Annotated in this window: 55 protein-coding genes and 1 pseudogene (1 of these 56 cut by a window edge); 28 read left to right on the top strand and 28 right to left on the bottom strand. The window is 60.4% G+C overall.

The window, feature by feature from the left end; genetic code table 11:
• The 3 genes in view from AC3WTM_RS12415 to AC3WTM_RS12405 are tightly spaced (at most 5 nt apart) and all read left to right on the top strand, a layout consistent with a single transcriptional unit that may run on beyond the window.
• Window positions 1-615: the 3' portion of an ABC transporter permease gene (locus tag AC3WTM_RS12415; protein ID WP_057396652.1), read on the top strand. 99 nt of this gene lie to the left of the window's left edge; the window shows 615 of its 714 coding nt (coding positions 100-714); its start codon lies off the left edge, out of view; it ends in the stop codon at window positions 613-615.
• Between the two features lie 5 nt (window positions 616-620).
• Window positions 621-1,319, top strand: a complete 699-nt coding sequence (locus AC3WTM_RS12410; protein WP_007999837.1) for an ABC transporter permease subunit — start codon at window positions 621-623, stop codon at window positions 1,317-1,319.
• On the top strand, window positions 1,319-2,323 hold the full coding sequence (locus AC3WTM_RS12405) for a DMT family transporter (protein ID WP_102671919.1): 1,005 nt from the start codon (window positions 1,319-1,321) through the stop codon (window positions 2,321-2,323). Before AC3WTM_RS12410 ends, AC3WTM_RS12405 begins: the two co-directional genes overlap by 1 nt.
• Here the strand turns inward: AC3WTM_RS12405 and AC3WTM_RS12400 are convergent.
• Window positions 2,279-2,764, bottom strand: a pseudogene (locus AC3WTM_RS12400) (TetR family transcriptional regulator C-terminal domain-containing protein); the annotation flags it as partial. The gene AC3WTM_RS12405 and the pseudogene AC3WTM_RS12400 overlap by 45 nt on opposite strands.
• Window positions 2,765-2,931: 167 nt before the next feature.
• Between AC3WTM_RS12400 and AC3WTM_RS12395 the strand changes: the two are divergent.
• Window positions 2,932-3,948, top strand: coding sequence for a M14 family zinc carboxypeptidase (locus AC3WTM_RS12395; RefSeq protein WP_102671917.1), 1,017 nt, complete (start codon window positions 2,932-2,934; stop codon window positions 3,946-3,948).
• 59 nt (window positions 3,949-4,007) lie between these two features.
• Here AC3WTM_RS12395 and AC3WTM_RS12390 read toward each other — a convergent pair whose 3' ends face one another.
• Window positions 4,008-4,376 carry a type 1 fimbrial protein gene (locus AC3WTM_RS12390; RefSeq protein ID WP_102671916.1) on the bottom strand — a complete coding sequence of 123 codons (369 nt, stop codon included), beginning with the start codon at window positions 4,374-4,376 and terminating at the stop codon, window positions 4,008-4,010.
• Between the two features lie 263 nt (window positions 4,377-4,639).
• On the opposite strand from AC3WTM_RS12390, the gene AC3WTM_RS12385 reads away from it, so the two are divergent.
• Window positions 4,640-5,113, top strand: a complete 474-nt coding sequence (locus AC3WTM_RS12385; RefSeq protein WP_102671915.1) for an HvfA family oxazolone/thioamide-modified RiPP metallophore — start codon at window positions 4,640-4,642, stop codon at window positions 5,111-5,113.
• A 75-nt stretch (window positions 5,114-5,188) separates the two neighbouring features.
• On the opposite strand, the gene phnE is transcribed toward AC3WTM_RS12385, so the two are convergent.
• The 6 genes from phnE to AC3WTM_RS12355 all read right to left on the bottom strand — a co-directional run bounded on the left by phnE (window position 5,189) and on the right by AC3WTM_RS12355 (window position 11,246).
• A complete protein-coding gene (gene phnE / locus AC3WTM_RS12380) occupies window positions 5,189-5,956 on the bottom strand; it encodes a phosphonate ABC transporter, permease protein PhnE (protein WP_102671914.1) in 768 nt (255 codons plus the stop codon).
• Window positions 5,953-6,780 carry a PhnE/PtxC family ABC transporter permease gene (locus AC3WTM_RS12375; RefSeq protein ID WP_102671913.1) on the bottom strand — a complete coding sequence of 276 codons (828 nt, stop codon included), beginning with the start codon at window positions 6,778-6,780 and terminating at the stop codon, window positions 5,953-5,955. The genes phnE and AC3WTM_RS12375 overlap by 4 nt, the downstream gene beginning before the upstream one ends.
• Window positions 6,774-7,571, bottom strand: coding sequence for a phosphonate ABC transporter ATP-binding protein (locus tag AC3WTM_RS12370; protein ID WP_102671912.1), 798 nt, complete (start codon window positions 7,569-7,571; stop codon window positions 6,774-6,776). The genes AC3WTM_RS12375 and AC3WTM_RS12370 overlap by 7 nt, the downstream gene beginning before the upstream one ends.
• A complete protein-coding gene (locus AC3WTM_RS12365) occupies window positions 7,568-8,419 on the bottom strand; it encodes a putative selenate ABC transporter substrate-binding protein (RefSeq protein ID WP_102671911.1) in 852 nt (283 codons plus the stop codon). Before AC3WTM_RS12365 ends, AC3WTM_RS12370 begins: the two co-directional genes overlap by 4 nt.
• Window positions 8,420-8,694: 275 nt before the next feature.
• A complete protein-coding gene (locus AC3WTM_RS12360) occupies window positions 8,695-9,873 on the bottom strand; it encodes a trans-sulfuration enzyme family protein (RefSeq protein WP_102671910.1) in 1,179 nt (392 codons plus the stop codon).
• The gene (locus tag AC3WTM_RS12355) at window positions 9,870-11,246 is read right to left on the bottom strand and encodes a pyridoxal-phosphate dependent enzyme (protein ID WP_102671909.1); all 1,377 of its coding nucleotides are present in this window, start codon (window positions 11,244-11,246) and stop codon (window positions 9,870-9,872) included. Before AC3WTM_RS12355 ends, AC3WTM_RS12360 begins: the two co-directional genes overlap by 4 nt.
• Before the next feature lie 276 nt (window positions 11,247-11,522).
• On the opposite strand from AC3WTM_RS12355, the gene AC3WTM_RS12350 reads away from it, so the two are divergent.
• From AC3WTM_RS12350 to AC3WTM_RS12320, 7 genes are all read left to right on the top strand, one after another.
• Window positions 11,523-12,884: a flavin-containing monooxygenase gene (locus tag AC3WTM_RS12350; RefSeq protein WP_173677961.1), complete on the top strand. Its 1,362-nt coding sequence runs from the start codon at window positions 11,523-11,525 to the stop codon at window positions 12,882-12,884.
• Window positions 12,884-13,294, top strand: a complete 411-nt coding sequence (locus AC3WTM_RS12345; RefSeq protein WP_003201555.1) for a RidA family protein — start codon at window positions 12,884-12,886, stop codon at window positions 13,292-13,294. Before AC3WTM_RS12350 ends, AC3WTM_RS12345 begins: the two co-directional genes overlap by 1 nt.
• A gap of 10 nt (window positions 13,295-13,304) precedes the next feature.
• Window positions 13,305-13,979, top strand: a complete 675-nt coding sequence (locus tag AC3WTM_RS12340) for a DUF1028 domain-containing protein (protein WP_090456242.1) — start codon at window positions 13,305-13,307, stop codon at window positions 13,977-13,979.
• Window positions 13,972-15,141, top strand: coding sequence for an acetylornithine deacetylase (argE, locus tag AC3WTM_RS12335; protein ID WP_102671908.1), 1,170 nt, complete (start codon window positions 13,972-13,974; stop codon window positions 15,139-15,141). The genes AC3WTM_RS12340 and argE overlap by 8 nt, the downstream gene beginning before the upstream one ends.
• A 35-nt stretch (window positions 15,142-15,176) precedes the next feature.
• The gene (locus tag AC3WTM_RS12330; RefSeq protein ID WP_102671907.1) at window positions 15,177-16,217 is read left to right on the top strand and encodes an ABC transporter substrate-binding protein; all 1,041 of its coding nucleotides are present in this window, start codon (window positions 15,177-15,179) and stop codon (window positions 16,215-16,217) included.
• A 358-nt stretch (window positions 16,218-16,575) separates the two neighbouring features.
• Window positions 16,576-17,991: a purine-cytosine permease family protein gene (locus tag AC3WTM_RS12325; RefSeq protein ID WP_102671906.1), complete on the top strand. Its 1,416-nt coding sequence runs from the start codon at window positions 16,576-16,578 to the stop codon at window positions 17,989-17,991.
• Window positions 17,992-18,115: 124 nt separating this feature from the next.
• Window positions 18,116-19,180 (top strand): GGDEF domain-containing protein, encoded by a 1,065-nt coding sequence (locus AC3WTM_RS12320; RefSeq protein ID WP_102671905.1) that lies wholly within the window; start codon window positions 18,116-18,118, stop codon window positions 19,178-19,180.
• A 118-nt stretch (window positions 19,181-19,298) separates the two neighbouring features.
• Here AC3WTM_RS12320 and cls read toward each other — a convergent pair whose 3' ends face one another.
• Window positions 19,299-20,594, bottom strand: coding sequence for a cardiolipin synthase (gene cls / locus AC3WTM_RS12315; RefSeq protein ID WP_256586103.1), 1,296 nt, complete (start codon window positions 20,592-20,594; stop codon window positions 19,299-19,301).
• A gap of 286 nt (window positions 20,595-20,880) precedes the next feature.
• Window positions 20,881-22,782: a potassium transporter Kup gene (locus AC3WTM_RS12310; protein WP_102671903.1), complete on the bottom strand. Its 1,902-nt coding sequence runs from the start codon at window positions 22,780-22,782 to the stop codon at window positions 20,881-20,883.
• A 428-nt stretch (window positions 22,783-23,210) separates the two neighbouring features.
• On the opposite strand from AC3WTM_RS12310, the gene AC3WTM_RS12305 reads away from it, so the two are divergent.
• Window positions 23,211-24,026: a lytic transglycosylase domain-containing protein gene (locus AC3WTM_RS12305; RefSeq protein WP_102671902.1), complete on the top strand. Its 816-nt coding sequence runs from the start codon at window positions 23,211-23,213 to the stop codon at window positions 24,024-24,026.
• A 69-nt stretch (window positions 24,027-24,095) separates the two neighbouring features.
• Here the strand turns inward: AC3WTM_RS12305 and AC3WTM_RS12300 are convergent, their stop codons facing one another.
• From AC3WTM_RS12300 to AC3WTM_RS12290, 3 genes are all read right to left on the bottom strand, one after another.
• Window positions 24,096-24,665, bottom strand: coding sequence for a DJ-1/PfpI family protein (locus AC3WTM_RS12300; RefSeq protein WP_102671901.1), 570 nt, complete (start codon window positions 24,663-24,665; stop codon window positions 24,096-24,098).
• Between the two features lie 740 nt (window positions 24,666-25,405).
• Window positions 25,406-26,365, bottom strand: coding sequence for an HlyD family secretion protein (locus AC3WTM_RS12295; protein WP_102671900.1), 960 nt, complete (start codon window positions 26,363-26,365; stop codon window positions 25,406-25,408).
• Between the two features lie 3 nt (window positions 26,366-26,368).
• Entirely contained in the window at window positions 26,369-26,740 is a 372-nt protein-coding gene (locus AC3WTM_RS12290; RefSeq protein ID WP_102671899.1) for a DUF3302 domain-containing protein, read from the bottom strand.
• A 151-nt stretch (window positions 26,741-26,891) separates the two neighbouring features.
• Here AC3WTM_RS12290 and AC3WTM_RS12285 point away from each other — a divergent pair, with 151 nt between their 5' ends.
• On the top strand, window positions 26,892-27,554 hold the full coding sequence (locus tag AC3WTM_RS12285; RefSeq protein WP_102671898.1) for a VIT1/CCC1 transporter family protein: 663 nt from the start codon (window positions 26,892-26,894) through the stop codon (window positions 27,552-27,554).
• A 77-nt stretch (window positions 27,555-27,631) separates the two neighbouring features.
• Entirely contained in the window at window positions 27,632-28,645 is a 1,014-nt protein-coding gene (locus AC3WTM_RS12280) for a sterol desaturase family protein (RefSeq protein ID WP_102671897.1), read from the top strand.
• A gap of 236 nt (window positions 28,646-28,881) precedes the next feature.
• On the opposite strand, the gene AC3WTM_RS12275 is transcribed toward AC3WTM_RS12280, so the two are convergent.
• Window positions 28,882-29,322 carry an Lrp/AsnC family transcriptional regulator gene (locus tag AC3WTM_RS12275; RefSeq protein WP_102671896.1) on the bottom strand — a complete coding sequence of 147 codons (441 nt, stop codon included), beginning with the start codon at window positions 29,320-29,322 and terminating at the stop codon, window positions 28,882-28,884.
• A 139-nt stretch (window positions 29,323-29,461) separates the two neighbouring features.
• Between AC3WTM_RS12275 and AC3WTM_RS12270 the strand changes: the two genes are divergently transcribed.
• From AC3WTM_RS12270 to AC3WTM_RS12250, 5 genes are all read left to right on the top strand, one after another.
• Entirely contained in the window at window positions 29,462-32,509 is a 3,048-nt protein-coding gene (locus AC3WTM_RS12270) for an aminotransferase class III-fold pyridoxal phosphate-dependent enzyme (RefSeq protein WP_102671895.1), read from the top strand.
• 200 nt (window positions 32,510-32,709) lie between these two features.
• On the top strand, window positions 32,710-33,498 hold the full coding sequence (locus AC3WTM_RS12265) for an ABC transporter substrate-binding protein (RefSeq protein WP_102671894.1): 789 nt from the start codon (window positions 32,710-32,712) through the stop codon (window positions 33,496-33,498).
• 63 nt (window positions 33,499-33,561) lie between these two features.
• Entirely contained in the window at window positions 33,562-34,209 is a 648-nt protein-coding gene (locus AC3WTM_RS12260) for an amino acid ABC transporter permease (RefSeq protein WP_102671893.1), read from the top strand.
• A 10-nt stretch (window positions 34,210-34,219) separates the two neighbouring features.
• A complete protein-coding gene (locus AC3WTM_RS12255) occupies window positions 34,220-34,879 on the top strand; it encodes an amino acid ABC transporter permease (RefSeq protein ID WP_102671892.1) in 660 nt (219 codons plus the stop codon).
• Window positions 34,876-35,643: an amino acid ABC transporter ATP-binding protein gene (locus AC3WTM_RS12250; protein ID WP_102671891.1), complete on the top strand. Its 768-nt coding sequence runs from the start codon at window positions 34,876-34,878 to the stop codon at window positions 35,641-35,643. Before AC3WTM_RS12255 ends, AC3WTM_RS12250 begins: the two co-directional genes overlap by 4 nt.
• Before the next feature lie 117 nt (window positions 35,644-35,760).
• Here the strand turns inward: AC3WTM_RS12250 and AC3WTM_RS12245 are convergent, their stop codons facing one another.
• Complete coding sequence (locus tag AC3WTM_RS12245) at window positions 35,761-36,519, bottom strand: DUF899 domain-containing protein (protein WP_102671890.1); 759 nt, start codon at window positions 36,517-36,519, stop codon at window positions 35,761-35,763.
• Between the two features lie 84 nt (window positions 36,520-36,603).
• Here AC3WTM_RS12245 and AC3WTM_RS12240 point away from each other — a divergent pair, with 84 nt between their 5' ends.
• Together AC3WTM_RS12240 and AC3WTM_RS12235 are read left to right on the top strand one after the other, a co-directional pair.
• Window positions 36,604-37,824 carry a helix-turn-helix domain-containing protein gene (locus AC3WTM_RS12240; RefSeq protein WP_102671889.1) on the top strand — a complete coding sequence of 407 codons (1,221 nt, stop codon included), beginning with the start codon at window positions 36,604-36,606 and terminating at the stop codon, window positions 37,822-37,824.
• Window positions 37,825-37,859: 35 nt separating this feature from the next.
• Window positions 37,860-38,492, top strand: coding sequence for a Vgb family protein (locus tag AC3WTM_RS12235; protein WP_102671888.1), 633 nt, complete (start codon window positions 37,860-37,862; stop codon window positions 38,490-38,492).
• A gap of 253 nt (window positions 38,493-38,745) precedes the next feature.
• Here AC3WTM_RS12235 and AC3WTM_RS12230 read toward each other — a convergent pair whose 3' ends face one another.
• From AC3WTM_RS12230 to AC3WTM_RS12210, 5 genes are all read right to left on the bottom strand, one after another.
• On the bottom strand, window positions 38,746-39,147 hold the full coding sequence (locus AC3WTM_RS12230) for a GFA family protein (protein ID WP_102671887.1): 402 nt from the start codon (window positions 39,145-39,147) through the stop codon (window positions 38,746-38,748).
• 388 nt (window positions 39,148-39,535) lie between these two features.
• Window positions 39,536-40,396, bottom strand: coding sequence for a CAP domain-containing protein (locus tag AC3WTM_RS12225; protein WP_102671886.1), 861 nt, complete (start codon window positions 40,394-40,396; stop codon window positions 39,536-39,538).
• Between the two features lie 175 nt (window positions 40,397-40,571).
• Complete coding sequence (locus tag AC3WTM_RS12220) at window positions 40,572-41,237, bottom strand: helix-turn-helix transcriptional regulator (RefSeq protein ID WP_102671885.1); 666 nt, start codon at window positions 41,235-41,237, stop codon at window positions 40,572-40,574.
• A 19-nt stretch (window positions 41,238-41,256) separates the two neighbouring features.
• The gene (locus AC3WTM_RS12215; RefSeq protein ID WP_102671884.1) at window positions 41,257-41,886 is read right to left on the bottom strand and encodes a hypothetical protein; all 630 of its coding nucleotides are present in this window, start codon (window positions 41,884-41,886) and stop codon (window positions 41,257-41,259) included.
• 133 nt (window positions 41,887-42,019) lie between these two features.
• On the bottom strand, window positions 42,020-42,808 hold the full coding sequence (locus AC3WTM_RS12210) for an alpha/beta hydrolase (RefSeq protein ID WP_102671883.1): 789 nt from the start codon (window positions 42,806-42,808) through the stop codon (window positions 42,020-42,022).
• Between the two features lie 129 nt (window positions 42,809-42,937).
• On the opposite strand from AC3WTM_RS12210, the gene AC3WTM_RS12205 reads away from it, so the two are divergent.
• Window positions 42,938-43,876 carry an aldo/keto reductase gene (locus AC3WTM_RS12205; protein ID WP_173677960.1) on the top strand — a complete coding sequence of 313 codons (939 nt, stop codon included), beginning with the start codon at window positions 42,938-42,940 and terminating at the stop codon, window positions 43,874-43,876.
• Window positions 43,877-43,999: 123 nt separating this feature from the next.
• Window positions 44,000-44,653, top strand: coding sequence for a peroxiredoxin (locus AC3WTM_RS12200; protein WP_102671881.1), 654 nt, complete (start codon window positions 44,000-44,002; stop codon window positions 44,651-44,653).
• Between the two features lie 145 nt (window positions 44,654-44,798).
• Here the strand turns inward: AC3WTM_RS12200 and yghX are convergent, their stop codons facing one another.
• From yghX to AC3WTM_RS12170, 6 genes are all read right to left on the bottom strand, one after another.
• Window positions 44,799-45,686, bottom strand: a complete 888-nt coding sequence (gene yghX / locus AC3WTM_RS12195) for a YghX family hydrolase (protein WP_102671880.1) — start codon at window positions 45,684-45,686, stop codon at window positions 44,799-44,801.
• 150 nt (window positions 45,687-45,836) lie between these two features.
• On the bottom strand, window positions 45,837-46,238 hold the full coding sequence (locus tag AC3WTM_RS12190) for a heme-binding protein (protein ID WP_090456193.1): 402 nt from the start codon (window positions 46,236-46,238) through the stop codon (window positions 45,837-45,839).
• Window positions 46,239-46,257: 19 nt separating this feature from the next.
• A complete protein-coding gene (glcF, locus tag AC3WTM_RS12185; protein WP_102671879.1) occupies window positions 46,258-47,475 on the bottom strand; it encodes a glycolate oxidase subunit GlcF in 1,218 nt (405 codons plus the stop codon).
• A 3-nt stretch (window positions 47,476-47,478) separates the two neighbouring features.
• A complete protein-coding gene (gene glcE, locus AC3WTM_RS12180) occupies window positions 47,479-48,543 on the bottom strand; it encodes a glycolate oxidase subunit GlcE (RefSeq protein WP_102671878.1) in 1,065 nt (354 codons plus the stop codon).
• Window positions 48,543-50,042 carry a glycolate oxidase subunit GlcD gene (gene glcD, locus AC3WTM_RS12175; RefSeq protein WP_102671877.1) on the bottom strand — a complete coding sequence of 500 codons (1,500 nt, stop codon included), beginning with the start codon at window positions 50,040-50,042 and terminating at the stop codon, window positions 48,543-48,545. The genes glcE and glcD overlap by 1 nt, the downstream gene beginning before the upstream one ends.
• Window positions 50,043-50,310: 268 nt before the next feature.
• Window positions 50,311-52,074, bottom strand: coding sequence for an L-lactate permease (locus AC3WTM_RS12170; protein ID WP_102671875.1), 1,764 nt, complete (start codon window positions 52,072-52,074; stop codon window positions 50,311-50,313).
• A 179-nt stretch (window positions 52,075-52,253) separates the two neighbouring features.
• Between AC3WTM_RS12170 and AC3WTM_RS12165 the strand changes: the two genes are divergently transcribed.
• Window positions 52,254-52,490, top strand: coding sequence for a hypothetical protein (locus AC3WTM_RS12165; protein WP_085728697.1), 237 nt, complete (start codon window positions 52,254-52,256; stop codon window positions 52,488-52,490).
• A 38-nt stretch (window positions 52,491-52,528) separates the two neighbouring features.
• On the opposite strand, the gene AC3WTM_RS12160 is transcribed toward AC3WTM_RS12165, so the two are convergent.
• Entirely contained in the window at window positions 52,529-52,789 is a 261-nt protein-coding gene (locus tag AC3WTM_RS12160) for a hypothetical protein (RefSeq protein WP_102671874.1), read from the bottom strand.
• A 338-nt stretch (window positions 52,790-53,127) separates the two neighbouring features.
• On the opposite strand from AC3WTM_RS12160, the gene AC3WTM_RS12155 reads away from it, so the two are divergent.
• Both AC3WTM_RS12155 and AC3WTM_RS12150 read left to right on the top strand, forming a co-directional pair.
• On the top strand, window positions 53,128-54,192 hold the full coding sequence (locus tag AC3WTM_RS12155; protein ID WP_102671873.1) for a hypothetical protein: 1,065 nt from the start codon (window positions 53,128-53,130) through the stop codon (window positions 54,190-54,192).
• Between the two features lie 17 nt (window positions 54,193-54,209).
• Window positions 54,210-54,563, top strand: a complete 354-nt coding sequence (locus AC3WTM_RS12150) for a DUF1428 domain-containing protein (protein ID WP_102671872.1) — start codon at window positions 54,210-54,212, stop codon at window positions 54,561-54,563.
• Between the two features lie 14 nt (window positions 54,564-54,577).
• On the opposite strand, the gene AC3WTM_RS12145 is transcribed toward AC3WTM_RS12150, so the two are convergent.
• Window positions 54,578-54,772, bottom strand: a complete 195-nt coding sequence (locus AC3WTM_RS12145; RefSeq protein WP_056727280.1) for a hypothetical protein — start codon at window positions 54,770-54,772, stop codon at window positions 54,578-54,580.
• 122 nt (window positions 54,773-54,894) lie between these two features.
• On the opposite strand from AC3WTM_RS12145, the gene thpR reads away from it, so the two are divergent.
• Window positions 54,895-55,437, top strand: a complete 543-nt coding sequence (gene thpR / locus AC3WTM_RS12140; RefSeq protein ID WP_102671871.1) for an RNA 2',3'-cyclic phosphodiesterase — start codon at window positions 54,895-54,897, stop codon at window positions 55,435-55,437.
• Window positions 55,438-55,720: the final 283 nt, after the last annotated feature.

Genomic DNA, 55,720 nt, shown 5'->3' with positions numbered 1-55,720 from the left:
TTTGTCCTCGGGCTGGCTATCGGACTGGTGGTGGCGTGTCTCAAGCTCGGCGCGCCGAAGCCGATTGCAGCGCTGATGCGCGGCTATACCACGTTGTTCCGGGCAGTTCCGGAATTGCTGCTGATTCTGTTGCTGTACTACGTCGGCTCCATGCTCCTCAATTCGCTGATGACCCGGCTCGGCTACGGCGTGGTCAATGTCAGCGGCCCGCTGGCGGCCATCGTGGTGCTTGGGCTGGTGCAGGGCGCCTACGCCTCGGAGATTTTTCGCGCGGCGATCCAGGCGATTCCCTTCGGCCAGATCGAAGCGGCCAAGGCGTTCGGCCTCAACGGTTTTGGGCTGTTTCGCCGGGTTACTCTGCCGATCATGGCGCCTTATGCGATGGCCGGGATGGCCAACCTGTGGATCAACCTGATCAAGGACAGTGCGCTGATCAGCGTGGTCGGCACCAACGAGTTGCTGTACACCGCCAAGCAAGGCGCGGGGTCGACGCGTCACTATCTGTTGTTCTACCTCACGGCTGCCGCGTTGTATTACGCGGTGACGCTGGCGTCGAACTATCTGTCGGGTCGGCTTGAGCGGCGTATTCGTCGCTGGATGCCTTTGGCTGAGTGAATGAAATGATTCCAGCGTGGATAGTCGAATACGCGGCACTGTTGGGCCGGGGGTTGCAAACCACTCTCGTCATTCTGTTGGTATCGAGTGTGTTCGGTTACTTGCTGGCGGTGCTGGTGGCGCTGGCACGTATCTCGAAAAACAAGGTGATCGCCAAGGTCAGCCTGTTCTATACCAGCGTGACGCGCGGCACGCCGTTGTTGATCCAGATCTACATCTACTACTACGGGCTGGGCAGCCTTTTTGCCCAGTTCCCGCTGATTCGTGGCAGCTTTCTCTGGCCGTACCTGCGTGATGGTTACTGGTACATCGTGTTCGCCCTGGTGGTGTCGATGGGGGCCTATGTCGGCGAAGTGATTCGCGGTGGCCTGCTGGCAGTGCCCAAGGGTGAGATGGAAGCCGCGTCGGCCTTTGGCATGACCGCGCGCCAGTCGTTGTTGCGAGTGCGCTTGCCCCGAGCCCTGCGCTTGTTGTTGCCGACCCTGGCCGGGGAAACCGTGATGCTGCTCAAGTCCACGGCGCTGGCCTCGACCATCGCCGTGATCGACCTGCTCGGCGCCGCCAACGTGGTTCGCGCGCAGACCCTGCAGGTGTACGAACCCTTGTTGCTGGTGGCCGGCGTCTACGTCTGCCTGACGTTCCTGATCGAAGCGCTGTTTGCTTTTGCCGAACGGCGCGGGACGCCTGTGCGCAGGTCAGCCTGATGAGTTCGCCAAAGGTTGACCGCTCGCTGCAGGGTATTGGCCTGTGCACCCTTGGCTACGCGTTCCTGGCCTTGCAGGATGCGGTCATCAAATGGTTGGTGGCCGACTATTCGGTGGTGACCATCCTGTTCTGGCGCAGCCTGGTGGTGGTGGCCGCGGTGTTGCTGGCCGGGCGCCTGCGCCTGGTCCAGCGGGCCTGGCGCTCGCCGAGCCGGCGCTTGCTGGTGGTGCGCGGTTTGCTCTCGATTGTCGCCTGGGTGCTGTACTACACGGCGGCCAGGGACCTGACCCTGGCCGAGATGACCACCCTGTATTTTTCCGCGCCGATCATGGTCACGGTGCTGGCGGCGGTGATTCTCAAGGAGCGCGCCAGCGGTTGGCAGTGGTTCAGCCTGATCATCGGTTTTGTCGGGGTGGTCATTGCCTGTCGCCCTGACAACATGACCGATCCGTTGCCGATCGTCCTGACCCTGCTGGCGGCGATGTGCTGGGCGTTTACCTATATCCAGTTGCGTCAGGTGGATGAGCAGACCTCAGTGCTGGAGCAGATGCTGATCACCAACGTGGTGTTCGTGATTTGCATGGCGGTTGCCCTGCCGTGGACCCACACGCCATCACCGACGCCCGACTGGCTGGGCATGCTCGGCGCCGGCCTGGTGGGCGGCATCGGCCAGTTCCTGTTGTTCGCCAGTTTCCGCCGCGCCACCGCGACCCTGCTCGCGCCGTTCGAATACACCGGGCTGATCTGGGCGTTTGCGCTGTCGAGCCTGGTCTGGGGCACACTGATGGACATGTCGCTGATGATCGGTGCCGGGCTGATCGCCGTCAGTGGCACCCTGGCGATGATCTTCGGCCGGCATTCTTCACAGGATGTCGTCGGTGCTGAATGCTCCGTGACGCAGCCCCTTTATCCAGCAACGGCAGATGTGGAGTCCGTTGGCGGCGCTGAAGGTCTCGGGGTTCAGGCACCACTCGAGCCAGAGACCGTCGAGCATCGCCGATAAGCCGATGGCGGCCAGGCGCGTGTCGTGAATCACGAAGCCTTCGCTGGCGGCCAGCCCGTCGAGCAACTGGCGGATCAGGTCGAGGTAGGCGCGGTAACTTTTTTCGTGGGACTGGCTGACGTGTTCGGAGTGACGGATCAGACTCCAGAACACCACCCACACGCCGAGCAGTTGCGGGTCCATGACCCGGGGCGAGAATGAGCCTTCCAGGAAGGCATCGATCTTTTGCGCGGGTGTCTGGGCCTGCTCGATTTCCTGGAGCAGGGCGGTGGTCAGTTCGCTAGCGAGCCGCTGATAGGTGTCGGCGATCAGCGCCTCGATGCTGCCGAAATGATGGTTGAGCAACCCCACGGACACGCCGGCTTCGGTGGCAATGCGCCGTACGGAAATCCCGGCGTGACCGTCGCGACCCAGGCAACGCAGAGTGGCGGCCACCAGCATTTCGCGACGGTCATCGGGTTCGGCGCGACGGTTTTTCGGGGCATCGGTTGTCACAGGGTTGTCCTTGGGTGAGGTTCCACGATTCCGAGTTTAGTTGAACGTCTGTTCAATCACCAGCTACAGCAGCGATACCACGTTTTTCAGCATTCATGACGGGAGGAAAGCCAATGCCGCAGGATATTTCGTTCAGTGTTCGCAACAACAATGGCGATGCCGTGCGGGTCGGTGCCTGGCGTTATGCAGGCGACGGCAGCGGGCCAAACGTGCATCTGCAAGCCGGCGTACACGCCGATGAAATCGCCGGGATGCTGGTCCTGCACCTGCTGATGCAACGACTGCACACCGCCGAAACCCAGGGCCGGCTCAAAGGCAACATCACCGTGGTGCCGCAGGCCAATCCGCTGGGCATCGGGCAGTTTCGCCAGGGGCGGATCCTTGGCCGTTATCACGACGCCACCGGGCATAACTTCAATCGCGCGTTCGACCAGTCGGTGGCCATGGAGCGACCTTCGACCTGCGTTCAGCAATGGCAAAAGAAACTGGTGCAACTGGCCGCCCCGGCCGATGTGATGCTTGACCTGCACACCGATGACGAGGCGCTACCGTACCTGTACGTGCACCGCAGTTTCTGGCCCCGTGGCCGCGAACTGGCGGCGGCGATGAAAATGGACGTGGCGATCATCTGGGATGACGGCGGCGATGGCTCCTTCGAGGAAACCATCATTGCCCCGTGGATACGCGACGGAGTCACTGCTGGGCGCATGGCTGCGACCCTGGAGCTGCGCGGGCAGGGCGATGTCAGCGACCGTTTTGCCGGACAGGATGCCGCAGGGCTGTACAACTGGCTGTGCGGTTGCGGTGTCATCGATGAGTCAGTGGCGCCTGCAGAATGGCCCGTCGAAGCCGTGGAAATGGGCCATATGGAAACCATCCTCGCCCCGCAACCCGGCGTGCTGATCTTCGAAAAAGAGCTGGGGGATTTCGTCGAGGAAGGCCAGCGCTTTGCACGGATTCTCGGGCGCCCGGGCGACCCGTCTTCCGAAGTGGTGTTGCACGCCGAACAAGCGGGGCGCCTGGTGACACGCTTTCGTGACCGCCTGATATCCCAGGGCATGGGTGTGGCGAAATTCACCGGCAGCCGGGTGTCGCGTAACTGGAGTGGCGGGTTGCTGGACCCGAACTAAGCCTCACCCTCGCCACAGGTTCAGTGTAAGCCTCAGCCAACATCAGCCCGGCTCAGTTATCAGGGAATGCTGAGGGTAATCAGGTAGCTCCCCGAGCGGACAGGGGAGCCAGCATCATCCACCAACACATACTGCTGATCGAAATAGCGACCTTCCCGGCCACTGTCAGCGAGCAGTTTGACGTTGACGCTGGATTGACCAACAGCGCTCACACTGGCGGTTGGCGCGATGGTGTTTGCCTCAATCCCCATCGCGCGACTCTGGGCCGGGCATTGGTAAAGTTCGAATTTGCCATGCGTACCCACGCGTGACTGACAGCCCGGCTCCACAATGCTGCCTTGAAACCTGATGGTGCCCGGCGCCGCCAGGCACGCACCACTGAGTGCGAACAAAAGACTCAATCCCGCTGCTATACGTTTACCGTTCATGCTTAACGCTCCTTGAGTTGTAAGGTCTAGGTCGTCAATGAACTCTAGAAGCTTGAGGCTTTTGTTGTATCGCCGTGTATCAGGGCGCTACATCTTCGTACAGCCATACAAAACCAGCTCCCCACGGATACAGCCCGGATACACCACTGGGGCCAAATAGACCTGGCAAAGCGAGATGCACAATGCAGCTCGCAACCAGGTTTATCAACCCTTGTGGCACGACCAATGGTGGTCCAGCCGCGCAAATGATCCGGAGTATCAACATGTCTCGTATCCAGTCGAACAAAACCCGTATTGGCCTGCTCGCTGTTGCACTGGTCGGCGGTATCAACTTCGCTTCCACCGCGTTTTCGGCCGAAGCCTTGCCTCAGGGCTATCAGCTGGCTTCCGCGGAAAAGACCAGCGAAGGTAAATGTGGTGAAGGCAAGTGTGGTGAAGGCAAGTGTGGTGCCGAAGCCAACGCGCAAAAGACCCAGGCCGAGGGCAAGTGCGGTGAAGGCAAGTGCGGCGATGCTTCGTTCGCGCGCACCGACACCGATGATGATGGCCGCGTGTCGCTCAAGGAACTGCTGACCGTGGCGCCCAAGGGCACTGAGGAATTCAAGGCGATGGACACCAACAGCGATGGTTTCCTGTCCGAGGGTGAGGTGTACAAGTTCCGCACCAACCAGTACATCTCCAATGGCAAGAAAGTACCGACCGAGTTGTTCACCAAGTTGAGCCAGGCTAAAGACTGATCGGCCGCAATGAAAAAACCCTTCCTGTGTTGAAACGCAGGAAGGGTTTTTTGCGTTGGGACTGCACGCTGGCTGTCACGCCTTAACCCAACGCTGCCGACTCCAACTACTCAACCCATCAACCGCAAACACCAGCACCAACATCGCCAGGATCACAGTACTAGCCTGGGCCTCCTGAAACAGGCTGAGGTTGACATAGAGCATCTGCCCCAAACCGCCGGCACCGACAAAACCGAGCACGCTGGCCATGCGGATGTTGTTTTCCCAGCGGTACAGGATGTACGCCAGCAGCTGTGGAAACAGGTTGGGCAGGGTGCCGTAACAGAAGGCCCAGACGACGTTGCCGCCCTGCAGACGGATGGCTTCGGCCGGTTGCGGCGGGGTGTTTTCCAGCGCTTCGGCGAACAATCGACCCAGCACCCCAGTGGTGTGCATGGCCAATGCCAGGGTCCCGGCGTTGGGGCCGAGTCCGGCTGCCAGCACCATCAGCGCGGCCCACACCAGTTCGGGAATGGCGCGCAGGGCGTTAAGCACAAGGCGCGACGCACTCTGCAACGGCCAACCGAAACGACCGGCCGCCGGCAAAGCCAGGACCAGGCCGAATACCGCCGCGAGCAGGGTGCCGAGGGCCGACATGGCCATGGTTTCCACGGCGCCACGGCCGATGGCTTGCAGATGGCCGGTGCTCAGGTCCGGGCTGAGAAAACGCAGCACGTAGGCACCCATCTGCTTCAGGTTACCGCTGCCCGTCAGTTCGCCGAGATCGATGCCCAGATAGCTGAACGAAGCGACGACCGTTGCACCAATGCACAGGATCAGCAGCAGGTTGAAAAGGCGATTCATGCGAACCTCCAACGCAGCAGGCGGCTGATCTGATCGGCGAACAGTACCAGGACGAAAAAGGTCAGCAACATGCTCGCCACTTCACCGCCGGCGAACATGCGCAACGACAAATCGATCTGCTGGCCCAGCCCGCCAGCGCCGACGAACCCCATCACCACCGACGCGCGGATCGCGCATTCCCAGCGATATACCGTGTACGACAGCAACTCCGCCCCGACATTGGGCAGGATGCCGTAGCAGAACGCCGCCAATCGGCTGCTGCCGGCTTGCAATAGAGAGTGGGCTGGGCGCTGGTCGACCGACTCAAAGATTTCCGCGTAGACCTTGCCCAGCATGCCGCTGTAGGTGATGGCAATGGCCAGCACCCCGGCCGTCGGGCCAAGGCCGACGGCGCGCACGAACAGCAAGGCCCAGACGATTTCCGGCACGCTGCGCAGGAAGATCAGCAACCCGCGCACCGGCCAGCGCAACAACCGGCCCAAGGCGCTCGGGCGACCGCTGCGCGAAGCCGCCGACAACGAGAGCGCCCGGCTGGCCAGCAGGCTGGCGGGGATGGCCAATAGCAAGGCCAGGGCCATGCCGGCGGTGGCGATGGCCAGTGTTTGCAACGTGGCTTGCCACAGCAACTGGAGGAACTCTTCGCCATGGGCCGGTGGCCAGAAGGCCGAGACAAACCGGCCCATCTCGCTCTGGCTGTCAGCCTGGAGCAGCACACCCAGGTCCAGTTCGCTGAAATGAATACCGGGCCACAACAGGGCAAGCGCCAACAGACTGAACAGCAGGCGGGGCAGGGTGGCCGGGTCTCGTGTATCGCGGGTCAGCATCGTGGAATCTGCAGGCTCAAGGGCGCCACCGGCGCGGGCGGCGACAGCAGTTGCTCGTTGGCGTAGAGCTTGTCGAGCAAATCGTGGTCGACGTCGCTGGCGGGAAGATCGAACAGGATCTGCCCTTCACGCAATCCGATGATGCGCGAGAAGTGCGCCAGGGCCAGTTCCACCGCATGCAGGCTGGCGACCAGTGTCACCTGGTGTTCCCGGGCGTGTCGGCAGAGAACTGACAGGGTGTGCCCGGCCAGCACAGGGTCCATCGCCGACACCGGCTCATCGGCCAGTAGCACTTCGGGGGCCTGGTACAGCACCCGGGCAATGCCCACGCGCTGCAGTTGGCCACCGGACAATTGCTGGCACTGGGCGAACAGCTTGTCACCCAGGTCCAGCTTGAGCAGTGCCGCCCGCGCGCCCGGCACATCCACCGGATGCAACAGGCTCAACAGGCTTTTGGAAAAACCCCATTGCCCCAGCTTTCCGGCCAGCACCGCCGTGACCACCCGTTGCCGGGGGGGCAGAGGTGGTGCCTGATGGACCAGGCCGATGCGCGCGCGCAATCGCTGGCGCTGTCGGGCGCCGAGCTGCCAGGCGTGCTCGCCGAGCACCTCGACCGTGCCGCTGCCGGGACGCAGGGCGGTGGCCAGCACGTTGAGCAGGCTCGACTTGCCGGCACCGGACGGCCCGATGATTGCGACCTGCTCGCCGGCAGCGATGTGCAGGTCGACCTCATGCAGCGCATGCACGCCATTGCCGTGGGTGAGGCTGACCCGGTTCAGATGCAATGTCATTTCAGCAGGTCGGCAGCGCGCGCGGCTTCCTCGATGCCTTTGTAGTTCTCAGGCTTGGTCTCGATGAAGCGGCTGGCGGCCTGCAGGTCCAGAATGGCTTTTTGCTCCGGGTTGGCCGGGTCGAGCGCGAGGAAGGCCGCCTTGATTTTGCCAGCCAGGGCCGGGTCGAGGGTGCCGCGCACGGTCCAGTTGTAGTCGAAGTAGGCCGGTGTGGTGGCGAAGACCTTGACCTTGTCGGTGTCGACCTTGCCGGCCTTGACCAGTTTTTCCCAGACGCTGGCATTGAGTACGCCGGCGTCCACTTTGCCGGCCTGAACCCAGGCGACCGTGGCGTCGTGGGCGCCCGAGTAGCCGACGCGACTGAAATAGGTTTCCGGCTTGATGCCGTCCTGCAGCATGAAGTAACGCGGCATCAGACTGCCCGACGTCGATGAGACCGAACCGAAGGCAAAGGACTTGCCCTTGAGGTCGGCCAGCGACTTGACGGCCGGGTCGGCGGTAATGAATTTGCTGGTGAACTGGGCGTCCTGCTCACGCTGTACCAATGGAATGGCATTGCCGGTTTTCAGTCGCGCCTGCACGAAGGTGAAGCCGCCCAGCCAGGCCATGTCGATGCGGTCTGTGGCCAGCGCCTCGACCACCGCCGGGTAGTCGGACACCGGTACGAACTCGACCTTCATGCCCAGTTGCTTCTCCAGATACTCGCCCAGGGGCTTGAACTTGCGCAGCAATTCGGTGGGGGCTTCATCAGGAATGGCGCTGACCTTGAGGGTATCGGCAGCCTGTGCCAGCAGGGCGGAAAAGGATAGGGACAGGCCGACGGCCAATGCCAGGGTACGTTTGAGCATGGAAGTTCTCCGGTTCAATAGCGGAAAAATGTCGATGCGCCCCGCACAAGCTGATTGCTGCACGACGCTTCGTGAGGGTAGACGAAAACGGCGCGATTATAGGGGGTCTTGCGTGCCAGACCAGCAAAACCTGCAGGAGCGAGCTTGCTCCGGGCGGCGTTCCGACGATGGTCGTTAACGATGCCGCGTGTTTACTGACTGAACGCGGCGCTCTTGAGTCCATCGCGAGCGAGCTCGCTCCCACAGGTTTTGCGGTGTCCCAATATTCAGGTGATTTACATCCTTGCCAACGCCTGCGCCAGATCAGCTCGCAAGTCCTCGACATCCTCAACCCCCACCGACAACCGCACCAATCCATCGCCAATCCCCAGTTCCGCGCGGGTATCGGGCGGGATGGTGGCGTGGGTCATGATTGCCGGGTGTTCGATCAGGCTTTCCACGCCGCCCAGGCTTTCGGCCAGGGCGAAGATCTGCACGCTTTCAAGGAAGCGTTTGGTACCGGCCAGATCACTGTTGAGGTCGAGGGAGATCATCCCGCCGAAACCGCGCATTTGCCGTTGGGCCAGTTCGTGTTGCGGGTGCGACGGCAGGCCGGGGTAGTAGACCCGTGAGACTTGTGGCTGGTTCTCCAGCCACTGCGCCAGCGCCAGTGCGTTGCTGCAATGTCGCTCCATGCGCAGCGCCAGGGTCTTCACGCCGCGCAGGGTGAGGAAGGCATCGAACGGGCCGGCGATGGCGCCGACGGCGTTTTGCAGGAAACCCAGGCGCTCGGCCAGTTCGGCGTTCTGCCCGACCACGGCGATACCGCCGATCACGTCGGAGTGACCGTTGAGGTATTTGGTGGTCGAGTGCAGCACGATGTCGAAGCCCAACTCCAACGGGCGCTGGATCCAAGGGCTGGCAAAGGTGTTGTCGGCCACGCAGATGATGCCGCGCGCGCGGCAGGTGCGGGCGATGGCGGTGAGGTCGGTGAGGCGCAGCAGCGGATTGCTCGGGGTCTCGACCATGACCATGCGTGTGTCGTCTTGCAGGGATGCCTCGAACGCCGCCAGGTCGGTCAGATCGACGAAGCTGAAGCGGTGCCCGGCGCTGCGCTGGCGCACCTTGTCGAACAGGCGGAAGGTGCCGCCGTACAAGTCGTTGCCCGAAACGATGTGCGAGCCGGCGTCGAGCAGTTCGAGCACCGTGGAAATGGTCGCCAGCCCCGAGGCGAAGGCAAAGCCCCGGGTGCCGCCTTCGAGGTCGGCCACGCAGCGTTCCAGCGCCCATCGCGTCGGGTTGTGCGAACGCCCGTAGTCCAGACCTTTGTGCACCCCGGGGCTCTGTTGCAGGTAGGTGGAGTTGGCGTAGATCGGCGGCATCAACGCCCCGGTCGAAGGGTCCGGCGCTTGCCCGGCGTGGATCACCCGGGTGGCGAAGCCCTGTGGCGGGGCGTTTTTATCCTGTTGACTCATGGCAGGGATCTCCGCAAATGGTTGAGCATGTCGGTTCGGGTAATCAGGCCGTGAAAGCCCGAGGCATCCTGGATGATCGCCACCAGTCCACGACCCAGCTCGGCTTCCAGTTCAGCCAGGGTGGCATTGGGGGACAGGGTTTGCAGTTTGTCGGTCATGGCGCTGGAGACTGCCCTGCGAAAGTGCGCAACGTCTTCATGCACGCCCAGCAGGATGTCGGACTCGTCGATCACGCCGACCAGTTGCTGCCCCTTCACCAGCACCGGCAGTTGCGAGACATCCGCCAGGCGCATGCGCTGGAAAGCCGTCAGTAGCGTGTCATCCGGGCCGACGCTGATCACTCGGCCATCCTCGAAGCGCCGCGCGATCAGGTCGCGCAGGTCGCCGTAGTGCTTGCGTTGCAGCAGGCCCTGATCGTTCATCCACTGGTCGTTGTAGACCTTCGACAGGTAACGCGTACCGGTGTCGCAGACGAAGCTGACCACCCGTTTCGGCTGGGTCTGTTCGCGGCAGTAACGCAACGCCGCCGCCAGCAAGGTGCCGGTCGACGAACCGCCGAGAATCCCTTCGGCCCGCAGCAGTTGGCGGGCGTGATCAAAGCTTTCTTCGTCGCTGATCGAATAGGCGTGGCGCACGCTGGACAGGTCGGCAATCGACGGGATGAAGTCTTCGCCAATGCCTTCCACCGCCCAGGAACCGGGGGTGGGGAGGGTGCCACCGCGGCTGTATTCGGCCATTACCGAGCCGACCGGGTCGGCCAGGACCATTTCCAGGTCCGGCTGCACCCGTTTGAAGAAACGGGTCAGCCCGGTGAGGGTTCCGGCCGAACCGACGCCGACGACGATGGCGTCCACATCATGCTGGGTTTGCGCCCAGATCTCCGGCGCGGTGCTGCATTCGTGGGCCAGTGGGTTGGCCGGGTTGTTGAACTGGTCAGCGAAGAACGCATCGGGAATTTCCGCCGCCAGCCGTGCGGCGACGTCCTGGTAATACTCGGGATGGCCCTTGCCGACGTCGGAGCGGGTGATGTGCACCTCGGCACCCATGGCCTTGAGGTGCAAGACCTTCTCGGTGGACATCTTGTCCGGTACCACCAGCACCACTCGGTAACCCTTGGCGCGGCCGACCAGAGCCAGGCCGAGGCCGGTGTTGCCGGCGGTGGCTTCGACGATGGTGCCGCCGGGGCGCAGGCGGCCATCGCGTTCGGCGGTGTCGATCATCGCCAGACCGATGCGGTCCTTGATCGAGCCGCCGGGATTCTGGGATTCGAGTTTGAGAAACAGCGTACACGGGCCGGTATCGAATCGGCTGACGCGTACCAGAGGTGTATTGCCGATCAGTTCGAGCACGGCAGGGCGGGAGTTGTCAGTCATGTCGTCACTTCCTTGCGCTATTCGCACTGGGTGGACATCGACCGGCGCTGTGCCATCAGGCGTCAATCGCCGGCATTGCATCGCTAGGACCATAGGCCGGGATCAGGCCTCCCGCAACCTTGCACAGCCGACCGGTCGGCTCGACGCTTTTTCCTCGCCAGCAACCACAAAAAACATAATTTCGCTATTTCCCGGCTCCGAACAGAATGCGGCCAACACCCTGACACCGATAGCCGCAGCAGAAGAACAACAGTGATCAGAATCGAGGCGGCAGCCATGACCGACCTGAATCAAACCACCTTTCAGAAGTGCACAGCCATGACAGTTGATAAAACCGAAATTGATACGCTTGTTGTTGGCGCCGGCCAGGCCGGCGTGGCCATGAGTGAACACCTGAGCAAGCTCGGTGTGCCTCACCTCGTTGTGGAGCGCAATCGTATCGCCGAGGCCTGGCGCACCGGTCGCTGGGATTCGTTGGTGGCCAACGGTCCGGCCTGGCACGACCGCTTCCCGGGACTGGAGTTCGACGGTCTGGATCCGGATGCCTTCGCCGGGAAAGAGCAGGTGGCTGAGTACTTCGAAGCCTACGCCCGCAAGTTCAATGCGCCGATCCGTACCGGCGTGGACGTGAAGAAAGTCGAACGTAACACCGACCGTCCCGGTTTCACCGTTGAAACCTCTGATGGCGTGATCGAGGCCCGGCATGTGGTGGTCGCCACCGGCCCGTTCCAGCGTCCGGCCATTCCGCCGATTGCCCCACAAATCGCCGGCATCGCGCAGATTCACTCCGCCCAATACTACAACCCGCAGCAACTGGCCGAAGGCGCGGTGCTGGTGGTGGGCGCAGGTTCCTCGGGCGTGCAGATCGCCGATGAGCTGCAACGCTCCGGCAAACAGGTCTACCTGTCGGTTGGCGCCCATGATCGTCCGCCCCGTGCCTATCGCAACCGTGATTTCTGCTGGTGGCTGGGGGTGCTTGGCGAATGGGATGCCGAGGCCATGCAACCGGGCAAGGAGCACGTGACCATCGCCGTGAGCGGTGCCCGTGGCGGCCACACCGTGGACTTCCGTCGGCTGGCCCATCAGGGCATGACCCTGGTCGGCCTGACCCAAGCTTTCAACGGCGCGGTGGTGAGTTTCGAAGACAACCTCGCCGACAACATTCGGCGCGGCGATGAAAACTACCTCGCGCTACTCGACAAGGCCGATGCCTACATCGAACGCAACGGCCTGGACTTGCCGCTGGAACCCGAAGCCCGGGCCATGCTGGCGGACCCGGACTGCGTGACCAATCCAATCCTGGAGCTGGATCTGCTCAAGGCAGGCGTCACTACGATCATCTGGGCCACTGGTTACTCCACCGATTACAGCTGGCTGAAGGTCGATGCCTTCAAGGAAAACGGCAAGCCGCAGCACCAGCGCGGTGTGTCGGCCGAGCCAGGGGTGTATTTCGTGGGGTTGCCTTGGCAGTCCCGTCGTGGCTCCGCGTTTATCTGGGGCGTTTGGCACGACGCCAAGCACATCGCCGATCACATCGTTAAACAGCACACCTATCTCAACTACCGGGATGCGACCCAGCGTCAAGCCGAAGCCGCCCGTGCACCTATTCACAAAGCCAGCCTCATGGGAGTTCGTTAATGCCTACTCATACCCGCATCCGCATGTTCAACACCAAAGACACCTACCCGAACCAGACGCTGGACAACGATTTGTGCCAAGCCGTGCGCGCCGGCAACACCGTGTATGTGCGTGGTCAGGTCGGCACCGATTTCAACGGCCAACTGGTGGGCCTCGGTGATCCTCGCGCCCAGGCCGAGCAGGCCATGCGCAACGTCAAGCAACTGCTGGAAGAGGCGGGCAGCGACCTGAGCCACATCGTCAAGACCACCACCTACCTGATCGACCCGCGCTATCGCGAGCCGGTGTACCAGGAGGTCGGCAAGTGGCTCAAGGGCGTGTTCCCGATTTCCACCGGCCTTGTGGTCAGCGCCCTCGGCCAGCCGCAGTGGCTGATGGAAATCGATGTGATCGCTGTCATCCCTGAATAAGGAATTCACCATGACTTTTTCCATCGTGGGTCGCTGCGCCGAGACCGGCCAGCTGGGCATTGCCATCAGTTCTTCGAGCATTGCCGTCGGCGCGCGCTGCCCGTGGCTGCGGGCCGGTGTCGGCGCGGTGTCGAGCCAGAACATCACGCTGCCGGCCCTCGGCCCGCAGATCCTCGATGAACTGGCCAACGGCTCGGCGCCGCCCCAGGCGCTGGACCACTCATTGACCCGCAACGGCTACAGCCAGTATCGCCAGGTGGCGGTGGTGGATGCCCACGGGCGCACGGCGGTGTTCAGTGGCAACCATGCCTTGGGCATCAATAACGCTGTGGCCGGTGACCAATGCGTGGCGGCCGGCAATCTGCTGGCCAACAGTGGGGTGATCGAGGCGATGGTCGCGGCGTTCGAAAACAGCGAAGGCTGTCTCGCCACCCGGCTGATGAGCGCCTTGCAGGCCGGGCAGGATGCCGGTGGCGAAGCCGGCGCGGTGCACTCGGCAGCGCTGTCGGTGGTCGGTGACCTGACCTGGCCGATTGTCGACCTGCGGGTGGACTGGGCCGAGGAAAACCCGATTGGCGAGCTGGGCAAACTGTGGACGGCCTACGAGCCGCAATTGCAGGACTACCTGACCCGCGCCCTCAATCCGACCCTGGCCCCCGCGTATGGAGTGCCCGGCGATGAGTGAGTTGCGCAGCCGCGCCATGCTCGCGCGATTGATCGGGTTCGCCACGGTCAGCCGCGATTCGAACCTGGAGCTGATCGAGTTCGTGCGCGACTACCTGCACGAACTGGGCGTGGATTGCGAACTGATCTACAACGCCGAGCGGACCAAGGCCAATCTGCTGGCCACGGTCGGCCCGCGTGTGGCTGGCGGCATCGTGTTGTCCGGGCATACCGACGTGGTGCCGGTGGATGGCCAGGCCTGGACGGTCGAACCGTTCTGCCTGAGCGAGGCGGACGGCAAGCTTTACGGTCGCGGCAGCGCGGACATGAAGGGCTATCTGGCCTCGGTGCTGGCCGCTGTGCCGATGTTTCTCTCCAGCCCTTTAAAGCGCCCGGTGCACCTGGCGTTTTCCTATGACGAAGAGGTCGGTTGCCTCGGCGTGCGCGGCTTGCTGGAAGTGCTGCCCCAACGCATCCCGACACCAGCGCTGTGTTTGATCGGCGAGCCGACCGAACTCAAGCCGGTGCTTGGCCACAAGGGCAAATTGGCGATGCGGTGTCACGTGCGCGGCGCCGCCTGTCATTCGGCCTACGCACCTTATGGGGTCAATGCCATCGAGCAGGCCGCGCGCCTGATCGGTCGGCTGGGGGACATCGGCGCCACCCTGGCCCGACCGCCATTGCACGACAAGCGCTTCGACCCTGCGTTCTCGACCGTGCAGGTCGGAGTGATCCAGGGCGGTACGGCGCTGAACATCGTTCCAGCGGACTGCCGTTTCGATTTCGAGATCCGCGCCTTGCCGGACTTCGCCCCGCAAGTGGTCGTCGATGAGTTGCAGGACTACGCCGAGCAGACATTGCTGCCGGCCATGCAGGCCGTGGACACCGATACCGGTATCCGCTTTGAAAAAATCTCGGCCTATCCCGGCCTGGCGACACCCGCCGACAGCGCAGCGGCCCGGCTGATTGCCCAGCTGTGCGGCAGTGACGAGTTCAGCACCGTGGCCTTTGGCACCGAAGGCGGGCTGTTCGATCAGGCCGGCATTCCGTCGGTGGTCTGTGGTCCCGGCAGCATGGACCAGGGGCACAAGCCCGATGAATTTGTCAGCGTTGATCAGATGGCGGCCTGTGACCGCTTGATGGATCGCCTGGCGGCTTACTTGAGTGAATCCGAACACCCATAACAACAACGGGCCGACAAGCCCCGAGGAAGCGATCCATGTCCAGATCCTTGCGTTGCAGTGTTCCGTTTGCCCTGGCGTTGTTGAGTGCCAGTGTGTGGGCGGCCCCCCAGGACCTCACCGTGATTTCCTTCGGTGGTGCTACCAAACAGGCCCAGGATAAGGCCTACTTCCAGCCCTTCAACGCCAGCGGCGCGGGCAATATCATCGCCGGGGAGTACAACGGCGAGCTGTCGAAGATCAAGGCCATGGTCTCCGCCGGTCACACCAGCTGGGACGTGGTGGAAGTCGAAAGCCCCGAGTTGTTGCGCGGCTGCGAAGAGGGCCTGTTCGAGAAGCTCGATGCGGGACGCTTCGGTGATTCGGCGAACTTCGTGCCGGGTGCGCTGACCGAGTGCGGTGTCGCAACCTATGTCTGGTCGATGGTCATGGCCTACGACCAGAGCAAGCAGGCCAAGGCGCCACAGTCCTGGGCCGACTTCTGGAACGTCGCCGACTTCCCGGGCAAGCGCGGCCTGCGCAAGAGCGCCAAGTACACCCTGGAAATCGCGTTGCTCGCCGACGGAGTCAAGGCGGACGACGTGTACAAGATCTTGAAAACCCCGCAAGGCGTGACGCGGGCTTTTGCCAAGCTCGACCAGATCAAGCCGAACATCCAGTGGTGGGAGGCGGGCGCGCAGCCGGCGCAATGGCTGGTGGCCGGTGACGTAGTGATGAGCGCGGCCTACAACGGCCGGATCGCTTCGGCGCAGAAGGAAGGCATGAAATTGAGCATCGTCTGGCCGCAGAGCCTGTACGACCCGGAATACTGGGCGGTGGTCAAAGGCACGCCGAACAAGGCATTGGCGGAAAACTTCATCGCCTTTGCCAGCCAGCCGCAGACGCAAAAAGTCTTCTCGGAAACCATCCCCTACGGGCCGGTGCATCGCCAGACCCTGCCATTGCTGCCCAAGGATGTGCAGGACCAACTGCCGACCGCCGAGGCCAACCTGGCTGGCGCGCGGGCCGTGGACGCGGAGTTCTGGGTTGACCATGGCGAGGAGCTTGAACAGCGCTTCAATGCCTGGGCTGCGCGCTAACACAGGCACCACATAACCCCTGTGGGAGCGGGACCCTGTGGGAGCGAGCTTGCTCGCGATGAGGCCGTCAGATTCAACATCGTCGTTGACTGACTCTCCGCCATCGCGAGCAAGCCCGCTCCCACAGGGATTTCGTCGTTCAGTTTTCATGGTGTTCTGATCGATATTTTATTTTTATTGGTTTTTTCTGCCGGTTATTCCGGAAAACCGCGCAATCTTTTATAAGGTTTAAAGGCACAAATTAACTAATTTTCCTCCCCGCGCTCTTTGTCCATGATCGCCTCCAACAAGAAATGCGCAGGTATGCCCGCGCACACCGAAGTACGAACACGTACTCATCCTTGCCTTGGAGTTCGTCATGTCCACCACCGCTTCATCCGCCCCGCTCATCGAGAAACACACGATCGGGTACGTCCCCCCTGAGGATCGCCACGGAAAGGTCAAAGATCTGTTCACCCTGTGGTTCGGCGGCAATATCGCGCCGTTGCCCATCGTTACCGGCGCGCTTGGCGTGCAGTTGTTTCACCTGAACCTGGTCTGGGGCATTGTCGCGATCATCGTCGGCCACCTGGTCGGCGGTGTGCTGATGGCGCTGCACTCGGCGCAAGGACCGCAGATGGGCATTCCGCAGATGATCCAGAGTCGCGCTCAGTTCGGTTCGCTGGGCGCGTTGCTGGTGGTGGTGATTGCCGGCGTGATGTACATCGGTTTCTTCGCTTCCAACATCGTCCTGGCCGGCAAGTCGCTGCATGGCGTGGTCGAGAGCGTGCCGGTGTCGGTCGGCATCGTCCTCGGCGGCCTTGGCTCGGGGATCATCGGCATCATTGGCTACCGCTTCATCCACGTGCTCAATCGCATCGGCACCTGGGTGCTGGGCCTCGGCATCGTGCTCGGCTTCGGCTACATCCTGACCCACGTGCAGACCGATGACTTCCTGACCCGTGGCAGTTTCAACATTTCCGGCTGGCTGGCCACGGTGTCGCTGGCGGCGCTGTGGCAGATCGCTTTCGCGCCCTACGTGTCCGACTACTCGCGCTACCTGCCCAAAGACGTGAAGGTCAGTTCGACGTTCTGGGCGACCTACCTCGGCTCCTCGCTGGGTTCAATCCTGTCCTTCGTGTTCGGTGCCGTCGCCGTGTTGGCAACGCCGGTGGGCATGGACACCATGGACGCGGTGAAACTCGCGACCGGCGCCATCGGCCCGCTGATGCTGGTGCTGTTCTTGCTCAGCGTGATCAGCCATAACGCCCTGAATCTGTATGGCGCCGTGCTGTCGGTGATCACCTTGCTGCAAACCTTCGCCCACCGCTGGATTCCGACTGCTTTGAGCCGGGCGGTACTGTCGCTGATCATCCTGGCCGGTTGCTGCGTGGCGGCCATCGGCGCCTCGGCGGATTTCATCGGGCATTTCGTCGACCTGGTGCTGGCGTTGCTGGTGGTGCTGGTGCCGTGGACCGCGATCAACCTCATCGACTTCTACGCGATCCACAAGGGCGAGTACGACATCGCCTCGATCTTCCGCGTCGACGGCGGCATCTATGGTCGCTTCAACCCGCAGGCGCTGTTGGCCTACGCCATCGGCATCGTGGTGCAGATCCCGTTCATGAACACACCGATCTACACCGGCCCCGTGGCAGTGCACATTGATGGTGCGGATTTATCATGGCTGGTCGGGCTGGTGGTCACCACACCGCTGTACTACTGGCTGGCGAACCGTGATACGGCTTATCGTCGGCGCCAGAACATGGCCGGTCTGATGCCGACCAACAGTTGAACGGGCCTGTGGCACAAGCGTACCGGGTTGAAATGATTGTGTAATTCGGGATGGTCGTTTGCCGGGCGTATGGCTATGCTCAGCGAGTTTGCCAAACGCCAATGATAACAATCACAGTGAAACCATGAGCCAATCAGACACGCGTGCGACTGTTCTAGCGCTGTATCCAGAAGACTCCCGCGAGGCGGCGGCATTGCTCAAGCAGGCAGTGCCGCTGATGGTTCGTCACAACATTCCGCCCAACCCGGTGCACTACGCGCTCTGGTACACCTACAGCAAGGGCCAGGAGCCGGAGCTCAATCGGCACCTGGACCGGGTGGTCAACGACTTCGACTACTTCCCGCCGGAGTCGGCCACCAAACTGTTTCGCGAGTACATCATCCGCGATGAACTGGCGGACGCCCGCTCCGGGCAGCAGGACGCGATCAATCTGGTCGACGACATGGAGCGCGATGTATCGCGCAGCGTGAAGGGCAATCAGGATTTCCAGGCCAGCCTCGGCCAATACCTGCAGATGCTCGAAGAGCCCGCCAGCGAGCGCTTGCCGAGCATCCTGACCCAACTGCAGCAGAGCACCCGGCTGATGCAGGGGCAGCAGGAACATTTCCTCGCCCAGTTGCAATCGGCACAGCATGAAATCAAAAGCCTGCGTGACAAGCTGGAGCGCGCCCAACTGGCCGCGACCCTCGATGGCCTGACCGAATTGCTCAACCGCACCACCTTCAGCCGCCAGCTTGAACAGGCCTTGAGCAACGTGGCGACGGGCGTGGCGCTGGTCATGCTGGATATCGACCACTTCAAGCAATTCAACGACCAGTACGGCCACCCCTTGGGGGACCGCGTGCTTCAGCATGTCGCCCGGGTGTTGCGTGATTCACTGCCTGGCGAAGCGTTTGCGGCGCGTTATGGCGGCGAGGAGTTTTGCGTAGTGCTCAAGGATTGTCCGGACTTGGCCGCCGCGGGCGCTTTTGCCGAGCGCCTGCGTTTGAAAATCCAGTCGCTGCGGGTCAAGGCCCGGGGCACTGACACGGTGCTGGACACCATCACCGCGTCGTTCGGCGTGGCCCATGCACAACCCGGCGATACACCGGAAAGCCTGGTGACCCGCGCAGACGACGCGCTGTACCAGGCCAAGCGCAACGGGCGCAATCAGGTGCGTCAGCAGCCAGACGTAGCGGTCGGGTCGTAGATTTCAGTTTCACGGGGGGCAAGGTCGCTGGCGAAAGTTTACGCTGCTTCTTGGGCTTGGGTTAACGACATACCCGTCAGGGTGTAGAACAGCTCATCCTAGTGATACGCCATTCAACTCATAGCCAGTACTCCCAAAGGCGCGCCATCTGCTCCTTGGCTTTCACACCGAGCGAGCGGCGCTGCCACTTTTCCATCTTGATTTCGTTCGACTTGGCGAGATCGGCCAGGAATGCCTCCTGCATTTTTTTTCCAAACCCGGCGCCCAGCACAACAACGTTGACTTCATCGTTGTGCAGGAAGCTACGCCAGTCGAGGTTGGTGGAGCCGACAGTCGACCACACGCCATCGATTACTGCTGTCTTGACGTGGAGTAGCGCGTCTTTGCGTTCGTAAAGCTTGACGTTGGCTTTCAGCAGCTCGCTGTAGTAGGCGCGTCCAGCATGGAACACCAGCCACGAATCGGTGCTGCCGGGCAGCACCAGCTTGACGTCGACTCCACGTGCTGCAGCCTCCTTGAGTGCCGCCAGCAACTGCGGGTCGGGAACAAAGTAGGCGTTAGTCAGCCATATCTCAGATTGCGCGCTACGCAGCGCCGAAATCAGCGTGGCATAGATCAGGCTGAACGGCTCATTTGGCGAGCTTCCGATGGCCCGCACCACCTCGGTGCCTTTGCGCTCAGGCGGCGGAAAGTAGTGGCGAGCCGCGAGTGGTTCGCCTTTCTGGGTAGCCCAGGTTCCGATGAACAGCTTCTGGAGTTCCGCAACCACAGGCCCCTCGATGCGCAAGTCGGTATCGCGCCAGGGCAAATCACCATTTGGGCGTGTCTTTGAGTAAGAACTGAACGAGCTCCCCGAATAGACGCTGCTGATGTTGATCCCGCCGAGAAAGGCAATACGGCCGTCCACGATCAGCAGCTTTCGGTGGTCGCGCTGGTTCACGTCCCAACCCGCTTTGGCCGTCACCGGATTGACTGGGTTGTACTCCAGCACCTTGACGCCCGCGTCGGTCAATTGAGAGAAAAACGCTGATGATGTTCCAAGGGTTCCGACGCTGTCACGGATCAGATTGACCTGTACGCCTTTGCGTTGCCGGGCGATCAGCGCGGTGGCGAAGCGCTGGCCGACTTCATCATCGTCGAGGATGTAGGTCTCCATGTTGATGTGGTCGCGCGCTGCTTCCACGGCTTTGATCATCGACTGGTAGGTGGTGGGGCCGTCTTGCAGCAAGTCGACCTTGTTTCCTTCCGTTAGCGGGCTGCCGACGATGGACTCTTCGATTGCGAGGTGTACGTCGAAGATGTTGGTCTCTGCGCCGGTGGACTCGAGTCGCTCGAGAATGGCCTTGCTGCGCTCGGCTGACAGAGGCCCGTGTACCCCGTCGAGCTGCACTGGCGCAGAGGGCGCGTGAGCCATATCGGGCACTATCCTGGGCAATGTACTGCAGGAAACCACAAATGCCAGGAGCACAGCCATGCACAGAGCCAGAGGAACACACACAGCCTTACATGTGGCACGAAGATTCATCAGGCCCCCTTTTTGTGAGGACGGTGATAGCGAGTGGCGATGCCGTCACTGGCTTTGACTACTGCGTAAGGGCAGGGTTCGTTGTCAGAGAGTGCTTTTGGCCGATTGTCGCTCTTCGGGAATGGGCCGATTGTTGCCGAGCAAACAAGACCGCCAGTGCGATCTTGCCAGTTCCTTACATCTCCACCTGTGTGCCCAGTTCTATCACCCGATTCAACGGCAACTTGAAGTACTTAAGGTTGCTGTTGGCGTTCTTGAGCAAAAAGGCGAAAAGGCTTTCTCGCCAACGGGCCATACCGATGCGCTTGGTCGGGATCACCGTTTCCCGGCTCAGGAAATAGGTGGTGCGCATCGGGCTGAAATCCAGTTCGGCCAAGTGACAGAGGCTTAACGCCAAGGGGACATCGGGCTCCTCGATAAAACCAAAGTGCAGACTGACCCGGAAGAACCCTTCGCCATACGCTTCAACCTCAAACCGTCTATCAGCATCCACACGAGGGCTGTCTTCAGACACCACCGTAAGCAATACCACTTGCTCATGCAAAACCTGGTTATGCAGCAGGTTGTGCAGCAGCGCATGCGGAACGGCATCGGACCTGGCGGTCAGAAATACCGCCGTACCTTGTACCCGATGAGGAGGCTGCGTGCGGATGCTACCGATAAACAGTGGTAGAGGCAGCGCGGTTTCGTCCAGCCGTTCAACAATGATCTTGCGCCCACGTTTCCAGGTGGTCATCAAAATGAACAGGCCAATGCCAGCAATCACCGGGAACGCACCGCCCTGGAAGATCTTCGGAGCATTGGCCGCGAAGTACAGGCTGTCTACCAGCAGAAAACCGAGCAGCATCGGAACGGCCAACCAGCGCGGGGTTTTCCATAGCAGCAGGACGACGGCCGAGGACAGGATGGTGGTGATCAGCATGGTGCCCGTAACAGCGACCCCATAAGCGGCGGCCAAAGCACTGGACGACTCGAAACCAAGTACCAGCAGCACAACACCGACCATCAACGCCCAGTTAACGGTACCGATGTAAATCTGTCCCTGCTCCTGGCTGGAGGTATGCTGGATAAACATGCGAGGGACATACCCAAGCTGGATGGCCTGGTGTGTCAGGGAAAATGCGCCGGAAATCACGGCTTGAGAAGCGATGATGGTTGCCAGTGTAGAGAGTGCGACCATCGGCAGCAGTGCCCAGCCCGGCGCGAGCAAATAAAATGGATTGCGCACCGCCTCAGGGTTTTCCAGGATCAAGGCACCCTGGCCAAAATAATTGAGCACCAGTCCTGGCAATACCAAAATGAACCAGGCGCGGGCAATGGGTTTGCGACCGAAGTGCCCCATGTCTGCATACAATGCTTCGGCGCCCGTCAGCGCGAGTACCACTGCACCAAGGATGGCCACACCGATTCCCGGATGAGCGATGAAAAAATGCGCTCCCCAGTATGGATTGAGCGCTTGCAGCACTTCCGGCCGCTGTAAAATGCCATAGACCCCCAGCGCACCCAGCACGACAAACCACAGCACCATCACTGGGCCGAACAGAATGCCGATGCGAGCCGTGCCGTGTTTCTGTATCAAGAACAGCGCCACCAGCACGATCACTGACAAAGGCACGACCCAGTGTTCAATTCCGTCAAACGCCAGTTGTAGCCCTTCAACCGCAGAGAGCACCGAGATAGCCGGGGTGATCATGCTGTCCCCGTAAAAAAGTGCCGCACCAAACAGGCCAAGCAGAACGAGTATTTTACTCATGCGCGGATAAGGGGCGGCTGCGCGGCGAGCCAAAGCTGTCAACGCCATGATGCCGCCTTCACCCTGGTTGTCGGCACGCAGGATGAACAGCACATATTTGATCGAGACGACCCAGATCAGTGACCAGAAGACCAACGACAGAATACCCAGCACGCCGTCGTGGTTGGCCTGAACTCCGTAGTGGCCAGAAAAGACTTCTTTGAGCGTGTAGAGGGGGCTGGTGCCAATGTCCCCGTAAACCACTCCGACCGCGGCGACGAGCAAGCCCACTCCTGACGCTTTGGATTGCGAGTTTTCATGTGCTCCGATTGCTGTTTCACTCAAGGTCGCTTCTCTCGAATTACGGGGAGGAAATGCATGCCATCCTTGGGCAAAACGATGTGCCTGGGCCACTGAAGCCTCAAGGCGCATGGACGATCTAAAAAGTCGCGGCCAGTATCTTTGAGGGCGCAAACAGCAGCCGTAAAGAAAGCGTAAAAAATTTACGGCAGATATTCGAAACATCAGATCCAGTGGCTTGGGCCTGTCCCGCCCCGGCCCTGGCAAGCCGGGACGACGCGTCGTGCGAACAATCAGACCTGTGCCTCGCCCGGGAACGTCGGCAGCCCGTACGTCAACGCAAGTTCCAAGGCCGGTTACAAGGGGTATAACTATCAGAACAAAAGGCGGGTCACCCAGAATCGACCCTCCAAAGGCAGCGCCCGGTCCGGGCGCCCCAGGCCTGATCGACGCCTACGGTGCGGAGCGATGTGATGAGTTCCAGAGCATGGCGATGGGCTCGCAAGAGCTTTCTTGGCTGCATCGAACTGGCCGTGTTGGTCACTCCACTGTGCGCCAGCGCCATGTTCAAGTGCCAAGCCAGGGACGGAGCCATCAGCTACACCAGCCAAGCCATCGCCAGCGCCCGCTGCACTCGCCTCAATGGCATGACGGGCGCCGGTGTCGGCGCCAAGGCAATGGCGCTGCCACGGGTTGTGCGGGACGACACCCCAGGCGCGGTGCGGATCCGGGTGTGGACTTTCATCCATAAGGGTAATCGTCAATATGTGAGCCGACGCCCCGTCGGGATCTCCGCACGGGTCGATGTCCTTGAGCTCTATTACATCAAGGGCTGCTATCTGTGCATGGCGCCGAAGGATTTCAAGGTCGCCTCACTGCGCCTGGACACCCATTCCTATCGACGGGAGATCGAAGCCGCTTCGGGTCATTATGGTGTCGACAGGGCGCTGGTCCGCGCAGTGATACATGCCGAATCGGCGTTTCGCCCCAACGTCATTTCCGAAGCCGGCGCCCAGGGGCTGATGCAGTTGATGCCCGCCACCGCCGAGCGCTTCGCCGTGGACGATCCGTTCGACGCACGACAGAACATTCGTGGCGGCGTGCGCTACCTGGCCTGGCTGCTCAAGCGCTTCAACGGCAACCAGATGCTGGCGTTGGCAGGTTACAACGCCGGCGAAGCGTCCGTGGTCCAGTACAACGGGGTGCCTCCCTACGCCGAGACGCAATCCTACGTCACCCTCGTGCAGTCCTTGACCGAACGCTATCGCAACCATAGCGGCCGTCCGTGAGGGGCAGAAACCGGCCAGGAGCGGACCTCGAACACATCACCTGATAGGCTGTTTTTTTGGACGAAGTGGTCACCCGTGTTCCGCTGCCAACATTGACCTGAACTGCGAAATGATCTCTGAAGATAACCCGGCAGCTTCGAACACTGCGCAGGTAAAGCTAACGGGTGCAGGACCTGGAGCAGTTATGATGCGGTCGGCAACCACCGCTACTTGACTGCTTCGATAAAGCGTGGCCCCGTCATAACCTGCGGCATTCTGTTGTAAAAAGTCAGCGCTGTTCGAAGTATGAGGGACCGTGTCGAGAAGCCCGGCCCTCGCAAGTGCCAGCGTTCCCCCACAGATACCGGCAATTGTCGCTCCACTTGAACGACTCGTATGAAGAAAGTCCCGAATGTCCGGTGCATCTGCACGCTCCCAGATCATTCCACCGATGACGACAACAACGTCCGGCTTCCAGTCCAGGCATTGTTGCAAGCTGCTATCCACAGTTACAGCCAATCCACCCTGCGAGCGGAACTGCCCTGTAGCAGGGGCGAAAAACCTGACGTCGATCCCGTAAAACGGGGATGCGGTTCCTGCAATGAAAGCGTATTCCCAGTCCGCAAAACCGGGTGTCAGTATCAAGCCCAAGCGTGCCATCAGTCCGAATCCTCCATGAAAACGAACAACATAAAGCGACAACAAATAGATCTCAACGTCCACTTCGGGTCTTTTGTGTTGAAAAAATCCCAACGCCATTCTGACTGTTACTGGACTTGAGAAAAAATCAATGAAGCCGCCGTGCCCTCCATTCATATCCGCATGATTGATCCTCGTCCTGAAGGTGAAATGAGTGGAGCTACCTCCAACAGACACCATAGAGGACAAACACTGACACGCCTCTGGCCGCTTGATACAGGGCAATGGGATGACTGGAAAAACGGTGGGCAAGTCTGTGCAATTACCCAGCCTGTGGAACTGCAAACCATGCTGGGAATCGAAACCGTAAAGGGCGAGACGGGCGTAGTATGGGTTACGCATTCGCATTGAACGCCCTGTAGGGCTGTAAAGCCGGGAGGGTTGCATGGAAAGGGACGCGATGTTCAGGTTCCTTGCGGGCTACCTGTTGATGTGTGTCCTGCTGGCATGGGGGGTGATCCAGGCGTCGCACTGGATTGCTTCTCGCTTGCTGCTGTATTGGATTATTTAGCGCCGACCCTCGCTGCTTCGCTCCTCCTTGTCGATTCTTCCAGTACCACAATGGTGCGATCCACTGTCTGGCCTTCTCCCTCTGACCCTCAACCTGTTTGATCAGTCGCTGCAATAACGCATTCAGGTCGGTTCGCGGAATCGGCAACCGGACCCAATCAAGGATTGAGCCAGTTGCCGATGCTGCCAGGTTAGTGGAACGGAAAGATGTAATTCATCCATGCCGCCATGCGCAGAAGGATTTTGCGCATCATCGCGATGTGGTGGAAATGCTGGCTGTACAACGCCGCCTGGCCGTAGGCGCCGCCGGGCATCTGGTCGGCGTACTGGGCATAGTCGGGATCGGTGATCTCAATGATCACCGGAACCCGGCCGGCCGGTGGTGAACCGGTGAAGCTGATCAGTGTGCCTGACGGTTGGATCTGGCCTTCGGCGATGACCGAAACGACGGTCTTGACCTTGCCTTCGAAAACCCTGCCTGGAATGCCGTCGAAAGCGACCTCGGCCTCGTCGCCCTCGCTCAGGCGCAATAGGCTGTTCTGGCGCATCCACGCGGAGAAGTAATGCCCTTCGGCGGGAATGAAGACCATCGAAGGGCGCAGCGGCAACTTGGTCGCCATCATGCCCGGACGCAGTGAAACATGGGTGACGAAGCCTTTGCTCGGCGCACGGACGGTGGTGTTGTCGAGTTCGTACTGCGCGTTGTCCAGTTGCGCCTTCAGGTCATCACTGCGAGCGACCACCATATCCAGTTCCCGTTGGGTACTGAAGTTACGCTTGATCAACTCGGTGATCCGGGCGCGATCGGCCTGGGCGGCAATCAGCTGTGCCTTGAGGGATTTCACCCGGTATTCGAAAGGCGCAGGGTCGATGCGAAACAGCACATCGCCTTTTTCCAGGGGCTGGTTGGTCTTCGCCGATACATCGATCACCTGGCCGCTGACCACGGGTATCACCGGAACCGATACGAAATAGGAGCGCGCCACCTCGGAGTAGGGGTGGTTGTAGTTCATCGTGAAAATCAGCGTGCCGATAATCACGATCCCGCCCAGCACCGCCGTGGGCACCGTCCATTTGTTCAGGGGGATGCGGAAGATCTTGAAGATGGCTACGCAGAGAGCGGCATACGTCAGAATGAGTAAGAGATCCATGGCTCAAATGCCCTCGCCGAGATTGTCCGTTGGCACATGTTTCTGTGCCGTACCCATCGCTGACTCCAGGCGCTCGATCCGGCCTTGCAGTTCGGCGACCTGTTGTTCCAGGTGAATCACATGACTTTTGGGTGAGTGTCCGTCACTGAAACCCCAGCCCCGGTCCTCCCGATAGGCCATCGCCCAGATCCACAGGAACGGCCAGAGTGCGTGCAAGGTGAAGAGGCTGACCCAGCCGGTGGCGTGGATTGCATCCTGGTGAGGGTGATTGCGGTGGACGGCAATTTCATAGGGGATGTCGTGGAGCAAGATGATTCCGTAGAACAAAAAGAGTCCGACAAATATCAGTACGCCCAGGGCGAAGTATTCAAGCATGAGCCATTCCTCTTGAAGCAGATAGCGTGTGCGCCTGAGTGTAGTCGTTCAATCTACACTTGACGGGGATGCGGATATCCAGCCGGAACAACCGGTGCCTGGCCGAAGCGTCGCCCGATATCGTGCAAGCACACTCCGACGAGGTGATTTCATGCCAACCAACGCTCAATTCGAAAGGGCGCCTGTACTTGACCCTGTCGAGCGCATTACCGAGGTGATATTCGGCCTGCTGATGGCCATGACGTTCACCGGCACCATCAGCGTGGCCACGGCAGACCAGGCCGCCGAACGCACGATGATGATCGCCGCGCTCGGCTGCAATCTCGCCTGGGGACTGGCCGATGCGGTCATGTACCTGTTGCGCGCACTGGTCGAGCGCACGCGCAGGATCAAGCTGTACATGGCCTTGCGTAATGGCATGGACGCCGCGGCCGGTCAGGCGCTCGTTGCGCAAGTGTTGCCGTTGCAGTTCGCGACGGCGGCCGGCAGTGAGGGCCTGGAGTTGTTGCGCCGTCGGCTGCTCGAGCAGCCCCCCTTGCCGATCAGGGCCGGCCTCGGCTGGAGCGACTTCAGGGGTGCCCTCGGTGTTTTCCTGTTGGTCGTGTGCTCGACATTTCCGCTGGTGGTGCCGTTCATTCTGCTCGATCAGACGGCGCTCGCCATCCGCCTGTCCAACCTGATCGGGCTCGTGGTGCTGTTCATCGCAGGCTGGCTGCTCGCCAGATACGCTGGCGCCACGCAATGGCAGGGAGGGGTGATCATGGCCGCCACGGGGGGCGTGCTGATCCTTGCAATCATTGCGCTGGGTGGATAAAAACCGGGCATCATTCAACACACTAAAGACTCGTTCTCATTTACAATTGCCCTTCCATTTACGTCGGGCAGCCTGGCATGGATGTTTTCGCCGCAATCCATCTTCATTTATCCCAGTGGGTGATCGAGCCGGTCACCCGGCAGTTCCTGGGCATTTTCGACTTCAACGGCAGACTCGGTCTAGCCTTTCTCTGCATGTCTTACAGCGTCGCCTATTGCCTGTTCCGCTACCGCAAATCCCGGGGCTTGACCGACGCGCGCTCATTCGGGCAGTTCATCGGCGGCTGCCGGGTGTACCTGCATCGCTCGGCGCTGCTCGACTACCGCTACTACTTCGTTCTCGCCATCCTCAAGGTTGCCCTGGTGCTGCCCATCGTTGGCCTGGTCGATCCGTACGTCTTGCGTTCAGCGGACTACATCGCGTTCTTCACCCAACTGTGGGGCGCGCGTACGCAAATGGAAGAGAACCTGGCGCTGACCCTGCTCTATGGGCTGGGCGTATTTCTGGTCAAGGATTTCAGCCATTACTGGGGCCATCGCGCCTTCCATTCGCGGTATCTGTGGGCCTTCCACAAAGTCCATCATTCGGCGCCCGTACTGGTGCCGGCGACGGCCAGCCGCGTGCACTTTCTGGAAGAGGTGGTCGAAAAGCTCACGGATATCATCTGCATCGGCGCATTTGCCGGGGTCTTCTGGTACGCCTGCGGCGGGGAGATCAGCCGCTATACCTTGTTTGGCGTGACCTACATGGTGTTCATCTTCAATGGCCTGGCGGCCAACCTGCGTCACAGCCATGTCTGGTTTTCCTTCGGGCCGGTGCTGGAACGGGTGCTGAACAGCCCTGCGCAACACCAGATTCATCACAGCGATGCGCCGCGACACTTCAACAAGAACTTCGGCATCAATCTGTCATTGTGGGACTGGATGTTCGGCACGCTCTACGTCACCCGATCCACACCCGAGTCCATTCATTTCGGCACTGGTGAACAGGATCACGAGCGTTACCTGACGCTGCAGGGGTTGATCGTCACGCCTTTCGTGGACATCGCCCGCAAACTCCTTCCGGGAACCCCCCGAAAGCACAGCCTGTAAACGGATCTGATCCGTATTTTTCAGCGCAATCTGCCTCTGTAACGGATACAGCCGCCAGCCCACAATAAGTCTTCGGTACGCCGCTCGGGCAGCACACGCCGCCCCTGTACCGCCAATTCATAGTGTGGGAGGCCCCATGGCCAAGATGACGATTTTTCTCGGCGGTTTTCTGCTGTTGACCATCCTGATCGGTATGCTGGCGACGATTCCGCCGGCGTGATTACACCCGTTGCCAATCAGGAACTCTGCCGATCAATATCGCGCCGCAGAACGACAGCGGTGGTGATGTCTTCAACGATTTCGTGACTGGCTACTGCATCTCTGACGCGATTCAGATCATCAATAGTTCGCGATTCGACCTCAATGACCAGATCGAGTTGGCCACTGACCGAGGAGACTCGTCGTACCTGCGAGTTTTGGGCAAGCAGGTCCAGCAAGCTGATTGCGGGTGTGCGTTTCAGGCATACAAGAAGGATTGCGCGAATCACGTTGGCATCGATTTCGCCGATATCAGCTCGGTAGCCTCTGATCACACCATTGCGTTCAAGGTTGATGACTCGCTCGCTGGTAGCACTTCTTGAAAGCCCGATTCTCGCTGCCAAGGCCTTCAGGGCAATTCGAGCCTCTTTGGAAAGAATTTCGAGTATTTCGCGATCTTTCGTGTCCAGGTCGCGCATCAGAACTCCCTAATTTTGCTACCGAAATTGTGCCGGTCGATTCCGACAATATGCAGGCTAAAGCCGACCGTATACCTACTGCCGTCCAAGGCTTTGCGTGCCAAGCTATCTGAAAAAAATGGCTTGGAAAACAATTACCATGACAAATCTTGCCCATCCTGCCCCCCAGTTCTCGACGGGGGATGCCGAAAAACTGAGTGAGCAGCTTTTCAACGTTATTGGTACGGCCACGCCTCTGGATGGCGAGCGCGACCGTAACTACCGGTTGAATACAGGAACCGATGCAGGATGGATTCTGAAAGTCGTCAACTCGAGTGAACCGCGAGTTGAAAGCGAGTTTCAGACAGCCATTCTCAGTCATCTCGCCACGCACAGTCCTGAGCTTACCGTGCCTTTTCTCAAGAAAAGTCTTGCCGGTGAATACCTGGCCTCTGCGGTAGCGCCCTCCGGCGAAATCCATGCGGTCCGCCTGGTCAGCTGGTTGCACGGAACGCCGCTTGCCGAGGTCGAGCGCACGTTCAAATTGATGCGCAGCCTTGGCCAATCGTTCGGTGAGATAGATCGTGCACTTCAGGGCTTCATGCATCCAGGCGCGGTACGTGATCTCGACTGGGATTTGCGTCACGCCGCACGTTCGAGTTCACGCCTGCATTTCGTGAAAGACCCTGGCAGAAGGGCCATTCTGGAACGATTCATTGAACGTTTCGAAAAAACCGTTCAACCGAAGCTTTCGCGACTGCGTGCACAAGTCATTCACAATGACGGCAATGACTGGAATATCCTCGTCGATTCCCGCAATCATCAGAAGGTCTCGGGCATCATCGATTTTGGCGATGCGGTCCATACAATTCTGATTGCCGAAGTCGCCATCACCTGCGCCTATTCCATTCTCGACACGGAAGATCCAATCGGCGCGGCCGCCGCCCTCACGGCCGGTTTCCATGAGAAGTACCCTCTGCAGTCGGAGGAGCTTGACGTCCTCTTCAATCTCATTGCGATGCGCCTGGTCACGAGCGTCACCTTGTCGGCATCGCGATCTGATCGAACGCAAGACAATCCCTACCTTGGCATCAGCGAAGCGCCGGCCTGGCGCCTTCTTGAAAGGATGGATCGCATGAACCCTCGTCTGGCGACTGCGATCCTGCGTAAAGCCTGTGGTTTTGACGCGATCGAAGGCGCTGGTGCGGTTCGCCGCTGGGTGGCCGAAAACAGCAAGTCCTTCGCGGATATCGTGCGTCCATCCGCTGCGACGATGAACAAATTCATTGCTCCGTTCGGAGACGCTTCGCATGTGATGACTATCGCTTCAGCCGAGCAACGTCCAGCGCAGGCAACGAAGTGGTGGAATGATTTTTCTGCCGAACACAAGGTGCCGCTAGGTATCGGGCCTTGGGGCGAGGAAAGGACCATCTACACCGACACGGCGTTTGAATCACGATTCATTGAAGGGCAGCGTCGGATCCTTCACGTCGGTGTCGACTTGATCATGCCCGCTGGAACGCCTCTCTATACGCCCGTTGCCGGTGTGGTGCAGAGCGTCGAGGTCGAGCATGAGCCGCTTGGCTATGGTGGTTTGATCATGCTCGAACACTCGCCTGAAGGTTGCCCGCCATTCCTGACGCTGTGGGGGCATATGGCTCATGAAGCCTTGGCGCGGCTCAAGCCCGGTGACCGCCTGGAGGCTGGCGCGCTTGTGGGATACATGGGGGCGGATACGGAAAATGGCGGATGGATTCCCCATGTGCATTTTCAAATGTCCACGGACACCGCGTTGAAAGCGAGCGAATTCATCGGCGTAGGTGAACGGGCTTATCTTGAGGTATGGGCCGACATTTTTCCCGATGCATCGACTCTCGCGGGGATTCCTCCGGAAACCTACAGCCAGGACGGACGCACCAAGGCAGAGATTGTTGCGAAGCGAAAGGAGTTGTTGCTTCCAAACCTGTCGATTTCCTATTCAGATCCGATCAAGTTCGTTCGCGGTGATGGGGTCTGGTTGATCGATAACTTTGGTCGGGCGTATCTGGACTGCTTCAATAACGTGTGCCATCTCGGCCACTCCCATCCAGATGTGGTGCAAGCGCTTTCGCGGCAGGCATCACGCCTGAACACGAACACGCGTTATCTGCACGATAATATCGTGGAGTATGCAGAGCGGCTCACGGCTACCTTGCCTGAAGGTCTGGCAGTCGCTTCCTTCGGCTGTTCGGGAAGTGAAGCAAACAGCCTCATGCTGCGTATGGCGCGCAATCACACGGGGCGTAACGATGCAATTGTGCTGGATTGGGCTTACCACGGCACTACGCAGGAACTGATCGACCTCAGCCCTTACAAGTACAAGCGTAAAGCTGGTAAAGGGCGTGCAGATCATGTGTTTGAGGCGGCTGTCCCGGATGCCTACCGTGGTGTGGATCACTGGTCGTTCGAGGAACTTGGCAAGCGTTTCGCTGAAAGCGTGGCGGATCAGATTGAACTCATGCGCAAGCAGGGCAGATCCCCGGCGTTCTTTCTGGCGGAGTCCATTCCAAGTGTCGCCGGGCAACTTTTCTTCCCGGAAAACTACTTGAAAGAAGTCTATGCAATGGTTCGTGCAGAGGGCGGTCTTTGCCTGGCTGACGAAGTCCAGGTCGGCTTTGGTCGCGTAGGTAGCCATTGGTGGGCTTTTGAAACCCAGGGTGTCGTTCCCGATGCAGTGTCCATGGGCAAACCCATTGGCAATGGGCATCCCATGTCGGCGGTTGTGACCACGCGAGAAATTGCAGACAGCTTCAACAATGGCATGGAGTACTTCAATACTTTCGCCGGCAGTCCGGTTTCCTGTGCTGTAGGGCTCTCGGTGCTCGATGTAATTGAGCGCGATAACCTGAAACTCAACGCGCTGACCGTTGGTAACTATCTGCTCGACGGCTTCCGTAAGTTGCAGCAGCGATACGATGCAATAGGCGATGTGCGCGGGTTGGGTCTTTTTCTCGGGATAGAACTTGTCACGGACCGCAAAACGAAAGTTCCAGCCACGGAGCTGGCCAGGAAAGTAGCCGATGGTGCAAGGGAGCGAGGCATCTTGATCGGTACTGAAGGCCCCCATGACAATGTTCTGAAAATGCGCCCATCGATGATTTTCAGTCAGACAAACGCTGATTTTCTGCTTGAGGTCCTGGACGAAAGCTTTAAGGCCGCACTCCGGTAGATCGCAGAGGGCGGGGCGTGCGCCAAGAAACCAGGTTGGACGATGTGGCTCCCCGACATAGTGTCGGCCAACTCCGGCAATGTGTCAGGTTGGCTGACACCTTGCCGGGTGCTTTCCAGAAGTGCCTATGCAAGACTTTTCATGAAGGCCGGGTGAATAACCCCAAGAAAATAATAAACAATTCTTCCAAGGTGCCATCCATGCTAACTAGAAAGCTCAAGGGTTTGATTGCCGCTTCTACCGTGGCGGCAGCGGCGCTACTTTCCACCTCAGCTGTTCATGCTGATGATTTGAAGTCGATCCAGGATTCCAAAGAGATCCGTATCGCGATGAGCGGTCAATACTCTCCCTTCAGCTTTGCAAACGAGCAGAACCAGATTGTCGGATTCGACGCCTCCATCAGTGAGGCGCTGGCTGAGCGGATGGGGGTAAAGGTGACGATCATCACGACGCCATTCGACGGGATAATTGCAGGACTTCTCGCGAAGAAATATGACGCCATCGTCGCTTCGATGACCATTACCCCGGAACGCCAGAAAGCAGTGGATTTTGTTGGGCCTTATTACCACGCTGGCCGAACGATCGTAGTGAAGGACAACTCTTCGATCAAAAGTCTTGATGATCTTAAAGATGTTGTTGTCGGCGTTACCCTTGGGGATGCACACGATAAATGGGCCAGGGCCCGCGGCAACCTGAAGGTGAGAACGTACAAAGGTCTTCCCGAGATGCTTGTCGACCTGGAGGCCGGGCGCATCGATGCGATAGTGATGGACAGTGTTCCGGTGTTGGTCGCCGTCAAAGAAACAGGGCAGAAGGTTCGCATCATTACTCCACCGGATAGCGATGGTGGCATTGAAGGCATGGGCATTGCCCTGCGCAAGAATAACCCTGAGCTCAAGGCGACCATGCAGAAGGCGCTTGAAGACATGCTCGCCGATGGCACCTACGAAAAGATCTCGATGAAGTGGATTGGCAACGATATCCGCTGATTCATGTTCAGCATGGCCCGACCTGTCGTCGGGCCAGCCAATCCGACTTTTCCGAGCGTTCCCATGGATCTGACTCTCATACAGCGCACATTCCCGTTTTTCCTGGAGGCGGCCTGGATTACGGTGCAAATCTCTGTACTTGCTCTTCTGCTTGGTTTTCTGGTCGCAATCGTGCTGGTTGCTGCCCGGTTGTCCACTGTTCTCGCATTTCGATACCTTGCAAGACTCTACATCAGCGTTTTTCGCGGCACTCCCTGCCTGGTTCAGCTGTTCATCATTTACTTTGGTGGGCCGCAGATCGGAATTGAACTGGAGCCGTTTGCCGCAGGGGTAATCGGCTTGGGCCTGAACATCGCTGCCTACATGGCGGAATCCATTCGTGGCGCTATCACCAACGTTGACCCAGGCCAGGAAGAAGCTGCACGTTCGATTGGTTTCGGGCGTGGCCAGACCTTATGGTTTATCACGCTGCCACAAGCTGCAAAGTTGATGATCAGGCCGCTGGGAGTGAACGCTGTCGCTCTTATCAAAGGTTCTGCACTGGTGTCGACGATCTCTGTCGTTGAGCTTTCATATACAGCGCAACGCTTTATCAGTTCAACGTACAAACCTTTTGAGATTTTCATGGTGTCGGCACTGCTTTACATCGTGATGGTCTACTCGGTCAGATTTGTTGTTGACTATCTCGATAATCGCTTCGCGGCAAGGTGAGAGCATTCAGATGCAAAGCCTGGATCTTAGTATAGTTACACCCTATTCCGAGCTACTTGCGACCGGTCTTTGGTGGACGGTTGTGATGTTTGTAAGTTCCAGCATATTGAGTTTGATGGCAGGGGTAGCCTTTGCACTCATCGTTCTTTATGCGCCCAGGGTCCTGGCGCTGCCCGTGCGTTTTATGACGTGGTTGCTCATGGGCACTCCACTGCTTCTTCAGTTGTACTTGATTTATTATGGTCTTGTACAAGTGGGGATTGATATTCCTGCCCTGGTGGCAGGCATCATAGGCCTCAGTTTGCACTTTGCCGTCTACAATGCCGACGTTATTCGTGCCGGTGTGGTATCGGTGGACCCTGGTCAGATTGAAGGTGCCCGCTCCATTGGTCTCAGCCGTGGACAGACTCAGCGTTACATCATCGTACCGCAGGCGCTTCGCAGGACTATTGCGCCGCTGGGAAACAATCTGATTGTCCTGCTGAAGGACACCTCTCTGGTTTCCATAATCGGTATTGCCGAGTTGGTGTACAGCGCGCAACTTGCCGTGAGCGAGACCTATAGCCCGTTTGAGTTTTATCTGACTGTCGCGGTTATTTATTATGCAGCCAATCTAGTTCTCGAAGCCGGTCTGCATCTTCTCGAAAACAAGGTAGAGATGTCACGATGATCAGCAAGGAATTCATGGTTGAGGTGAAGGGCGCTCGCAAGGCTTACGGAGCACTTGAAGTACTCAAGGGAATTGATCTTTCCATATCTCGCGGACAAATTGTCGCCATCATCGGCCCAAGTGGATCTGGCAAAAGCACGCTTCTGCGGTCAATCAACCACCTGGAGGTGCTTGACGATGGCGAGATATGGTTAGAGGGGGAGCAAGTCAATCGGCCATTGAAAGGTCGTGCGTTTGAACAGCATATAAATGCTGTGCGTCAGCAGATGGGTATGGTATTTCAACACTTCAATCTATTTCCGCATTTGACCGTGTATGAAAACATCGCTCTTGGTCCGATAAAACTCAAGGGCCTTACAAAAAAGGCATCTCGTGAGTTGGCAATGGAATACTTGTCAAAAGTTGGCTTGGCCAACAAGTTCGATGAGTATCCTTCTCGCCTGTCGGGCGGACAGAAGCAGCGCGTTGCCATAGCCAGGGCACTGGCGATGCAACCAAAAGTCATGTTGTTCGATGAGGCTACATCGGCACTGGATCCTGAGCTTGTCGAAGAGGTCAACCTGGTCATGAAGCAACTCGCTGCGGAGCACATGACAATGTTGATCGTCACTCACGAAATGCGCTTTGCCGGCGAAGTGGCAGACCGGATTGTCTTTATGGACGGCGGGGTTGTAGTGGAGGAGGGGGCGCCGCAAGAGATCCTGCAAAACCCTGTCCACGAACGAACCCGGTCGTTCTTGAAAAAGCATCTGCACGACAGATAAGTTACGCCTACCCGCAAACCTTGCGTGATCTTGAAAAACCTAGTCTCGCAGACCAAACCTGCGCTGGTGAGCAAGCTGGCGGACGTTTTCATCGGCGGTCAGCGACACCGCTGCCGCTCACCGGTACTCATCATGCCGACGCCACCAGGGCCCCGTTTCATTGCGTCCCTTGGGCGCGCGGTCGAGCCATTGGTACATGCTCCACAACCCGTCCAGGCCCCGCGCGTAGGTGGAATAGGTGTGATAAATCTCGCCGTCCTCCAGCACAAACGTACTCAAACCCGGCCTGTCGCGGGTGTAGGTCGATGCATCGGTGCCACAGGTCGCGGCGAACTGTTTCACCGCTTCCGGTATTTCACTGGCGTCCATGGCATGGCCGCCGCGCTGGTAGTTGTATTCGACCAAGCCTTCGCGCTGCTGCGCTTCGGTGAAGTAGACATTGAAATCGGCGGTGAAGTCGCTGTCGGCGGCCGAGGCCCAGGGGAAGGTCCAGCCCATTCGGCGCTTGTAGGCCTGCAGTTTCGCCAAGGGTGCGCGGGATATCGCCATCAGGGTCACGTCGTGGTTCGCCAGGTGGATGACTAGGGGGTCGAAGCCATCGGCGATGGCTGAGCAGGACGGGCAGCCGGCTGTGTAGTCGGGGCCGAACATGAAGTGGTAGACCAGCAGTTGCGAGCGCCCTTGAAAGAGTTCGGCCAGGGTGGCGCTGCCGTTGTCGGTATCGAAGCGGTACGTCTTGTCGAGGCGAAACCATGGCAATGCCTGGCGTTGCCTGGCCACTTCATCGCTGCGTCGGGTCAGGGCCTTTTCCGCTTCAAGCAATTGCAAACGTGCTGCCAGCCATTGCTCCCGGGTCGCGGTTTTGTGCGTGTTCATCGTTGTGCGCTCCTGGTGAAAGGTCGTGATTTAGACTAAACCCGGGTATCGAACGGTGGGAGTGACAAGCGTGGCGGGATTTCGATGGATTCGTTGATCGCGGCGGCCGCCCAGGCGTTGGCGGCGGGGAACCCGCTGGGCGCTCTGGACCGTGTGGCATTGCGCGACGATGCGCCGGCGCTGGCCCTGCGCGGTATCGCCATGGCGCAACTGGGCGATCTGGTGCGGGCCAGGGCTCTGATCAAGCGGGCGCAACGGGCCTTTGCGCCCAGGGAAGTGCTGGCCCGGGCGCGATGCGTGGTGGCTGAGGCCGAAATCGCCCTGGCTTCGCGGGAGCTCGGGTGGCCGGTCAAGGCGCTCGAAACGGCGCGGGTCACCCTTGAACACCACGGTGACCGGGTCAATGCCGCCCATGCGCGTTATCTGCAAATCCGCCGTCTGCTGCTGATCGGCCAGCTTGATGAGGCACAGCAGTTGCTGGCCGGACTCGACCCCGGCCCATTGCCGCCGGCGTTGCGGGCAATCCATGAACTGGTGCTGGCGGGGATTGCCATTCGGCGCCTGCAATCGCACGCGGCGCGGGAGGCGTTGAACAGGGCAGGGCAGGCTGCCGTTCAAGCCGGGATTGCTGCGCTGATGGCTGAGGTCCAACACGCTGTATATCTGCTCGATGCCCCCGCGGCACGCCTGATTGCCCAGGGTGAAGTACGGCCGCTGTTGCTCGATGATGTTGAAGCGTTGTTCTGTTCAACGTCACTGGTGGTGGATGCCTGCCGGTACGTTGTGCGCGGTTGTGGCATGTCGGTGTCGCTCGCGACGCGGCCGATCCTGTTCGTGCTCGCCCGTGTGTTGGCCGAGGCGTGGCCCGCCGATGTTGCACGGGAAGTGCTGATTGCCCGGGCGTTCCGTCTGAAGCTTTCGGATGAATCCCATCGCGCCCGGCTTCGCGTGGAAATCGGCAGGCTGCGTAAAGCACTCAAGCCGTTGGCCGGCGTTATCGCGACAGCGCGCGGTTATGCCCTGCAATCGCCGGTGTGTACGCAGGTGGTGACGCTGGCGCAACCGGTCGAGGAAAAATTTGCCGCGGTGTTTGCCTGCCTCGCCGATGGCGAGTCGTGGTCCAGTTCCGCCCTGGCCCTGGCGCTGGGTACCAGCCAGCGCACGGTGCAACGGGCGCTCGATGCGCTGGCGGAGCGGGGCAAGGTGCAGTGGTTTGGCCGTGGTCGCGCGCGGCGCTGGATGACGCCGCCCGTTCCGGGATTCGCGACGACCTTGTTACTCCCGGCACCGCTGCCCGGTGGCTAGGATGAACGGCACCAAACCCCATCAAGGAATGCCAGATGAAACATGCAACTGCTGAAATCATTCGTGAATATGGCCCGTTTGCCGATGTCGACCACGTGTGCGGCGTCACCTGGGATGGCGAAAAGGTCTGGTTCGCATGCAACAGCAAAATCAACGCCCTGGACCCGGAAAGCGGTAAGGTGCTGAGCTCGATCGATGTCGCTGCCCATGCAGGCACCGCGTTTGACGGGGAGCACCTGTTCCAGATCGCCGAAGACCGCATCCACAAGATTGACCCCCGCACCGGTCGCATCCTCTCGACCATTCCTGCTCCCGGCGCAGGCGCTGATTCGGGGCTGACCTGGGCCGAAGGGACGTTATGGGTGGGCCAGTACCGCGAACGCAAGATTCACCAGATCGACCCCGAGAACGGCAAGATCCTGCGCACCATCGAATCCAACCGTTTCGTCACCGGCGTGACCTGGGTGGACGGCGCGCTGTGGCACGGTACGTGGGAAGGCGATGAAAGCGAGCTGCGCCGGATCGATCCGCAATCGGGCGAAGTGCTGCAGAGCCTGAAAATGCCCGAAGGCGTGGGCGTGTCGGGGCTGGAGTCCGATGGTGGCGAGCGGTTGTTCTGCGGTGGCGGCGATAGCGGCAAGGTGAGGGTGGTGCGTCGGCCTGCATGAGTGTGGCCGGGTTGCCAAGTGCAACCTGTGTGGGAGCGAGCTTGCTCGCGAATGCAGAGTGTCAGGCAACATCAATGTTGACTGATTTGACGCCATCGCGAGCAAGCTCGCTCCCACAGGGTTAGTGGATGTACGCAAAATCTGCGAGCAACCGAAATCACTGTGGGAGCGAGCTTGCTCGCGATAGCGGTGGGTCAGTCGATATCAATGTTGAATGTGCTGACCTCATCGCGAGCAAGCTCGCTCCAGCCACTCAGTCCGTTCGTGGATGCTGATCGTTGATGTCGTACCAATCCGCTTTCGAGCTGGCAAAAACATGTTTTTGCTTGTTTGGTCGGAACGGCGTATCCAGCGTACCGAGGGCAATCGAAATCCACTCGGAAAACGCTCCTGTCGAGTCAGTCCAGAACAGTGAAGATCCGCAGTGGGAACAGAACTGCCGCGTGACACCCCTGGACGATTCATACGCCTGCAGCGAATCTGCGCCGGTCATGATGCCAAGCGCCGAGGCGGGTGCGCTGGCATAGGTTGCAAATGCAGCCCCATGGCCCTTTCGGCATTGGCTGCAATGGCAATGGGTAACGGCTTTCAGCTCGGTCGACAAGCGATATTTGACGGCGCCGCAGAGGCAACTGCCGTGGTGAAACTCATCCATGTGAAGTCATCCGTGGATCGATAGTATTTTTCCGTCCTGCCATGTTTTCTGCTGGTCGAAATCGGTCTAAAAGCCCGGTTGGCAAATGTGTCTGTTTTGCTATCCTCAAACCTGTAGGTGAAGACGCAGACTGATGCGCAAAAGGATAGCAAGGAGACGTGGGGCGCGTTCCGAAGGGTACACGGTTAGAAAGATCCCCGCGCTGGGATCCAGCCCTTATGCCGTGTGAAGCAGAAGAGTTCCATTACAGTTTCACGACTCTTTTGTGGGAGGCCTGATAAACCTTGTAAGCCGGAGACCAGCACCGGCCACCTACTTGTTACATTCACCCACAAAGCCCGCTCAGTGCGGGCTTTTTAATGCCCGCAAGGTGGTTCCGGTCAGCGGCTCAAGGCGCGCCAAACAGCATCGTCCAGTAAACACCATTGTCGCTGCGCGCGTTGGCGGCGTAAGCGGCACCGACCTGGGTGAACATCGGGTTCATCAGGTTGGCGCAATGCCCGGGGCTGGCGAGCCAGCCGGCCATGGCCTTGCTGGGTGAACCTTGGCCGGCTGCGATGTTTTCACCGATCTGCCGGCCACGGTAGCCAGCGGCCCTGGCGCGGTCGGAGGGCATGTCACCGTCGGGATCCTGGTGGGCGAAATAGTTGCCGTAGGCCATATCCTTGCTGTGGCTTTGTGCTGCGGAGCCCAAGGCGGCACTCCAGGATAGCGGCCGTGCGGCGGCGAAACGCTGGCGACCACACAGTCGCGGTTTGGCCCGGGCTGCGTTGACCTGCGCCAGCAACGCCTGAGCGGCGCTGCGTGGATCGCCGGTTTTCCCGTCGAGCACCGGCCGTGCCAGCACCACTTGCCACTCACTCCCAGCGCGGCTGACGCCGATGTCGGCGTATTGATTGTCGAGCAGTGCGGCGCAGTGCTCGTCCTGGAACATATCGAAGGCTTCTTCGGCATCCTGTGCACCCACCACGCGGATGGATCGCACCATGGTGGCCTGATAGCCGGAAGCCTTTAACCGGTCCCGCAACCCACCGCCATAGCCAACGGGCAGGGCCAGGTTCGACTTGAGCGTCAGGGGTGATAAGCGTTGCGCCGGCCGCCGGTCGCAGCGTTGCGGATGGGCGCGATAGTCGTTGATGGCGTCTACCAGTTGCCGTTGCCCATCGGCCTGGGCGGGGCTTGCAAAAACAGGGAGCAGGGAAAACAGGCACAGCGAAGAAAAGCGCAAGGCAACGACAGTTTGGCGCATGGACGGACAACTCTGATGAGATGACAACGAAGAAAGTGGGGAAAAACGCTGGGCTATGACTGGTGCCTTGAAACAAGGTTCACGGCGGGCACCTGTCTATTTGCGGGCGAAGCCATGAGTCCGACGAAGGGTGTCAGGTCGTCGGAAACCGGCAGCAACGGTGGTCACGCCAGCGCTAGGCTGGCTGATCGGTATTGACTGAAGCGACCTCTGTCGCGACGTCCTGGGTTTCGCTCGGATGCAATCTGAAGCGACAGACGTGTCCGCCACGCACCATGCATTCACTGTGCTCGACTTCACCGCCGCCCAACGCGCCAATCAAGGCCAGGTCCAGTTCGCAGACCACCGGGTGGGCAGCGGCCAGGCGATGGAACACGCAGTTATGCGCGACGATTTCCGGGGTGCCGCCTGAGCGAAAAAACACCTCGGCTTCGTAGCCCGCCTGGTTCATGTGCTGGACGATCCTGGCTTCATCCACGACCTGCTGTTCGCGCTCCGAAGCCAGCTTGCGGCCCATGCTGCGCATCAGCGAGGCCAGGGCTTGAGGACCGATGATGGCGGCGACTTCATCAATCAATACGCTGGCCAGTAGCTGATAATGGCGAGGGAACTGCTCCCGCGCGTGGTCGGTGAGCTGATACAACTGCTCGGGGCGACGACCCGTCGGCCTGGTGTCGCCGCGCAGCACCAGAGCGTCACGCTCCAGCGCCGCCAGGTGTTGGCGGATCGCCGTGCGCGTGACTGCCAGGTGCTCAGCCAACTCGTCAATGCTCATGCCGCTCCCATGGTGCAGCAGTGCGTTGAGCAGGTCCTGCTGTGTTCGGCCCAGTCCTTCCAGCATGGTGTGCCCTCGCGCGATATCAGAGCTTGTCCGGGAATTGCTTGACCAGCGCACCGGTCAGCGCGTCGGCCAGGGCCAGGATGTGCGTGCGCATCATCGCCCAGGTGCGGGCTTCGCCGGTGTAATCGTGTGCCGAGAATTCATCGATCTGGGCGACGTGGTGACCGCCATGGGCCGACAACATGTTGACCAGCGTGGCTTCAGGCAGATTGGGGTTGGCGGTGGCCAGGAAAGCCGCAATCGCCTTGGCATTGCCGGTCAACTCGGTGACGGCAGCCTGCTTGCCTTTCGCGTCTTTTGCGACAGTGGCATCGCTGTAGTGTTTCACCGCGCCCCAATGACCGGCAAGCAGCTTGAGCAACTGATCGGCTGCCGGTTGGCCGTAGAGCGGGGCGATGCTGTTGGCGATTTTGGTGGCGTTGTCGACAACCTGGTCCGCCGCCACTTTGGCTTGCTTCTGGTCGGCGGATTGATTGGCAAGCGCGTAGTTTCTGATCCAGAAAATGTGTTCGACCCAAAGGTCGCGAAGGGCCAGGCGCGTGGTCAGCGCGGGGCTGTCGGCAGCGGCAGGTGAGGCGGCAGGCGTCTGGCTCCAGACCGGTTGCGCACAGAAAGCCAGCAGGAGCAAAGCCAGGATCTTGATATTCATGACGGCACCCTCTGAGAGTGGGAATGTTCGACAATATCAATATAGGCATAAAAATATGTTTTTATTGGGCGTAGGTGAACTCTCGGATTAACGGTCGTATTTCGTCATGGGAAAGGCACGTTGCACTCAGGTTTTACAACCCTTCACGCAGACGTTTGAGGTAGTCGGGGCTGTCACTGATCGAGTTATGGCCCGTCCCCGCAATGACCTGCAATGACGCCACACCACGGGTGAAGTGACTCAACAGGCGCTCGGTGCTTGAGCGCGCAATCACCTCGTCATGCTCGGCCGCGATCAACAATGTCGGCACGGTGATGCGGGCGGCGTACCGCCAGGACTGAAACTTGTCCTTCAACAACCAGCGCACCGGAAACCAGCGGAACTGACGGGCGGCGAGCCCTTCGAGACTGTTGTAGGGCGTGATCAGAACCAGTCGCGCCGCCGGGCGCTCGCTGGCCAGGCGCACGGCCACCCCGGAACCCAGGCTGCGTCCGACCACTGCCACATGCGGATGGCTGGCATGTACCTGGTCGAACAACGTGATGGCATCGCGGGCAATGCCCTCTTCGGAAGGCGAGCCGGAACTCCCGCCATAACCACGGTAATGCAGCAGGTACAGGGCGTAGTCAGGGAACGCTTGGGAGAACCCGGGCAGGTTGCGCGAGACGTCTTCGGCATTACCACCAAAATAAATCAGCGCGTTGGGACCCTCGTGCGGCCGGATGGACACCAGCACCTGTGCGTCGGCAGTCGGCAAGGTGAGCAGCGTCGCGTCTGTACCGACGGCGCGCGGTTGCGGGTAGTAAATCAGCGCTCGCTGGAAAACGAACAGCGCCACGCACAGCGCCAGGTACAACGCAGCGACGATGACGACGAGTAACAACAGGGTGCGCGACATTCGACTAACGTTAGTGGGCGGCATTGACTGCTCGGGGTTTGAAAATGGCTGGCGCCACAAGGCTTTCTGAGTGTAGTCAATCGACCCTTGGCGCGGGTTATCCGTATTGTCGGCGCAACAGGCCGGACCCTGGCGACTGGTGAGAAGCGTTTTATGAGCCATCCTGTGGGGTACACCCGTAGAGCAATACTCACGCTGGCTGCCGGTGCTTCGGCGGTCTTCACGTTCGGTCAGGCGGGGGCACAACCCGTGCCGTCGACGGGAACAGGAGGCAAGACCATGCAGACCCGCGCCATTCCTTCAAGCAACGAGTCCTTGCCGATCGTAGGGTTGGGCACTTATCGCGGATTCGATGTCGAGCCTTCGGCCTACAAGGACTTGCCCGCAGTGCTGGATGCCTTGTTTGACAAGGGTGGCAAGCTGATCGACAGCTCGCCGATGTACGGTCGCGCCGAACAGACCACCGGCGAACTGCTGTCGATCCATGAGCCGCGCTCGCCGGCCTTCCTGGCCACCAAGGTGTGGACCCGGGGCCGCGAAGAAGGCATCGCGCAGATGGAACAATCCTTCGCCCTGTTGCAGACCGACCGGATCGACCTGATGCAGATCCACAACCTGCTGGACTGGCAGACGCACCTGCCGACCCTGCGCCACTGGAAGGAAGCAGGGCGCATCCGCTACATCGGCATCACCCATTACACGGCGTCGGCCTATGAAGAAGTGGAAGCGGTACTCAAGGCCGAGCCAGTGGATTTCTTGCAGATCAACTACGCCCTGGATGATCGCGGCGTCGAGAAACGCCTGCTGCCGTTGTGCCGCGAGCGGGGAGTGGCGGTGATCTGCAACCGGCCGTTTGGCGGTGGCGGCTTGCTGGCCAGACTCAAGGATAAGCCGCTGCCAGGCTGGGCGGCGCAAGTCGGGGTCAAGAGTTGGCCGCAACTGGCACTGAAGTACCTGCTGTCACATTCGGCGGTGACCTGCGTGATTCCCGGCACCGGCAACCCGCGCTACATGGCGGAAAATGTCCGGGCCGGTTTCGGCCCGATGCTCACCGATGCCCAGCGTCAGCAACTGATTGCGCTGGTGGGCTAGCGAGGTGTTCAACCCGTTGCAGCGAGTCGTCGAACCTCTCCTATACTGAGTCGCGTCCATGCCGTTGAAAGCGTATGCGCTGCCCTGACGGCGTCTCTGTCCATCACTGCAAGGAGATCGAACATGGCTATCCGCATTGGCGACGAAGCACCGGATTTCACCGCCGACACCACCGAAGGCACCCTCAATTTTCACCAATGGATCGGCGATGGCTGGGCCATCCTGTTTTCCCATCCCAAGGATTTCACCCCGGTATGCACCACCGAACTGGGTTACCTGGCCAAACTCAAACCGGAATTCGACAAGCGCAACACCAAGGTCCTGGGCCTCAGCGTCGACCCGGTCAGTGATCACAAACGTTGGGTCGGTGACATCGCCGAGACCCAGGGCACAGCGGTGAACTACCCGCTGATCGGCGACGAAAACCTGGTGGTGGCCAAGCTCTACGACATGATCCATCCCAATGCCAGCGGTGGCGCACGCACGGCAGTGGACAACGCCACGGTGCGTTCGGTATTCATTGTCGGCCCGGACAAGAAGGTCAAGGCCATGCTGATCTACCCGATGAGCGCCGGGCGCAATTTCGATGAAGTGCTGCGCCTGCTCGATTCCCTGCAACTGAATGCCAAGCACACCGTCGCCACGCCAGTGAACTGGCGGCCGGGTGAAGACGTGATCATCCCGACGTCGGTGTCTGATGAAGATGCGAAGAAGAAATACCCCGATGGCTTCAAGACCTTGAAACCGTATCTGCGGACTGTGGCTCAGCCGAAGTAGTCACCGGCAGTGATACCGCCATCGCGAGCAAGCTCGCTCCCACATTGGATCTCTGCTGTACACAGATTTTGTGTTCACCAAAGATCCCTGTGGGAGCGAGCTTGCTCGCGATGAGGCCAGTCCTGCTGGCCGAGTATTTCCCTGGTCAAACCAGATACTTGCGAAACCACCCCAACGTCCGCTCCCACGCCAGTTTCGCCGCCGCCTCGTCGAAGCGCGGCGTGGAGTCGTTGTGGAAACCATGATTGCAGCCCGGATAAATGTAGGCCTCATAGGTCTTGCCCCCGGCCTTCAACGCTTTCTCAAAGGCTGGCCAGCCTTCGTTGATCCGCGTATCCAGCTCGCCGTAATGCAGCATCAGCGGAGCCTTGATCCGGGGCACGTCCTCGGCCGCTGGCTGGCGACCATAAAACGACACGGCGGCCCCCAGTTCCGGATAGGCCACGGCAGCGGCGTTGGTCACGCCACCGCCGTAGCAGAATCCGGTGATGCCGACTTTTCCGCTGGCGGCAGGGTTTTTCATCATCCATTCGACGGCGGCGAAAAAGTCGTTCATCAGCTTTTCCGGGTCGACCTTGGCCTGAAGCTCGCGGCCCTTGTCGTCATTGCCCGGATAACCGCCGACCGAACTCAGGCCGTCCGGGGCGAGGGCAATGAAACCGGATTTGGCCAGCCGCCGGGCCACATCTTCGATGTAGGGGTTGAGCCCACGGTTTTCGTGCACGACCACCACTGCTGGTACTTTGCCGGTGGCTTTGGCCGGACGCACCAGATAACCGCGAACCTGGCCGTGGCCCTTGGGCGACGGGTAGGTGATGTACTCGGCAATAATCTCCGGATCGGTGAAGGAGACCTGCTCGGCCAGTGCATAGTTGGGGCTTAGCGCGGCGAGCAGGGCTCCAGCGGTCAAACCGCCGAAGGTGAACAGCGCCGCACGATCGAGAAACTCCCGGCGGTTGATCTTGCCGTGGGCGTAATAGTCGTACAGTTCCAGTAGTTCGGGGGCGAAGTCTTTAGCAGTTAGACGGGTCATTGCTGCAACTCCTCATGACTGGATTAACACGGACCCTGTGGGAACGAGCTTGCTCGCGATGGCGGAATGTCATTCAACATTGATGTCGACTGGTCTGCCACTATCGCGAGCAAGCCCGTTCCCACAGGGGAAAAGGGCGATGCCAAAACCTCATTTCACGCTTTGCGCCCCGGCCTTCGCTACCTGCGCATCCTGTTCAGGCTTGACGCCCGACACCCCGACAGCGCCTATCACCTGCCCATCAAAAACAATCGGTACGCCACCCTCAAGCGAAGTCAGCAAGGGTGCCGAGAGGAAAGCGTAGCGCCCGGCGTTGACCATGTCCTCATAGCTTTTCGATTCGCGCCGCCCGAGGGCTGAAGTGCGCGCCTTTTCGGTGGCGATGTAGGCACTGCCGGGGGCGCAGCCGTCGAGGCGTTCGAGGGCCAGCGGGTGGCCGCCATCATCGACCACCACTATGGTCACGGCCCATTGATTGGCCTGTGCTTCAGCGCGGGCGGCGGTGAGGATCTGGCCGACTTCGGCCTGGCTCAGGACAGCTTTGCGGTTCATGGGCATCTCCAGGGTTCGGTCAAGGCAAGTTGGCTTCGACCAGTTCGATCCAGTGCCGCACCGGGGTTCGGCCCGCACCGTCGAGGTGCGACTGGCAGCCGATGTTGGCCGTGACAATGACCTCGGGATGGCCGCTTTCCAGTGCGTCAAGTTTGTTGTCGCGCAGTTGTCGCGACAGTTCGGGCTGGGTCAGCGAATAGGTGCCCGCCGAACCGCAGCACAGGTGCCCGTCGGGGACGGACGTCAGGTTGAAACCGAGTCCGGTCAGCAGCGCTTCCACGGCACCGCCGAGTTTCTGCCCGTGCTGCAAGGTGCAGGGGCAATGGAAGGCCAGACGTTGCGAGGCGTGGAGGCCGAGTTGCTCCAGCGGTTCGTCGCGCAACACTTCCACCAGATCCCTGGCCAGCGCACTGACCTTTTTTGCCTTGTCGGCATAGGCCGGATCGCTGGCGAGCAGGTGGCCGTAATCCTTGATGAAGGCGCCGCAACCGCTGGCGGTCTGCACAATCGCCTCGGCGCCTTTTTCCAGGCTCGGCCACCACGCGTCGATGTTGCGCCGGGCACGATCGAGGCCGGCGGCCTGGGCGTCCAGGTGGTAGTCCACGGCGCCGCAGCAACCGGCTTCGGGGCTCGCGATGACGCTGATCCCCAACCGGTCCAGCACCCGCGCCGCCGCGGCATTGGTGTTGGGGGACAGGCTGGGCTGCACGCAACCTTCGAGCATCAGCACCTGACGCTCGCGCAGGGTCATGGGTCGCGGCTTGGCCGGGTAGACATTGCGCGGCAACTTGCTTTGCAGGTTGCCGGGCAGCAGCGCGCGGAACACCTGACCGCTATTGACCAGGCTCTTGAACAGCTCTGGATGCGGCACAGTCTGCCGCAAACCCTCGCGCAACAGGCGCTGACCGAGTGGGCGTGGCACCGCCGCATCGACCACGGCCCGCCCGATGTCCAGCAGGTTGTGATAGTCGACGCCCGACGGACAGGTGGTTTCGCAGTTGCGGCACGACAGGCAGCGGTCCAGGTGCTGCTGGGTCTTTTGCGTGACGTCGTTGCCTTCCAGCACCTGCTTGATCAGGTAAATGCGACCCCGTGGTCCGTCCAGTTCATCGCCGAGCAATTGATAGGTCGGGCACGTGGCATTGCAGAACCCGCAGTGCACGCAGGTGCGCAGGATGCTTTCGGCTTCTGCGGCGCGGGGCAATTGGCTGGCGCGTTCACTTAAGGTTGTCTGCATGGTTCAAAGCTCCGCGTACAGGCGTCCGGGGTTGAAGATACCCCGTGGATCGAGCTGTAGTTTCAGGTTGCGGTGATAGCGCATCAGGGCCGGGGCCAGAGGCTGGAATGGAGTGTCGGTCAGGCCGTGGCTGAAGCAGGTGGCATGGCCACCGATCTCGTCGACGACCTGGCGGATGTACGCCGGTTCGGCATCGGATTTCAGCCAGCGCTGGGCGCCCCCCCAGTCGATCAACTGGCGCCCCGGCAACGACAGAGGCGGCGTGTTGTGTGGCAGTGACAGGCGCCAAAGCGGTTGGTCTTCATCGAAGAAACTCAAGCGCTGTTCGTTGAGATCGTCCCACCAGCAAGCCTCCAGCCGTTCGCCCCCGAGGCGCTCATGGGCTGCCGATACCGAACCTTCACCGCCTTCAAGCCGCAGGTGCAGGCGTGAACCATCGTGACAAGCGGCGCTGATCGGCAACGGCTGCTGGCCCCATTCCGCCAGGCGCAACAAGGCCCGTTCGGCATCCATTTCCAGGCTGATACTGAGGCACTGCCGGGGTTTTGGCAGCACTTTGAGGGAAACTTCGGTTATCAGCCCGAGGCTGCCGTAACTGCCGGCCATCAGGCGCGACAGATCGTAGCCGGCGACGTTTTTCATCACTTCGCCACCGAAGCGCAACAGCTTGCCTTGCCCTGTGATGACCCGCGTGCCGAGCACGAAATCGCGCACCGAACCGGACCACGGGCGCCGTGGCCCGGACAGCCCGCAGGCGATCATGCCACCGACGGTGGCGCCATCGCCGAAGGACGGTGGCTCGCAGGGCAGCATCTGTTGCGCGGCGTCCAGCACCTGCGTCAGTTGCGACAACGGTGTGCCGCAACGGGCGGTGATCACCAGTTCAGTCGGGTCGTAACTGACGATACCCCGGTGCGAGCGGGTGTCGAGAATCTCTCCGGCCGTGGTGCGGCCGAGAAAGGCTTTGCTGTTGGAGCCCTGGATGCGCAAGGGCGTGGCGTTTTCCAGCGCCTGATTGACCTGTTCCAGCAGTGACTGGCTGTCATCGAAATCTTCAGGGCCGTGCATCAGAAACGCTCCAGCTCGGGGAAGGGCAATTGACCGCCATGTATGTGCATGGCACCGAATTCGGCGCAGCGGTGCAGGGTCGGAATGTTCTTGCCGGGGTTGAGCAGGCCGCTGGGGTCGAAGGCGGCCTTGATGGCATGGAACAGGGTCAGCTCATCGCTGTTGAACTGCGCGCACATCTGGTTGATTTTCTCGCGGCCCACGCCGTGTTCACCGGTGATGCTGCCGCCGACTTTCACGCACAACTCCAGAATCTTGCCGCCCAGGGCTTCGGCCCGATCAAGTTCACCGGGTTGATTGGCATCGAAAAGGATCAGCGGGTGCATGTTGCCGTCGCCGGCATGGAACACGTTGGCCACCCGCAGGCCGTATTCGTTCGAAAGCTCGGCGATGGCGTGCAGTACGCCGGGCAGTTCGCGACGGGGAATGGTGCCGTCCATGCAGTAGTAGTCCGGCGAGAGGCGACCCACCGCCGGGAAGGCATTCTTGCGCCCGGCCCAGAACAGCACGCGCTCGGCTTCGTCCTTGGCCTGGCGTAACTCGGTGGCGCCGGCCTGTTGCAGTACCTGGCGCACCCGGTCGCAGTCATCTGAGACATCGGCTTCGACACCATCGAGCTCGCACAGCAGAATGGCCTGGGCATCCACCGGATAACCGGCGTGGATGAAGTCCTCGGCGGCGCGGATGGCCAGGTTGTCCATCATTTCCAGGCCACCGGGGATGATGCCGGCGGCAATGATGTCGCCGACGGCGCGCCCGGCTTTTTCCACGGAATCGAACGCCGCCAGTAGCACTTTGGCGGTCTGCGGCTTGGGCAGCAGCTTGACCGTGACTTCGGTGATCACCCCGAGCAGGCCTTCGGAGCCGGTGAACAGCGCCAGCAGGTCGAAACCGGGGGCGTCGAGGGCGTTGGAGCCCAGGCTCAGGTGCTCGCCATCGACGGTGAGGATGTCGACCTTGAGCACGTTGTGTACGGTCAGGCCGTACTTAAGGCAGTGCACGCCACCGGCATTTTCCGCGACGTTGCCGCCGATGGAACAGGCGATTTGCGAGGATGGATCCGGCGCGTAATACAGGCCGAAGGGTGCCGCTGCCTGGGAAATCGCCAGATTGCGTACGCCGGGCTGAACCCGTGCAGTACGGGCGGCTGGATCGATGTGCAGGATGTTGTTGAAGCGCGCCATCACCAGCAGCACGCCTTTCTCCAGGGGCAACGCGCCGCCGGACAACCCGGTGCCCGCGCCACGGGCCACGACGGGGACGCGCAGTTCATGGCAGACCCGCAGCACCCCCTGGACTTCGTCGATGGATCGGGGCAGCACCACCAGCATCGGCGTGGTGCGATAGGCCGACAGCCCGTCGCATTCGTAGGGCTTGGTTTCCTCGCGCTGATGCAGGATCTCAAGAGCTGGCAAGCGGGTTTGCAGGGCGTGCAACAGCGCCTGTTTGTCGACGTCGGGCAAAGCGCCGTCAACGCGTTCGTCGTAGAGAATGTTCATCGGCGCTCGACACTCGTTTTGTTGAAGCGTGAGGTCTGTTTTCGCGGTCCACTGTCTTAATCATTGGCCCGTCAGGCTCAGCTGTCCATGGGATCGTTGTCTGCTCGACAGACGATTCATTCAATAAAAAGCACCATCCACTGTGGGAGCGAGCTTGCTCGCGATAGCGGCAGACCATTCGACATCTATGTTGAATGACACTCCACCATCGCGAGCAAGCTCGCTCCCACAGGGATCAGGTTCAAGCAGGATTACGCTTGTATTCGACTCAATGCCCGCCCACCACCATATGGCTGAACGGCGCGACGTAGGCCTGCAACGTCACCAGTCCACCGACTAGAATCGCCAGCACAATCGAGTGGAAGAACACGTAGCGCAGGATTTCCCCTTCATGGCCGTACCAGCGGGTGGCAGTGGAGGCGACCACGATCGACTGGGCGTCGACCATCTTGCCCATGACCCCGCCGGAACTGTTGGCGGCGGCCATCAACACCGGGCTGATGCCCAACTGCTCGGATGTCACCCGTTGCAGGCCGCCGAACAGCACGTTGGACGCGGTGTCCGAACCGGTCAACGCCACGCCGAGCCAGCCGAGCAGGGTGCCGAACATCGGGTAGAAAATGCCCGTCGCGGCGAAAGCCAGGCCCATGGTCGCATCCAGGCCCGAGTAGCGCGTGAGGAAGCCCAGCGCGAGCATCGCCGCAATGGTGATCAGCGAATAACGCACCACCCACAAAGTGCGCAGGTACTGGTGAATCAGTTGCGGGATCGAGTACCCCATCAGCAAACCGCCGACAATCGCCGCCAGCAGAATGCCGCTGCCGGTGGCGGTGAACCAGGTGAACTTGTACACCGCTTCTTCGGTTTTCGGCGCGGCCACCACGGGCGGGACTTTCTCGACCTGCAAGTGCAGGGTGGTGAAGGTCACGACCGGCGCAAACAGCGGGTTCGCCTCGCGCATCGGCTTGCCCTGAGGATCGAGCTTGGCGGCACTGGTTTGCGGGTCGATGGCGGGGCGGGTGTCGAAGGTGTTCTTGAAGCCCTGGGTGCCCCAGATGAACACGAAGACCGTGAGGATGAGCCACGGCATCCACGCCCGCATCACTGCCGGTTTTGCTTCATTGGCAAAGGTTGCAGTGGGTACAGGCTTTTCGTCGTGCTCGGCATCGATCTTCGAGTTGTCGACCCGGCCAGACAGGGCGGCGGAGGTATGCACGGTGGCCGGCTTCCACACCTTAAGGAAGCCGGTCAGGCAGGCCATGGAAATCAGTGCGGCGATCACGTCCACCAGCATCGGCCCGTGATAGTTGGACACCAGGAACTGCGGCACGGCAAAACTGACCCCGGCCACCAGGATCGCCGGCCAGATTTCCACCATCTTGCGCCAGCCGGCAAAGGCCCAGATCAACCAGAACGGCACCAGTACCGAGAAGAACGGCAACTGTCGGCCGACCATCATCGACAGCTCCATTTCATCCAGCCCGGTGACCTTGGCCAAGGTGATGATCGGTGTGCCGAGGGCGCCGAACGCCACGGGGGCGGTGTTGGCGATCAGCGCCAACCCTGAAGCGGCCAGCGGCGAAAACCCCAGCCCGATCAGAATCGCCCCGGTTACCGCCACCGGCGTACCGAAACCGGCGGCACCCTCGAAAAATGCCCCGAAGCAGAAGGCGATCAGCAGCAATTGCAGGCGCCGGTCATCGGTGATGCGCGCCAGGGAGTCTTGTAACACCTTGAACGAACCGTTCTCGGTGGTCAGGCGATGCAGGAAGATGATGTTCAGCACGATCCAGCCAATCGGCAGCAGGCCGTTGGCCGCTCCGAACAGCGCCGCGGAACCGGCCATGTTCGCCGGCATGCCGAAGGCAAAGATCGAGATCAGCAAGGCCGAGACCAGGGCGAGCAACGCCGCCAGGTGCGCCTTGATATGAAAAAACGCGAGGGACGCCAGCATCACCACCACCGGCACAGCCGCCATGAGCGTTGAAAGCAACGGGTTACCGAACGGATCGTAGACTTGCTGCCAGACCATGTTCCACCTCTGCTTTTTATTGTTGGACGTGCAGATCCCCTGGGGGGAGGTGGCCTTGAGTATAGGTGGCATTGCGCCGCTGTCAGGGCCGGCCTCCGGTCCTGCCAAACGGCGCATTCCGGAGGGCTGAGCTAGCATGGCCAATAGGGTTTGAATTCAGTCAGGGGAGCAATGCAGTCATGACCGAGCGCCATATGGAGCACAAGGAAACGCTATCGAACGGATGCAACATCAAAGTCAAGGCAGAGATATTGAAGGACGGTTCGTTGGGCATGTTCATCGGTGTCTATCGGCCGGACGGCACGGCCATCGATGAAAACCACGACCCGCGGCCGCACATGCTGGACATGGAAGCGGCGATGGATTGGGGGATTGATATTGCCAAGGGGATCGGCAATAGCCAGCGAACGTTGTGAGCGGCTGCCGTCCGTGCCTGGGCGACCGACGGTCGCTGTCAGAACCCGAACGAACGGGCCGAGCCTTTTGCCAGTTCGACTTCCAGCAGATGCTCGACCAGAACGTCATTCAAAAAACGGAACTGATCATTGAGCCCGACCACTTCGTTGTTGAAGTGATGATCGGCTGCCGGGATCAGCAACGCCTCGAACTTCTCGTCGAACAGAAGAGTCAACTCTTTACGTGACTCGAATTCCTGCGCGTAGAAATTGTTGCCGAACACCGGAAAACGTACGGCGATGGTGACAGTGTGAGTCATGATGTTTGTTCCTCGCTCAGGACGTACCAGGCAAACACACTCAATGTGAACGCCGTCAGGGCCAGGCAGGTCAGCAGATGGATCAGCATGAGGTTCCCCTCCGATTCGGGGTTTCGTGTTGGCTTGGAATTGATCCTACGCTGACGGCGTTCAAGCGGAAGGCAATCGCGGCGATGGTGAATATCGACGCAAGTGATGGTGCAATTTGCGCGGTCTGCTCTGGCCCCATCGCGAGCCTGCTCGCGATGGCGGCCTACAGGGCACCGCCACCTATACTTAAACCGATGGTTTCGAGTGTCGGGCATTTCGTCCGGTGCACACTGCGGGAAGTCGCAATCTTGAGCCTGCGTTCGCTGATCGTCGCCGTGCTGGTGGTGTTGGCAGGGTGCGCCACACCGCCGCGTGCGCCGGTGGAAGTGGCGCCAGTCATCGTTCCCGCCAGCACCTGGCAGCAAGTGGACCGGGAGATCGTCGCTGCGTCGCAGTCAGCCACCGAGCAGACCAGAATCTACGCTCGCGGCGCGATGGAGTACTGGCGCACACGGGTCTATGAGTTGACCGAACAGAATTTCATTCCGTGGTTCAGCAGCTACTGGACCCAGGAATGGCTGTCGGTGAAGGTCAGCTGGTACACCCTCAGCGCCAAGGGTGAACAGGACGCATCGGAAAAACGCCTGGCGGCGTACCTGCTCGAAGCTTATCAGGAGAAAGTCCTGGCCCCGGCGGCATTGGAAGTCGATCCCGATGCGATTCTCGGACTGGCAGCGGCGTTCTACGTCGACATCCTCAAGGAAGAGCTGCAGAAAATCTCCACCCGCCACGGCGTGCCGATGGCCCAGCTCAACGGGCGCATTCAGAAAATCCCGGCCATCGCCCTCGGGCCGCCGCCGGCGCGGGATGCCTCGTTGTACCAGATCGTGCATACCGAATCGCTGAGCACCTTGCCGGCCTTCGCCGCGCTGGTCGACAAAATCCACAAGGCCGGTGGCGACAAGGGGGTGGGTTCGACTGACACCGCGATGGCGCCGGTGGCCAGGCGCGCCAGCCGACGGATGGAAGCCGAGATGGCCCCGCGCGGGGCCGCCAGCGCCGTGGCCGCGGCAGTCGGGAGACTCGCCGGTGGCTTGATTACGGTAGGGGTGGCGGGCATTCGCGCACTGATTCAGGCCAATGACCGGCCCGACAGTGAGGCGCTGATCCGCAGCAGCCTGGGTAATACCTTCGACAAGGCCTGGCTCAAACTGGTGCAGAACCCCACCACCGGTGTCATGGCTGGCACGCTTTACATGGCGGGGCAGATCGAAGGCAGCCTGGCGGTGAGTACTGAACCACCGGTCGGCTTGAGTACCGGCGCTGTCGATTGGACGCCAGCGCAATCGACTACCCAGCAGAACACCCCATGACCCAAGGAGAGATACTCATGTCTTATGTCGATGGTTTTATTGCTGCCGTACCTACCGCCAACCGTGAGCAATACATCAAACACGCCGAAATCGCCGCATCGATTTTCAAGGAAAACGGTGCCTTGAGCGTGGTCGAATGCTGGGGCGAGGATGTCCCGGAAGGCAAGGTCACCTCGTTTCCAATGTCGGTGAAGCTCAAGGAAGGCGAAACCGTTGCCTTTGGCTGGATCGTCTGGCCGGACAAGGCCAGGCGCAATGCCGGAATGGACAAGATGATGCAGGACCCGCGCATGAAGCCGGACGTCAATCCGATGCCCTTCGATGGCCAGCGCATGGTGTACGGCGGGTTCGAATTGCTCTTCCAGGCCTGACGCCGCACGCGGGATCACTCCGGCGTCGGGGTGATCCTGCAACTCTTGCGCTGGCGGATCTCGTCGTCCGTCGGTCGCTCGCGGATGAACTCGAAGCGCGGCTCGCCTTCGCTGTAGTGCACCAGCCAGCCCCATTCCAGCTTGAGTTCATCCTGGCCGGGCTCGGGCGGTCTGGCCCACCATGGTTCCTTGCTGATGATCTGACGCATGGCCCCCTCCGGTTTTTCGGGATGCTAAAACTATAACGCGCCTGTCCCACGATGCCAGAAATGCGCTGGTCGGCAGGCGGGTGTTGAGTACACTCAGGCATTCTTCCCACGAGGTGTCCGGCATGAACGAAGAATCCCGCGAGCCGTTCAAGCGTCTGTTCTTTGCGCTGAACTGCGCCCCGGCCCAGCGCCGGGAGATAGCGCAGTGGCGCAGTGCGCTGCAACTGCGCAACGGACGGCCGGTGCCGGCGGAAAACTTTCACCTGACGCTGAAGTTTTTGGGGGCGGTGGGCGCGGCGCAGATTGCTGATATCTGTACCGCCGCGGAGGCGATCCGTACACCAGACGAGCGTTTGACGGTGGTGCTGGATCGGCTGGACGTGTGGCGCAGGGCAGGGGCGCTGGTGCTCGCACCGGAGCAGGCGCCCTCGGCATTGTTGCGCCTGGTGTACGCCCTGGAACAGGCGATGTTGCCGTTCGGGCTGGAGGAGGCGCCAAGGGAATACCGTCCGCATCTGACCCTGGCACGCCAGTATCGGGCACCAGTGCCGGAGTCCACAACGGCGCCGGAATTCTTCCTGCGTGCCGACCGGTTCACCCTGTTCGAATCCCACAAGGGCCGCTATCGGGCACTGGCCGAATGGCCTTTGATCGATCCCCAATAAAAAAGGCGCCCGAGGGCGCCAAAATTCACCTGAACCGAGGGAGCCAGGTGAGACCGTTCTACTTGCAGGAGAGGCAGCGGTGGTAAGGCGCTGCGTGAACGGAAATGGGTAAAGCTGAAATGTGTGCTGGCTGTTCTGGCCTCATCGCGAGCAAGCTCGCTCCCACAGGGGTGTAGCGTCGTTCGCACATCATTGGTTCAACATGGACCACTAATGAAATGGCTCCCCCCTCACACCCTGTGATCATTCTCTAAGCTTTCACAGGGTGTCTTTCGGAGGCTAT

The organism is Pseudomonas sp. EU05-FHT14B02 (assembly GCF_058791055.1).
This window is presented reverse-complemented; position numbering and strand designations above follow the sequence as displayed.

Bases quoted from the DNA above. Each gene is read 5' to 3' on its own strand.
- AC3WTM_RS12410 (WP_007999837.1), top strand. From the start codon at position 621: ATGATTCCAGCGTGGATAGTCGAATACGCGGCACTGTTGGGCCGGGGG.
- AC3WTM_RS12405 (WP_102671919.1), top strand. From the start codon at position 1,319: ATGAGTTCGCCAAAGGTTGACCGCTCGCTGCAGGGTATTGGCCTGTGC.
- AC3WTM_RS12395 (WP_102671917.1), top strand. From the start codon at position 2,932: ATGCCGCAGGATATTTCGTTCAGTGTTCGCAACAACAATGGCGATGCC.
- AC3WTM_RS12390 (WP_102671916.1), bottom strand. From the start codon at position 4,376: ATGAACGGTAAACGTATAGCAGCGGGATTGAGTCTTTTGTTCGCACTC.
- AC3WTM_RS12385 (WP_102671915.1), top strand. From the start codon at position 4,640: ATGTCTCGTATCCAGTCGAACAAAACCCGTATTGGCCTGCTCGCTGTT.
- phnE (WP_102671914.1), bottom strand. From the start codon at position 5,956: ATGAATCGCCTTTTCAACCTGCTGCTGATCCTGTGCATTGGTGCAACG.
- AC3WTM_RS12375 (WP_102671913.1), bottom strand. From the start codon at position 6,780: ATGCTGACCCGCGATACACGAGACCCGGCCACCCTGCCCCGCCTGCTG.
- AC3WTM_RS12370 (WP_102671912.1), bottom strand. From the start codon at position 7,571: ATGACATTGCATCTGAACCGGGTCAGCCTCACCCACGGCAATGGCGTG.
- AC3WTM_RS12365 (WP_102671911.1), bottom strand. From the start codon at position 8,419: ATGCTCAAACGTACCCTGGCATTGGCCGTCGGCCTGTCCCTATCCTTT.
- AC3WTM_RS12360 (WP_102671910.1), bottom strand. From the start codon at position 9,873: ATGAGTCAACAGGATAAAAACGCCCCGCCACAGGGCTTCGCCACCCGG.
- AC3WTM_RS12355 (WP_102671909.1), bottom strand. From the start codon at position 11,246: ATGACTGACAACTCCCGCCCTGCCGTGCTCGAACTGATCGGCAATACA.
- AC3WTM_RS12350 (WP_173677961.1), top strand. From the start codon at position 11,523: ATGACCGACCTGAATCAAACCACCTTTCAGAAGTGCACAGCCATGACA.
- AC3WTM_RS12345 (WP_003201555.1), top strand. From the start codon at position 12,884: ATGCCTACTCATACCCGCATCCGCATGTTCAACACCAAAGACACCTAC.
- AC3WTM_RS12340 (WP_090456242.1), top strand. From the start codon at position 13,305: ATGACTTTTTCCATCGTGGGTCGCTGCGCCGAGACCGGCCAGCTGGGC.
- argE (WP_102671908.1), top strand. From the start codon at position 13,972: ATGAGTGAGTTGCGCAGCCGCGCCATGCTCGCGCGATTGATCGGGTTC.
- AC3WTM_RS12330 (WP_102671907.1), top strand. From the start codon at position 15,177: ATGTCCAGATCCTTGCGTTGCAGTGTTCCGTTTGCCCTGGCGTTGTTG.
- AC3WTM_RS12325 (WP_102671906.1), top strand. From the start codon at position 16,576: ATGTCCACCACCGCTTCATCCGCCCCGCTCATCGAGAAACACACGATC.
- AC3WTM_RS12320 (WP_102671905.1), top strand. From the start codon at position 18,116: ATGAGCCAATCAGACACGCGTGCGACTGTTCTAGCGCTGTATCCAGAA.
- cls (WP_256586103.1), bottom strand. From the start codon at position 20,594: ATGGCTCACGCGCCCTCTGCGCCAGTGCAGCTCGACGGGGTACACGGG.
- AC3WTM_RS12305 (WP_102671902.1), top strand. From the start codon at position 23,211: ATGAGTTCCAGAGCATGGCGATGGGCTCGCAAGAGCTTTCTTGGCTGC.
- AC3WTM_RS12300 (WP_102671901.1), bottom strand. From the start codon at position 24,665: ATGGCACGCTTGGGCTTGATACTGACACCCGGTTTTGCGGACTGGGAA.
- AC3WTM_RS12295 (WP_102671900.1), bottom strand. From the start codon at position 26,365: ATGGATCTCTTACTCATTCTGACGTATGCCGCTCTCTGCGTAGCCATC.
- AC3WTM_RS12290 (WP_102671899.1), bottom strand. From the start codon at position 26,740: ATGCTTGAATACTTCGCCCTGGGCGTACTGATATTTGTCGGACTCTTT.
- AC3WTM_RS12285 (WP_102671898.1), top strand. From the start codon at position 26,892: ATGCCAACCAACGCTCAATTCGAAAGGGCGCCTGTACTTGACCCTGTC.
- AC3WTM_RS12280 (WP_102671897.1), top strand. From the start codon at position 27,632: ATGGATGTTTTCGCCGCAATCCATCTTCATTTATCCCAGTGGGTGATC.
- AC3WTM_RS12275 (WP_102671896.1), bottom strand. From the start codon at position 29,322: ATGCGCGACCTGGACACGAAAGATCGCGAAATACTCGAAATTCTTTCC.
- AC3WTM_RS12270 (WP_102671895.1), top strand. From the start codon at position 29,462: ATGACAAATCTTGCCCATCCTGCCCCCCAGTTCTCGACGGGGGATGCC.
- AC3WTM_RS12265 (WP_102671894.1), top strand. From the start codon at position 32,710: ATGCTAACTAGAAAGCTCAAGGGTTTGATTGCCGCTTCTACCGTGGCG.
- AC3WTM_RS12260 (WP_102671893.1), top strand. From the start codon at position 33,562: ATGGATCTGACTCTCATACAGCGCACATTCCCGTTTTTCCTGGAGGCG.
- AC3WTM_RS12255 (WP_102671892.1), top strand. From the start codon at position 34,220: ATGCAAAGCCTGGATCTTAGTATAGTTACACCCTATTCCGAGCTACTT.
- AC3WTM_RS12250 (WP_102671891.1), top strand. From the start codon at position 34,876: ATGATCAGCAAGGAATTCATGGTTGAGGTGAAGGGCGCTCGCAAGGCT.
- AC3WTM_RS12245 (WP_102671890.1), bottom strand. From the start codon at position 36,519: ATGAACACGCACAAAACCGCGACCCGGGAGCAATGGCTGGCAGCACGT.
- AC3WTM_RS12240 (WP_102671889.1), top strand. From the start codon at position 36,604: ATGGATTCGTTGATCGCGGCGGCCGCCCAGGCGTTGGCGGCGGGGAAC.
- AC3WTM_RS12235 (WP_102671888.1), top strand. From the start codon at position 37,860: ATGAAACATGCAACTGCTGAAATCATTCGTGAATATGGCCCGTTTGCC.
- AC3WTM_RS12230 (WP_102671887.1), bottom strand. From the start codon at position 39,147: ATGGATGAGTTTCACCACGGCAGTTGCCTCTGCGGCGCCGTCAAATAT.
- AC3WTM_RS12225 (WP_102671886.1), bottom strand. From the start codon at position 40,396: ATGCGCCAAACTGTCGTTGCCTTGCGCTTTTCTTCGCTGTGCCTGTTT.
- AC3WTM_RS12220 (WP_102671885.1), bottom strand. From the start codon at position 41,237: ATGCTGGAAGGACTGGGCCGAACACAGCAGGACCTGCTCAACGCACTG.
- AC3WTM_RS12215 (WP_102671884.1), bottom strand. From the start codon at position 41,886: ATGAATATCAAGATCCTGGCTTTGCTCCTGCTGGCTTTCTGTGCGCAA.
- AC3WTM_RS12210 (WP_102671883.1), bottom strand. From the start codon at position 42,808: ATGCCGCCCACTAACGTTAGTCGAATGTCGCGCACCCTGTTGTTACTC.
- AC3WTM_RS12205 (WP_173677960.1), top strand. From the start codon at position 42,938: ATGAGCCATCCTGTGGGGTACACCCGTAGAGCAATACTCACGCTGGCT.
- AC3WTM_RS12200 (WP_102671881.1), top strand. From the start codon at position 44,000: ATGGCTATCCGCATTGGCGACGAAGCACCGGATTTCACCGCCGACACC.
- yghX (WP_102671880.1), bottom strand. From the start codon at position 45,686: ATGACCCGTCTAACTGCTAAAGACTTCGCCCCCGAACTACTGGAACTG.
- AC3WTM_RS12190 (WP_090456193.1), bottom strand. From the start codon at position 46,238: ATGAACCGCAAAGCTGTCCTGAGCCAGGCCGAAGTCGGCCAGATCCTC.
- glcF (WP_102671879.1), bottom strand. From the start codon at position 47,475: ATGCAGACAACCTTAAGTGAACGCGCCAGCCAATTGCCCCGCGCCGCA.
- glcE (WP_102671878.1), bottom strand. From the start codon at position 48,543: ATGCACGGCCCTGAAGATTTCGATGACAGCCAGTCACTGCTGGAACAG.
- glcD (WP_102671877.1), bottom strand. From the start codon at position 50,042: ATGAACATTCTCTACGACGAACGCGTTGACGGCGCTTTGCCCGACGTC.
- AC3WTM_RS12170 (WP_102671875.1), bottom strand. From the start codon at position 52,074: ATGGTCTGGCAGCAAGTCTACGATCCGTTCGGTAACCCGTTGCTTTCA.
- AC3WTM_RS12165 (WP_085728697.1), top strand. From the start codon at position 52,254: ATGACCGAGCGCCATATGGAGCACAAGGAAACGCTATCGAACGGATGC.
- AC3WTM_RS12160 (WP_102671874.1), bottom strand. From the start codon at position 52,789: ATGACTCACACTGTCACCATCGCCGTACGTTTTCCGGTGTTCGGCAAC.
- AC3WTM_RS12150 (WP_102671872.1), top strand. From the start codon at position 54,210: ATGTCTTATGTCGATGGTTTTATTGCTGCCGTACCTACCGCCAACCGT.
- AC3WTM_RS12145 (WP_056727280.1), bottom strand. From the start codon at position 54,772: ATGCGTCAGATCATCAGCAAGGAACCATGGTGGGCCAGACCGCCCGAG.
- thpR (WP_102671871.1), top strand. From the start codon at position 54,895: ATGAACGAAGAATCCCGCGAGCCGTTCAAGCGTCTGTTCTTTGCGCTG.